This is a genomic window from Micromonospora sp. NBC_00389, from assembly GCF_036059255.1.
In the GTDB taxonomy this organism is placed as follows: domain Bacteria; phylum Actinomycetota; class Actinomycetes; order Mycobacteriales; family Micromonosporaceae; genus Micromonospora.
On the sequence record NZ_CP107947.1, the window covers coordinates 3819361 to 3874738 of the forward strand.

Here is a 55378-nt window from a genome sequence, read left to right on the forward strand (position 1 = left end):
ATCTTCTCGTCCAGGGTGATGGTCTCGTGCAGGCGTCGCCCGCCGGCCTTCTTCCCGCGCAGGTAGAGCGAGCAGGCCAGGTCGGAGCAGATGTAGACGCCCACGGAGTTGCCCTGGCGCCCGTCCCGCCCGGCCTTGCGGGCCGTCATCAGCGAGACGCCGTCGCCGGTGTGGGTGGTCAGGCACAGCGAGCACATACTGCGCCGGACACGGGTGGTCTGCGCGGCCACCCGTAACGCCACCCCGACCAGCCCGCTGTCGGACTCGGCGACCAGGTAGGCCCGCTGGGCCGCGGCGGGATCCCGCCACCCGAGGAAGTCAAGATCGTGCCAGGGGCGCAGGGCGAGATCGTTCGGTACGGCCAGCCGCTTCGTCTCGCCCTGGGTGCAGTTGACGAAAGACGAGCGGATGGCGGGCTCGGTTATCGCTAGCATAGGTAGTAGCCTAGCCATCCTAGGCAAACGATTAAGTCGACTAGGTTTGGGGTGTGCTGCATGGCACGTGCGGGGGTGACCGCCGAACGCCTGACCCTGGCCGCGGCGGAGTTGGCCGACGAGGCGGGCATGGAGAACGTGACCGTCGCGGCGCTCGCCCGCCACTTCGGCGTCAAGGACGCGAGCCTGTACTTCCACATCAGGAACGGACAGGACCTGAGGGTCAGGGTGGCGCTGCTGGCGCTCGCGGAGCTTGCCGACCGGGTCGGCGCCGCGCTGGCCGGTCGCGCGGGCAAGGACGCGCTGGTGGCCTTCGCCAACGCCTACCGGGGCTACGCGAAGCAGCATCCGGGTCGGTACGCCGCGATGCAGATCGACCTCGACCCGGAGACGGCGGCCGCGAGCGCCGGCGTCCGGCACGCAGAGATGACGCGGGCGATCCTGCGCGGCTACCGGCTGCCCGAGCCCGACCAGACCGACGCGGTACGGATGATGCACAGCACGTTCCACGGCTTCGTGAGCCTGGAGAGGACCGGCGGTTTCCGCCACACGGCGCGTACGACGGACGACTCGTGGTCCCGCACCCTGGACGCCCTCGACGCCGTCCTCAGCAACTGGCCGCCCGCCCAGAGCGCCGATCCAGAGACCGCTCGGTGACAGACGGCAACCGCCTAGGCTCGACGTGTGGATGATCTGGAGCTGGCCGACTGGCGGGAGCGGGTAGCCCGGCTGTACCTGTCCGACGTCGATCTGACCGGCTTCCGCGCCGGCCGCGACAACCTCTTCGCCACCCACCCGCAGAGCCCGATCCCGCCCGCGGAGCGGCCCGGCTTCACCGGGGTGCGCTACTTCCCGGCCAACCCCGAAGCCGTGGTGGAGGCGCCGCTGCGGCCGGCCAGCGGTGAGCTGCGGGTGGACACCGGCGGCCCGGACGGGGTCGTCGCGTACCGGCGGGTGGCGGTGGCCGAGACGCCCTGGGGGCCGCTGACCCTGTGGTGGATCGAGGCGTACGGGGGAGGGCTGTTCGTGCCGCTGCGCGACGGCACCTGCGGGCAGGAGACCTACGGCGGTGGCAGGTACCTCACCGACACGGTGAAGGGCACCTTCGGCCGGGGCGTCGAGCTGCTGCCCGGCGACCGGGTGCGGCTCGACGCCAACTACCTCTACAACCCGAGCTGCGCGTACGACGAGCGCTGGGCCTGCCCGCTCGCCCCGCCTGAGAACCGGGTCGACGTGCCCCTGCGGGCCGGCGAGCTGGCGTACCACGGCTGACGGCCGTCCCGGCGTGCCGCCGGGACGGCCGGTCGACCGGTGGCTCAGCCGGCGTTCGTGGCCGAGCTTGGCATGTTCAGCCGGCCCAGCAACTGCCGTGCCTGGTCGGCGAGCTGCGCGTCGACGGTCACCGCGTACTGGCCGGCGCGTAGCGAGCTGGCCGAGGTGAAGTCCCGCTGCCCGCCGGTCATCGCGTGCGCGACCGCGCCGAACACGGCACCCCAGATCGCGCCGATGACCAGCCCGACGAGAATCACCGCCAGCCAGTTTCCGACGGTGAAGATGCCGAACAACAGGCCGATGAAGAGCCCGAACCAGGCGCCGGTGCCGGCCCCGAGCAGGGCGGCGCGTCCGGTGGTCATCCGGCCGAGCACCGTCTCCACCAGCGTGAGGTTGGTGCCGACGATGGCAGTGTTCTCTACTGGGAAGCGGTTGTCGGCGAGATAGTCGACCACGCGCTGGGCGGACGGATAGTCCGGGTATGAGCCGATAGTCACCGTGGGCGGGCCGGTCTCCGGCCCGTGCCCGTCACGGGCCGGCGCCGACAGACGGCCTGCCGGACCGGACGGAAGCAGGTCGCCCTGGTTGGCGGACCGCCAGGCGGCGGCCGGCCCTGAAGCTGACGTCATGAGCATCCTCCCTCGTCAACCCTCCGGGTTCCCGCCTGCGCAGCCCGATAACGCCAGCTACGCCGTCGCACCTGGCAGGAATGCGCCCGGACGCCCCGGGTAGGTAGCCAGGTGCAGAGCGGACAGATCAGCGACCATGGCTTCCTCGCCGACGGCCGCAGCGCGGCGCTGGTGGACCGCTCCGGATCGGTGAACTGGTGGTGCCCGGGCCGGTTCGACGCGCCGTCGGTGTTCGGGCGGCTGCTCGACGACGGCGCCGGGCACTGGTCGATCCGACCGGAGGGCGACTACACCGTCGACCGCTGCTACCTCGACGACACCCTGGTGCTGCGGACCGTCTTCCGTACCGGGCAGGGGGAGGTGGCGCTGACCGACGCGCTCGCCTTCGAGCCCGGCGCCCGGGGTCACGACATCGGGCTGCGCTCGCCGCAGGTGCTGGTCCGCAGCGTGCAGAGCCTCTCCGGCGAGGTCCCGATGCGGATGCACTACCGGCCCCGCTTCGAGTACGGGCGGACCACCGCGTTCCTCATCGAGCGGGACGGCACGCTGGAGGCCACGGCCGGGGCCGCCCGGCTCACCCTGCGCGGCACCATGCGGCTCGACTGTGGCGAGGGCGAGGCCACCACGACGTTCACCGCCCGCGCCGGCTCGGTGCACAACTTCACCCTCGGGTACGCCCCGACCTACGACGCCCCGCCGCCGGAGGTGCCGGACGCCGATCGGACGATCGCCGACACCGTCGCCGGGTGGCGGTCCTGGACCCGAGAGCACCCCTACCAGGGGTGTTACTCCGAGCAGGTGCGGCGCAGCGCGCTGGTGGTGCAGGGCATGACGTACCGGCCGAGCGGGGCGGTGGTGGCCGCGGCGACCACCTCGCTGCCGGAGAAGCTGGGCGGAACCCGGAACTACGACTACCGCTACGTCTGGGTGCGCGACTTCAGCCTCACCCTGCGGGCGCTGTGGCGGTCAGCCTGCTTCGACGAGGTGCAGCGGCAGTTCTCCTGGGTGAGTCGGGCGATGGGCCGGATCGGCGAGGAGCCGGTGCCGATCATGTACGGGGTGCAGGGGGAGCGGGACCTCACCGAGCACCGCCTGGACCAGCTCGCCGGTTACCGCCACAGCCCGCCGGTGCTGATCGGCAACGACGCGTGGCGGCAGCGGCAGACCGACATCTTCGGCGAGGCGCTGGACGCCGCCTGGCTGATGCGCGACAAGTTGGAACCGATGGAACCGGAGGTGCAGCACGTGCTGCGGGTGCTCGCCGACCAGGCCGTGCTGGACTGGCGACGGCCGGACGCGGGCATGTGGGAGGAGCGCGGGATCGAACACCACCACGTCTCCTCGAAGGTGCAGTGCTGGGTCGCGCTGGACCGGGCGGTCCGCTTCGGCGAACGGCTCGGCGGGCGCAGGACGTGGCACGCTGGGCGGCCGCCCGCGACGAGGTGCGCGCGACGGTGCTGGAGCGGGGGTGGAACGACCGGCTCGGGGCGTACACCGGAAGTTTCGATTCCGACGACCTGGACGCCTCGGTGCTGGTGATGCCGCTGGTGGGGTTCCTGCCGGCCGACGACTCGCGGATGCGTTCGACGGTCCGCGCGGTGGAGCGGCGGCTGTCCCACGACGGCCTGCTGCGGCGCTGGGACGGCGACCCGGCGGGCTTCGTCATCTGCTCGTTCTGGCTGGTGGGTTGTCTGGCGCTGGGCGGCGAGCGGGACCGGGCGCACGAGTTGTTCGGCACGTTGGCCGGTCGGGTCAACGACCTCGGCCTGTTCGCCGAGCAGATCGACCCGCTGACCGGGGAGCAGTTGGGCAACTTCCCCCAGGCGTTCTCGCACATCGGCCTGATCAACGCCGCGGGTCAGCTCACCGACGTCGAGCGGGACCCGGCGCTGCGCCATCGCGGCATGGCTCCGCCGCACTTCACCCCGACGAAGCACTGAGACCGGAGATCAAGGCCCTCGGGTGGACGGCCGAGGCTCGGGGGAGAATGCTCGGATGCGGCTGGTGCTCACGGCGGACACCCACCTACCGAAGCGCGCCCGGGACCTGCCCGGGCCGCTCTGGGCGGCGATCGAGGCGGCGGACGTGGTGGTGCACGCCGGTGACTGGGTGGACGAGTCGCTGCTCGACGAGATGCTCGCGCGCTCGCGCCGGCTGATCGGCGTGTACGGCAACAACGACGGCCCGGCGTTGCGCGCCCGGCTGCCGGAGGTGGTGCGGGCGGACCTCGATGGCCTGCGGATGGCCGTGGTGCACGAGACCGGCCCGCGGACCGGTCGCGAGCAGCGGTGCGCGGCCCGATTCCCCGACGTCGATCTGCTCGTCTTCGGTCACTCGCACATCCCCTGGGACACCGTGGCCCCCGGTCGTCTCCGCCTGCTCAACCCCGGCTCACCCACCGACCGCCGCTCCCAGCCCCATGCCACCTTTCAAACCGCGGAAATCCACGCCACCGGCCTGACCAAGGTCACCCTGCACAGCCTCCCCCGCCGCTGACCCGCGACCCCTCCACCGCCGGTTCATGCCCGCCGGCCGCCCCCGGCGGCACCTACGATCACCGGATGAGCGTGGACCGGTCGGGCGTGGTGGTGGTCGGGGCGGGCATCGCCGGGGTGGCCTGCGCGGTGGAGTTGGCCGCGGCCGGAGTGCCGGTGCAGGTCCGGGAGCGGGGGCACGTCTGCGGCGGCCGGATGGCCAGCAAACGCTTCGAGGGTCGTCCCGCCGACATCGGCGCCGCCTACTTCACCGCCGACGACCCGGACTTCGCCGCCGTGGTCGAGCGGTGGCGTGCTGCCGGCCTGGTCCGCGAGTGGACCGACACCTTCCAGGCGTACGACCGGGACGGGCGCCACGACATGCCCGGACCGATGCGCTTCGCCGCGCCGCGCGGGCTGCGGTCGCTGGTCGAACACCTGGCCGGCGCGGTGCCGGTGACCGTCGACCGGTTGGTGCTCACCGTGGAGCCCGGGCCTGTCGTGGACGGCCACCCGTGCGCGGCGGTCGCCCTGGCCATGCCGGGCCCGCAGGCGGCCCTGCTGCTTGACCCGGATCTGGCCGACGCCACCCGGGCCGTCCAGGCGCAGCGGTGGTCGCCGTCGCTGGCCGCGGTGCTGCGCTTCCCGAGCCGGCGCTGGCCGGACTTCCGCGGCGCGTTCGTCAACGACCACCCGGTGCTCAAGCTGGTCTGCGACGACGGCGACCGGCGGGGCGACGGGGGGCCGGTGCTGGTCGCGCACACCGTGCCGGAGTTCGCCGCCGGACACCTGGCCCAGCCCACCTCGGCCGGTCCGGCGATCGAGCAGGCGGTCCGGGACCTGTTGGGACTACCCGAGGCGGCCGCCGACGTGCACGTGCACCGCTGGACGTACGCGCAGCCGACCGCCGGTTCCGACGGCAACACCCACCACCTGGACGCCGACGGAATCGGCCTGGCTGGCGACGCGTTCGGCAAGCCCCGGGTGCAGAGCGCCTGGCGCTCCGGCCGGGACCTCGGTCGCGCCCTGGCAGTTCGCCTCGCCTGACCGCAGGTCCTGACCGCTGGGGTTGGCGTTCAGGCGTGCCCGGCGGCGACGGGCTGGGTGGACGTGTCCCGTTCGCTCGGGTCGGAGGTCCGCTCGCCCTCGCGGTCCAGCAACTGCATGACCGGGGTCGCCGCGATGCCGTGCACCACCACGGACACGAGCACCACCAGCCCGACGGTGGCCCAGAGCAGCTCCGCCTGCGGGAAGTCGGCCTTCGTGGTGGCGTACGCGAGGTAGTAGAACGACCCCACCCCGCGGATGCCGAACAACGAGATCACCCAGTGCTCGGCCGGTCGGCCCGGCGCGCCCCGCAGCGACAACCAGCCGACCAGTGGCCGTACCAGGAACACCAGCGCCAGCCCGACGGCCGCCGCCGGCCAGGTCAGCGGGCCGAGCAGGCCGCCCACGATCGCGCCACCGAGCAGCAGCAGGAGCACCAGGGTGAGCAGCCGCTCGATCTGCTCGGCGAAGTCGTGCAGCACGGAGTGGAACTCGTGGGTCCGCTCGGCGGCCCGGATCGCGCGGGCGGCCACGAAGACCGCCAGGAAGCCGTACCCGCCGACCACCTCCACCAGCCCGTACGCCAGGAACGTGGCGGCCAGCGCCAGGAAGCCCTCGGCGTGCCGGGCCAGCCGCAGCTGGCTGGGCGCCCGGAAGAACAGCTTGCCGAGCAGCCAGCCGATGAGCAGCCCGCCACCGACCCCGACGCCCACCTTCCAGAGCACGTCGACGGTCAACCAGTCGGCCAGCCAGTCGCCTGGGGCGAGGCTGGTTGAGGCGATCGCGATGGCCGCGTAGACGAAGGGGAACGCCAACCCGTCGTTGAGGCCGGCCTCGGAGGTCAACGCGAAGCGGACCTCGTCCTCGGAATCCTCCACGTCGGTCGGTTCGCCGACCTGCACGTCGGCGGCGAGCACCGGATCGGTGGGTGCCAGCGCGGCGCCCAGCAGCAGCGCGGCGGCCGGCACCAGCCCCGCCCACCACCAGCCGAGCAGCGCCACCGCCGCGATGCACAACGGCATCGCGATGACCAGCAACCGCCAGGTGGACGACCACCGGGCCCAGCTCAACGGCCGGTCGATCTTGAGCCCGGCGCCCATCAGGGCGACGATCACCCCGATCTCGGTCAGGTGGGTGGTCAGCACCGGATGGGCCAGCGGATCCGGTGTCGGCAGCCCCACCGGCAGGACGAAGACCAGCATGCCGAGGGCGAGGAACGCGATCGGCATGGACAGCGGGCGTTGCTCCAGCACCCGGGGCAGGATGCCTGCGAGCAGGGCGCCCACGCCCACCAGCGCGAAAGCAATGTCTACCGGCTCCACCGTGCCACCCTCCGACCGCGCCCACGAGTTGCGGGCAGGTGGTGACACACCATGCCCCGGAGGCCGTACGTGTAAGCCTTCTCAGCGACCGGAACCGGTGTGAGCCTCAGCGCGGCCGGATGACGGGCGAATCGTCCAGTGTGGCCAACAGCGCGGCCGGGTCGTCATACACCGCCACCGCGCCGGCACCGGCCAGCTCACCCCGGCTGGTCCCGCCGCAGGTGAGCCCGACGCACGGGATGTCCAGCTTGCCGGCCGCCGCGACGTCCCAGACCGAGTCGCCGACGAAGACCACCCGCTCGGCGGCCAGCCCGGACTGGTCCAGCGCGGCGACCAGGATGTCCGGGGCCGGCTTGCTCTGCTGGGCGTCCGCCGACGAGGTGACCGTGTCGATCACATCGTCGGCGGCCAACGCCCGGCGCAGCGCGCCGACCTCGTGTTCCGAGGCGGAGGTGGCGAGCACCACCCGCAGCCCCCGCTCGGCGCATGCGCGCAGCAGGTCCGCCGACCCGGGCAGCGGCGTGAGCCGCTCCCAGTACTCGGCGTACAGGGTGTCGTGCGCGTCGCGCAGCTTCCCGTCGGCGTCGCGGTCCCGCTCCGGGCCGAGCAGGTGGTCCAGGAGCTTGTCCGAGCCCATCCCGATCGAGCGATGCACCGTCGCCATCGGCACCGGCTGGTCGGTCTGGCGGAGCGCCTCCCACCAGCTCACGGTGTGCAGGTAGGTGGTATCGACCAGGGTGCCATCGACGTCGAAGAGGACCCCGGCGGGTCGGTCGGTGCGCATGGGCGTCCTCCTACCCGCTCAGTGCCCGGCTGATCCGTCCAGGCCCCAGGAGCGCCCAGCCGGTTTCAGAGGCCCTCGGCCGGCGGGACGAGGATCTCGAACCAGACCGTGGAGCCGCGGACCGTCGGGTCGGTGCCCCAGGCGTCGCTGAGCTCCTCGATCAGGCCGAGCCCGCGCCCGCGACTGCTCAACGTGTCGGTCCGGGTCCGGGTCACGGTGCCCCGGGTGCCGGAATCGGCGACCGAGACCAGCAGCCGCTCAGGACTGAGGTCGACCGCCACCCGGGCGGCGGTGCCGGCGTGCAGCAGCGCGTTGGTGGTCAACTCGCTGGTGCACAGCACCGCCGCGCCGATCACCGACTCGGGTACCCGCCACTCGGCGAGCTGGCCGGTCATCCAGTGCCGGACCCGGCTGGGCGCGGTCGGTTCCGCCGGCACCTCGATGCTCGTCGACCGGCTCGGTTTGAGCGCGTGCTCGACCGCCAACACCGCCACGTCGTCCTCGGTTCCGCCTGGCACCGCGGCGGTGGCCACCGCGCAGAGCGCGCGAGGGTCGCCGCTGCCGGCCTTGGCGATCGCGTCAACGAGGGCGTCCAGGCCGGCGGTGAGGCTCTGCCGGCGGCGCTCCACCACCCCGTCACTGAACAGCAGCAGGGTGTCGCCGGGGCGGAACGCGACGGTGGTGGTGGCTGGCCGGCCACCCAGCCCCAGAGGGGGACCGGTCGGCACGTCCACATACTCGGCGTGGGAGCGGCCGTCCGGGTCGCAGCGGCGGATCAGCGGCGCGGGGTGGCCGGCGCTGGCCAGGGTCAGTTCCTGCCGCTCCGCGTCGACCACCCCGAACACCACGGTGACGAACAGTTCGTGCGTGCCGGCCTCCGCGCCCAGGCTGGTCACCAGCCGGTCCAGCCCGGTCAGCACCGCGTCCGGGGCCGGGTCGGCCAGGGCCAGCGCGCGCAGCGCCGCACGAACCTGACCCATCCGCGCCGCGGCCTGGACGTCGTGCCCGGCCACGTCGCCCAGCACGACGCCGAGCCCACCGGTGGGCAGCAGGAAAGCGTCGTAGAAGTCCCCGCCGGCCGCGTTGCCGTCCACCCCCGGGTCGTAGCGGGCCGCGATCCGCAGCCGGGGAAGGGCCGGCAGGTGCTCCGGCAGCATGCTGCGTTGCAGCAGCTGTGCGGTGCCGTGCTGAGTCTCGAACCGGCGGGCCCGTTCGGCCGCCTGGCCGATCAGCTCGGCCGAGGCGGCCAGCAGTGCCCGCTCGGCGGCCGACCAGGTGTGCGGCACCCCGTAGCCGACCGCCAGCCCGCCGCGGACCACCGAGGTGCCCAGTGGCAGCGCGGCCATCGCGCGGATCTTCTGATCGTGGCGGTCCACCGCGGTCTCCCGCAGCGGCTGCCCGTCGCGGGTGAACGACGACGCGCCGGAGCGGGCCGCCTGCACCACCGGAGCCGACCAGTCCACCGGGGTACGTCGCCAGAGCGGCGGCAGCCGCTCGTCGGCCTCGTCCATCAGCTCGCCGCGTACCCGGCGCACCATCCGCCAACCGCCGCCGCCCTCGTCGACGGCGAACGCGACCGAGTCGGCGTCGAACGTGGTGATCGCGTACCGCAGCGCCACCCGCGCCACGTCATCGAGGGTGAGGGTGCCGGCGAGCGCGGCGGCGACCTCGCTGAGGCTCTGCAACTGCTCGGTGACGTGGGTGGTCTCGGCGGCGACCGTCAGCATCCCGACGATCTGCCCGGTGCTGTCGTGCACCGGTGAGTAGCTCCGGGTGAAGACCGCCTGCTCGGTCACGCCGGAGCGGCCCCGGCCCATGGGGAGCGTGGACTCCTTCTCCAGGAACGGCACGCCCTGCCGGTAGGCGCGCTCGATCACCTCACCGACACCGGGCAGCGCCCAGATCTCGGCGTGCACCTCGGCGGACGGGCGGCCGAGGGCGGTCGGGTGCTTGCTGCCCAGCAGCTCGGCGTAGCCGTCGTTGTAGAGCAGGACGAGGTCGTCGCCGTACGCCAGCGCCATCGGCATCGGCGAGGCGAGGACCAGCTCGACCACGGCCCGGATCGCCGGGTCCCACCGCTCGGACGGGCCGAGCGAGGTGCCAGCCCAGTCGTGGGCGAGTACGGCGGCAGCAGCGCTGTGCCCGGTGGATGCGCCCGGGGCCGGAGTTGCTGGCGTGGGGACTCGCCCGACCGTTCCTGGCATGTCCGCAGCCTAGCCGGCCGTCCGGCGACCGCATCCGATCATGGCCGTGGGTCGTGGCGTGCCCGTCGCGGTGTCTGTTCGGGCAGTTCAGGGTCGCTGTCCGGCGACGTCGGAAAAAACGCGGCGAGCTGGGCGGACTGCCGCACCGGTGGCCGGGTATGCGCCCGGCGGAGTCCATGCGACAGGAGGGACATCATGCTGAAAACCCTCGCGGTCGGGCAGGCCGACATCGGTGACGCCATCGCCGACACCTGGAGGTCGGTGCTGCTCTTCATTCCGAAGGCCGTCGCCTTCATCGTGATCCTCGTGATCGGCTGGCTCATCGCCAGAGCGGTCCTGAAAATCGTGGACGCGGCCCTGGAACGGGTGAACTTCGACCGGGCGGTCGAACGCGGCGGCATCAAACGAGCGTTGGAGAGGACGAAGTACGACGCCAGTGACATTCTGGCCAGACTGGCGTACTACGCGGTACTGCTGTTCACGCTGCAGTTCGCGTTCGGGGTCTGGGGACCCAACGCGATCAGTGACCTGATCGCCGGCGTGGTGGCCTGGCTGCCGCGCGCTTTCGTGGCGATCATCGTGGTGGTGGTGGCGGCTGCGATCGCGAGCGCCGTCCGCGATCTGGTCACCGGGGCGCTGGGCGGGCTCTCGTACGGCAAGGTCCTGGCCGATCTGACGGCGATCTTCATCATCGCGCTCGGCGTGATCGCCGCGCTGAACCAGGTGGGTATCGCCACCACGGTGACCACGCCGGTGCTGATCGCGGTGCTCGCCACGGTGGCCGGCATCCTGATCGTCGGTGTCGGTGGTGGTCTGGTGAAGCCCATGCAGAGGCGCTGGGACGGCTGGCTGGACCGCGCTGCCGAGGAGGCCCGGGCGGTGCAGCAGCAGCGTCAGGCCACGACGGCCGGGCGCGGCGACGTGGAGCGGCAGATGGCCGACCGTGGGGGCGACCGCACCCAGGCCATGCCGCGGGTCGACGAGCAGTCGACGATGGCCGGTGGGCGCGGCACGTACCAGTCCGGTGCGGCCGACGAGACCCAGCAGTACCGTCCGTAGCGGCATGGCACGGCCGCGGTGGGGAGGGCGTCCGCATGTCGCGCGGGCGCCCTCTCCGCGTGTCAGGCCCGGTCGAGCGAGCGGGCCAGCGCGCAGACCGCGAGCAGCCGGGTGAGCAGCCACTCCGGCTCACTCCAGTCCACCGGGCCGCTCGGCAGCGTCCACCCGTGCTCCAGTGCGGCCGTGCGGACCCCCTCGGCGTAGCCGGCGAGGGCCGCGGCGGTCAGCGGGCGGCGGTCCCCGTCGAGGCTGTCCCGCACGGCGGCCGCGTGCTGGTCGACCAGGGCCAGCAGCCCGGGCCGCGCGGCGGCGGCGGCGAGCCCGACGGTGCCCACGGAGACGGTGAGGGCGGCCAGGCTGGACCGCGCCGAGTCGACGGCGGAACGGGCGGCGACCCGGGTGAACGGCACACGCATGGTGACCGAGGCTAACCGACCGGTCACCGGGTCGACCTCGGCCGCTCGGCGGGTGTCGGGTACGCCACTGGCCGATTCGGGCTGGCCGCGGGGGTTGATCCGGCACAGACGGGGCAGCAGGAGAACCACCCGCACACGACGGAACAGGGCACGGAGGTACGGATGGGACAGCAGGCGGACGGGCCGGACGAGCAGCACCGCCGGCCGGCCGGGGTGAGCGACGAGACCGTCGCCGCGCTCGGCAAGCTCAGCGAGGCGCTGGAGTGCGTGGAGCAGGCCCGTGGGCACCTCTACTCACTGCACCAGCTGATCGGGCACGCCGACCTGATGCTCGACGACGCGGTGGAGCAGTTCCGCGCCGCCGGGCACCCGCAGATCGCCGACCGGATCGACGCCGAGCTGCTGGGCCGCAACGTCATCGCCGGCCGGTGGACGTTCCAGATCGTCGAGGACTTCGACGACGGCTACCACGCGCTGTTCCAGGAGTTGGACCAGCAGGCGCGTGACGAGCTGGTGGGCGGGCGGCGGCACCTCTACGAGGCGGAGATGAAGGAGCGCCGCCGCAGCCCGGGCCGGCCGGGGCATGAGGCCCGACCGGGCACCGAGGGCTAGGACCTAGTCGCCGGTCGCGTCGGCCGGGCGCCGCCGCGCGGCGTCGTCGGCGATGATCACGGTGGCCACCATGAGCGCGACGCAGAGGCTGAACAGCCACGACTCGTCGGCGACGAGCCAGGCGGACACGGGCGCCTGTAGCGCGGCGAGCATGAAGCCGAGCCAGGCGAGCCGGCGCTGACGCGGGGAGAGGATTCCGGAGCCCTGATGCATCCCGAAATTCTTACGCGCATCGGCCGGATTGCCGTCCTCCGATCGGCCGATTCTGGATGAGCTGTCCGTTTTCTCGACCGTCCGGACATCACTTCTTCTCGCGACGAGCGATCGGCCGGAGGTGGCGCTAGGGTGCGGCTGCGGCAGGATGGGGTCCCGTGTCCACCGCGCCCGCGCCACCCCGCGCCTCGTTGCTCCTGCTGGCCTACCTCGCCTTCGTCAGTCTCGGCCTGCCCGACGGGCTGCTCGGCGTCGGCTGGCCCTCGATCCGGGCCGACTTCGGCGTACCGACCGAGGCGGTCGGGCTGTTGCTCACCGCGGGCACCGTCGGCTACCTCACCTCCAGCGTGCTGGCCGGGTTCACGCTGGCCCGTGTCGGCGTGGGCGCGTTGCTCGCCGGCAGCACCCTGCTGGCCAGCCTGGCGCTGACCGGGTACGCCCTGAGCCCCGGGCTGGCCGTGCTGGCGGGCTGCGCGCTGGTGCTCGGGCTGGGTTCTGGCGCGATCGATTCCGGGCTCAACGCGTACGCCGCCGGGGCCTTCGGCCCGCGACACATGAACTGGATGCACGCTTTCTTCGGCCTGGGCGTGGCGATCGGCCCGCTGATCATGACCGGGGCGTTGAGCGCGGGGCTGTCCTGGCGGTGGGGGTACGGCATCGTGGCCGCGGCCCAGATCGCCCTCGCCACCGCGTTCGCGCTCACCGTGCGGGCCTGGCGGCGCGGCATCCCGGGCCCCGCCGAGTCGGTCGGGACGTCATCGGCTTCGTCCGCCCCGCCGGCGGTCCGGGTCCCGATCCTGGCGACTCTGCGGCTGCCGGCGGTCTGGTCGGGGGCGCTGGCCTTCGCGCTGTACGTGGCCATCGAGGTGGCCGCCGGGTTGTGGGCGTTCCTGTTGCTGACCGACGGACGCGGGCTGAGCGCCGTGGTGGCCGGCGGCTGTGTCTCCGCGTACTGGGGCAGCCTCTTCGTCGGTCGGGTGGTGCAGGGCGTGGTGGCCGAGCGGCTGGGGGCCACGTTGGTGCTGCGCGCCAGCCTGGCCGGGATGGCCGTCGGCGCGGCGCTGATCGCCGTACCCGGGCCGGCCGCGCTGGCCGTGCTCGGTCTGGTCGTGGTCGGATTCGCCGCCGCGCCGGTGTTCCCGCTGCTCACCCTGACCACCGGCGACCGGGTCGGCGCGGCGCATGCGGACCGGGCTATCGGGCTCCAGATCGGCGCCGCCGGTGTCGGTGGCGCGCTGGTGCCGGCCGGGCTCGGCATGCTGATCGGCAACACGTCTGTGCAGGTGCTCGGCTCGGCCCTGTTGGTGCTCGCGCTGGCGCTGATCGCGCTGTACGAGCTGGGCGCCCACCGGTCCGCCGGCCGGCGCGGCCCGGAACAGCCCGGACCCGATGGGCCCGCGCCCGTCGAGCCCGGGTCGGATCAGCCCGGGACGCCCGTTCGGTCCGGGACCGCTCAGGCGGGGACGCCCGTTCAGTTCCGGACCGGTCAGGTCGGCGGGGACGGTCAGACGTCCGGTCCGGTACGGCCGGTGGTCGACGGGCGGTAGGCGCGCTCCGGGTCGGTGGGCTCCCGGCCGGCGCCCTCGGCCTGCCCGCCGCGGTCCGCCGCCGCCGGTCCATGCCCGAACGCGGCCTCCTCGCCGGCGTCGTTGCCGGTCACGTCGTCGGCCTGCCCGTCGAGGCTGGAGCCCGACACGGCGCGTTCCAACTCCTCCAGCGGAAGTCGTTCCTCGTCCCGCCACACCCTGTTGTCGTCGGTCATGCCTACAGCGGTACCCGGGCGCGGTGATCGCAAACGGTCGCCGCCCCGCCGTGGCGGGCCGAGACACGGCGATGGCCGCCGGGGACTCCGGCGGCCATCGCGGATCGGTGCTCAGGATCAGGGCTGCGGCCGGTCCACCGTGCCGCGCCAGGCGCCGGTCTCCTGACCGCGCCGCTCGATGAAGGTCTTGAACCGCTCCAGGTCACCCTTGGCACGCCGGTCCACGATGCCGAACTTGTCACCGGCCTGCTCGATCACCCCGTGCGGCTCGAACTCGAGCTGGAGGGTGATCCGGGTCTTGTCCTGGTCCAGCCGGTGGAAGGTCACCACGCCGGCCTGCTGGGTGCCGCCGGTGGAGCGCCAGGCGACGCGCTCGTCGGGGAGTTGCTCGGTGATCTCGGCGTCGAACTCGCGCTTCACCCCGGCGATGTCCACCGTCCAGTGGGTCATCGTCTCGGAGAGCTGCCGGACCTCCCGGACGCCCTCCATGAACTCGGGGAACTCCTCGAACTGCGTCCACTGGTCGTACGCGGTGCGCACGGGTACGGAAACATCGACATGTTCGGTCACGCCACTCATCAGGAAACCTCCTTCGGTCGCCGGTTGTCGTCCGGATCGGGGGACGATCCGGTCACCAGCGGGTTGTCTCGTTCTTGTTGCCGAGCGCGGCCCACACCTCGGAGATCGTCTGGTACCGGGTGCCCTCGGGCAGCCGTTCCAGCGCCGCCACGATGTCGTCCGGCGCATCGTTGTCCCGCGCGTTGGCGACCAGCGCCGCGCGGTCGCCGGGCAGGGCGCTCATCGTGATGAACCGTCCGAGCCGACTGCGCTGCTCGACGTCCTGCGAGCTCATGCCGTTGGGCGCGCCGGTGCGCAGATCACCGGCCGGGGCGGTGGTCGTCTCCGGCTGGTCCTCGCCGGCCGGCTCCGGCACCCGCGACTCGTCGACGCGAGAGCCACCGGTCCCCGGACCCTGTACGAGGCCGCTGACCTCCTGGCTCATCTGATCGTCGATCCTCGGTCCGTGCTTGCTGTTGCCACGCTCCATGCCTTCTGCGCTACCCGGCACCCCGCCAGGTAAACCGGCACCGGGTCACGAACCGGCCCTCGGACCGGCCCAGGAACGGACACCCGGCCCCGAACCGGTGGTCAGGAGTCCGCCGGCTGGCGGGGAGGGAGCACCGGCTCCTCCGGGTCGGGGTCGCCGGCCTGCAACTGCCGGCCACGCTGCACCTCGGCGTTGATCTGCACCCCCAGCATCAGCGCCGAGTTGGACAGGTAGAGCCAGACCAGGAACGCGATGATCGCCCCGAGGCTGCCGTAGGTGGCGTCGTACGAGCCGAAGTTGGCCACGTACAGGCCGAAGCCGAAGGAGGCCACCGCCCAGGCGACCAGAGCCACGGCGCCACCCGGCGTGAGCCAGCGGAACCGGGGCTGCTGAACGTTCGGCGCGATCCAGAACAGCAGTGACAGCAACACCATCATGATCAGGGCGAGCACCGGCCACTTGGCCACGCTCCACACCGTGCGGGCCAGCCCGCCCGCGTTGATCAGGTCGCCGACCGCGTCGGTCACCGGACCGCTGACGATCAGACCGAGGGCGACGACAGCCAGCAGCACCAGCGAGACGGCGGCCAGGCCGATCTGCAACGGGCGCAGCTTCCACACCGGCCGCCCCTCCTGCACCCCGTAGACGGCGTTGGAGGCCCGGGTGAACGCGCCGATGAAGCCCGACGCCGACCAGAGCGCGCCGAGCAGACCGAAGCTGAGCAGCGCCTTCGCCGAGCTCTCCTGGACCACCACCGCCCGGATGACCTCGACCATGCTGTCGTCGGCCACCACCGACCCGGCGCCCATCTGGGTGGCCAACTCGACCACCGTGTCCACGGTCTGCTCGCCGTTGGAGACCAGGCCGACCAGCGCGACCACCATGATGGTGGACGGAAAGAGCGCCAGCACCCCGTAGTAGGTCAGCGCGGCGGCCCAGTCCGAGCAGTTGTCGGTGACGAAGTTGCGAACGCTGCGGACCAGCACCCCACTCCAGGTCCGCCAGTTGAGCTGCCGCATCCGTCGGGGCAGTGGCGTGCCCTGTGCGCCGCCGAGTGCCGTACCGGGCTCCGTGGTCGTCATGCCCGCTCCCTTTGCCCCGGCCGTCGGATGACCGGTCATCCGGTCGGGCCTGGCCCGGCCGGTACCCACACCGGGAAATCGACAAACGCGGTGCCCGCCGCGCAGGGTTTGCCGCCCGGTCACCGGGGAACGGTCACAGTGACCCTGTCGACACGGAGGAGGACGAGATGCCCGGGCGCGAGGACTTGCCCAGCACGCTGCGACGCTCCCCGGATAAGGCGCAGCGCACCTGGGAGAAGACGCACGACTCGGCGGTGGAGACCTACGGCGAGGGGGAGCGGTCGCACCGCACCGCCTTCGCCGCGGTGAAACACGAGTTCGAGAAGGTCGGCGACCACTGGGAGCCAAAGGGCCGCAAGGGCCCGAGCGACCGGCAGGCCGCCGGCGGTGGGCCGGAACGGCGGGCACCCACCGCGGGTGGGGTGGACGCCAACGCCAGCAAGGACCACCTGATGTCGGTGGCCCGCAAGCTGGACGTACCCGGCCGGTCCAGCATGACGAAGCCGGAGCTGGTCACGGCGATCGAGAAGGCCAACGACCGGGCCACCCGCAAGGCGCGCGGCGACTGACCGCCGCGACGCCGGCAGCGGGCCCGCGACGGCGGCACAGCGAGGCGGTACGGGCGGACGCGGCATCCCCGCGCCCGCCCGTTCCGCTACCAGTGCCCGCCGCCGGGGGCCTCGATGTGCACCGCCTTCGTGGCGGTGAACTCGTCCAGCAGCTCCGGGCCGTACCCGAAGCCCTGCCCGCTGGCCCGGCGCGGGTGCGCGGCGCCGCCCGGTGCGCCGCCGAAGACTGAATTGATCTTCACGGTGCCCACCGGTAGCTCCCGCCAGGCCCGCTGCGCGTGGCTCATCGACGCGGTCAACACCGTGGCGGCCAGCCCGTACGGGGAATCCGCCGCGCAGCGCAGCGCCTCGTCGAACGAGTCGACCACCACCACCGGGGCGACCGGCCCGAACGTCTCCTCCCGTACCAGCGGCATGTCGTGCCGGCAGTCGGTGACCACGGTTGCCGGGTAGAACGACCCTGGCCCGTCCGGCAGCTCCCCGCCGGCACACACGCGCGCGCCGGCCGCCACCGCCGCCGTCACCTGCCCGTGCACGTGGTCGCGGTGCCGCCGGTCGACCAGCGGGCCCAGCTCGGTGCCCGGGTCCCGGCCCGGCCCGACCCGCAGCGCGTCGGCCCGCCGCACCAGCGCCGCCACGAAGTCGTCGGCCACCTCCCGATGCACGTAGATCCGCTCGACGGCGACGCAGATCTGCCCCGCGTTGGCGAACGCGCCCAGCGCGGCCTGTCCGGCCGCCCAGTCGGCGTCGACAGCCGCGTCGACGACCAGCGGATCACTGCCGCCGTTCTCCAGCAGCACCTTCGCGCCGGTGCGGGCCGTGGCGGCGGCGATCGCCCGCCCGGTCGCGGTGGAGCCGACGTGCGCGACCACGTCCACCTCCTGGCCGGCCAGCTCCGCACCGACCTCCGGCCCGCCGGTGAGCAGCGACAGCACCCCGGCCGGCAGCGCCTGGTCCAGCGCGCGGGCCAGCAGCCAGCCCGTCGCCGGGGTGCGCTCGCTGGGCTTGAAGAGCACCACGTTGCCGGTGACCAGGGCCGCGCCGAGCAGCCCGCAGGAGACCGCCACCGGGTCGTTCCAGGGGGTGATCGCGGCTACCACCCCGCGCGGCTGCGGGGTCATGAAGTCCAGCGCGTCCGATTCGCCGTGCAGCGTCCGCCCGCCCCGCAGTGGGGCCAGCTCCGCGTACTGTCGCAGGGTGCTGACGCCCGCCTCGACGCCGCCACGGGCATCCGCCAGCGGCTTGCCCATCTCCGCGGTGACCGCCGCCGCCAGCTCCTCGGTGACCGCCGCCACCGCGTCGGCGGCCCGGTGCAGCGCCGCCGCCCGTGCGGCCGGCGCGGTCGCCGCCCACTCCGCGGCCGCGTCGCGCGCCGCCCCCACCGCCTTGCCGACCTCGTCGGCCCTGGCCACCGGCGCCTTGCTGACCGGCGAACCATCCGCCGGATCATGGACGACCAGTTCGCCGCCCGCGCCACCCGCGCCCCACACCCCGCCCACCAGCTGCGTAACCGTGTACATGCGGCGCTGGATGCCCCGGCCTCGACGGGACAAACGCGTTTCGCCCGGTTGCGCGTCGGGTAGGCGGATCGGATGACCACCACCGGCGCGGAGAGCGCGGACGCCGTCGTCGTCGGGGCCGGCCACAACGGCCTGGTAGCGGCCAACCTGCTGGCGGACGCCGGGTGGGACGTGGTGGTGCTCGAGGCGACCGCGGTGCCCGGTGGCGCGGTCCGCTCCGCCGAGGTGACCGCGCCCGGCTACCTCAGCGACCTCTACAGCTCGTTCTACCCCCTCGGGTACGCCTCGCCGGTGCTGCGCGGGCTCGACCTGGACCGGTACGGGCTGTCCTGGCGGCACTCGCCGGACGTCCTTGCGCACCTGCTGCCGGACGGCCGGGCCGCGGTGATCAACCGGGACGCGGACGTCACCGCCGCCTCCCTGGAGCAGTTCGCCCCCGGCGACGGCAAGCGCTGGCTCAACGCGTACACCGACTGGCTCCAGGTGGCCGAGCCGATGCTGGAGACCATCACCACGCCGTTCCCGCCCGTGCGGGGTGGACTCGGCCTGCTGCGCCAGCTGCGGATCGCGGGCGCGCTGCGGCTGGCCCGGCGGCTGGTGGTGCCGGTCCGCAAGCTCGGCGACGAACTCTTCGACGGCCCCGGCGGGCCGGCGCTGCTGGCCGGCTGCGCCCTGCACACCGACCTGTCCCCGGAGGACGCCGGCTCCGGGGTGTACGGGTGGCTGCTGGCCATGCTCGGCCAGCACGTCGGCTGGCCGGTGCCCGACGGCGGCGCACAGCAGATCACCAACACGCTGGTGGCCCGGCTACAGGAGCGCGGCGGGCGGATCCTCTACGGCGCCCGGGTCGACCGGGTGCTCACCGCCCGGGGCAGGGCGATGGGAGTGCGTACCGCGGGTGGCGCGCTGTGGCGGGCCCGGCGGGCCGTACTCGCCGACGTGCCGGCGCCAGCGCTCTACCTCGACCTGGTCGGCGCGGCGGTGCTGCCGTCGCGGCTGGTGGAGGACCTGGCGCACTTCCGGTGGGACGGCTCGACGCTGAAGGTGGACTGGGCGCTCTCCGCGCCGGTGCCGTGGACGAACCGGCAGCTGGCTGGCGCCGGCACCGTGCACCTCGGCGCCGACCTCAACGGGCTGACCCGCTACGCCGGTGAACTGGCCCGCGGTGAGCTGCCGCGCGACCCGTTCCTGCTGCTCGGGCAGATGTCGGTGGCCGACCCGAGCCACTCCCCACCGGGCACCGAGTCGCTCTGGTCGTACACCCACCTGCCGTTCCGCCGGGACTGGCGGGCCGAGGACGTCGCCGGGCACGTCCAGCGGATGGAGGACGTGCTGGAGGCGGCGGCCCCGGGTTTCCGGCAGCTCATCGTCGGCCGGCACGTGGCCGGGCCGGCCGACCTGGAGAAGGGCAACGCGAGCCTGGTCGGCGGCACGCTCGGCGGCGGCACCGCCGCCGCGTACCAGCAGCTGTTCCTGCGCCCGATCCCCGGCCTGGGCCGGGCGGACACCCCGGTGGACCGGCTCTTCCTGGCCAGCGCGTCGGCGCATCCCGGTGGCGGGGTGCACGGCGCGCCCGGCGCGAACGCGGCCCGCGCCGCGTTGGCCCGGGACCGCGCGCTCACCGGCCGCGCCTACGCCGCCGCCATCGGTGCCGCACACCGCGCCGTCTACCCGGACTGAGCGCCCGCCCGACCCGGCATCCCGCCTCCGTCAGACGCGCAGGCGGGATGCGCGGGTCAACGGGTGATGTTGCGGTGCTTGCTGCGCAGGCGGAACGGCATCAGCGCGCTCTCCACCTTGGTCGCGGTGGTCATCTTGGACTCACCGTCGCGCCGCTCCTCGAAGCGGATCGGCACCTCCAGGATGGTGTGGCCCAGCTTGGTGGCCAGGTAGTGCATCTCCACCTGGAAGCTGTAGCCGTTGGACTGCACCCGCTCCAGGCCGATGTCCCGCAGCGCGTCGGCCTGCCAGATCTTGAAGCCGGCGGTCAGGTCCCGGATCCGCACCCGCAGCAGGGTGTGCACGTAGAGGTTCGCCCAGCCGCTGAGGGCCCGGCGGTACAGCGGCCAGTTCTCGTCCAGCTCGCCACCGGGCACGTAGCGGGAGCCGATCACCACGCCGGCCTGGGTGGAGAGCAGCGCGCCCAGCATCCCCGGCAGCGCCTCCGGCGGGTGGGACAGGTCGGCGTCCATCTGCGCCACGTACTCGGCGCCGCTCTCCAGCGCCCGCCCCATCCCGTCAACGTACGCCCGGCCCAGGCCCTCCTTGCCGGCCCGGTGCACCACCTCGATCCGATCCGGGTGCTCGATGGCCAACTTGTCGGCCACCTCACCGGTGCCGTCGGGGGAGTTGTCGTCGGCGACGAGGATGCGTAGCCCCGGCAGCGGCAGCGCGAGCAGCCGCTCGACCAACGCCGGGAGGTTGCCCGCCTCGTTGTAGGTGGGCACCACGACGGTCAGGCGCGCATCCCGCCACGGTGACGGGAGCTGCACGGGCTCGATCATGTCGGACATCCTCGGTTTGCGGACAGGGCTACCTGAGAGGGTAGCCAGTTGCCACATCGAGGTTCAAAAGGCTCCCCTTCCGGGCGTTGCGGACGGCGTTGCTCCGCTGCGTACGGGCATTGTGTCGCAGGGTGCGGGCGCTGCCGTTCAGCGCCGGCGGCGGGCCACTGCGGTGAGGGCCAGCGCCACGCCGGCGCTCGCGCCGCTCTGGCGTCACTGCGACCCCTTCTGCCGGGTCGCGATGTCGGACAGTCGCCTGAGCGTCTCGCGGTTACGCAGGTGCAGCACCAGGTCGTTGAGCTTGTTTTGGACCCAGCGCAGCGGGCCCGCGGCGAAGTCCTCGCCGATGCGGACCCGGGTGGCGCCCTCGCCAACGGGTTCCAGGGTGAAGGTCACGATCGCCTCGCCGGCCGGCCAGAGACCGGCCCGCAGCACGAGCCGGTGCGGTGGCTCGCAGGCCAGCACGGTCGAGGCGTCCTGCAACGAGAACGGCCACGGCCCCGCCCGGTGGTGCAGCTGGCTGCCCACCCGGGGCCAGGCCTCGTCCACGTCCCGCACGTGTGCCGTCCCGACCACCCAGTCGCTGTACGTCCACCCGTCGGCCAACACCTCGAACACCTGCTGCGCGGGAGCTTCGATCACTTTCTCCACAATCGCCACCGTGATCCCATACCCGCACCTCTGCGGAGGCTAACGAGCCGCCGGGTTAGCTTCTCCGGGGCGGCGGGTAAGGCCGGGTCGGGGCAGCCGTCGGCGGCGCTGGCCCCACCCTGCCGACGCCTCGACGGTGACGTTTACTCCTCGGGGCGCAGGGAACCCGCCGGCTGTGCGACAGGACCAGGAGGATCCGGATCAGCGCAGGTCAGCCCGGGTTTACGCCGGTGCTGACCGGGCCGGTTCCGGGCCGCTCGGGGGCCCTCGGCCCGTCCTGTACGACGCGGTGTTGCTGGATCGGGACGGCACTCTGATCGAGGACGTGCCGTACAACGGTGATCCGGAGAAGGTGCGGCCGGTGCCGGGCGCGCGGGCGGCGTTGGACCGGTTGCGGGCAGCCGGGTTGAGGTTGGCCGTGGTGACGAACCAGTCGGGCCTGGCCCGGGGCTACTTCACCGGTGAGCAGATGCGCGCGGTGCACGCCCGGGTCGAGGAGCTGCTGGGTCGCTTCGACGCCTGGTTGATCTGTCCGCACGACGACGCCGACGACTGTGACTGCCGTAAGCCGGCTCCCGGGCTGGTGCACGCCGCCGCCCGGGAGTTGGGGACGACCGCGTCGCGGTGCGTCATGGTGGGCGACATCGGCCGGGACGTTGCCGCGGCGCTTGCCGCAGGAGCGGCGGGTGTGTTGGTGCCCACCCCGGTGACCCGACCGGAGGAGATCGCCGCCGCCGGCTGGGTGGCCTCCGATCTGCCGTCGGCCGTGGCGGAGATCCTGCGCCGCCAGCAGGCGGTCCACTCGGTGCCCGATCGAGTGGGCGGGCGGGTGGGGACGGCGCTGGTGGTGCGGTCGGACTCCGCCGGGGACGTGCTGGTCACCGGGCCGGCGATCCGCGCCGTGGCGGCCGGCGCGGAGCGGGTGGTGCTGCTGTGCGGGCCACGGGGACGCGCTGCGGCGGACCTGCTGCCCGGAGTTGACGAGATCATCGAGTTTCCGCTGCCGTGGATCGACCCGACGCCGGAGTCGGTGGACTCGGAGGCGATGCGGAGCCTGACCGCGCGTCTCGCGGGGGTCGGCGCGGACCAGGCGGTGGTGTTCACCTCGTTCCACCAGTCCGCACTGCCGCTGGCGTTGCTGCTGCGGATGGCGGGCATCGGCCGGATCGCCGCGATCAGCGACGACTATCCGGGCTCGCTACTGGACATTCGCCACCGGGTGCCTGTCGGCGTTCCCGAACCCGAACGCGCCCTGTCCCTCGCCGCCGCCGCCGGCCACCGGCTGCCCCCCGACGACGAACCCGTGCTCCGGCTCCGGCCGGACGCCGTGGTCCCCCGGCCGACCGGCCTCGGTGACCCCGGCTACGTGGTGCTGCACCCCGGCTCGGCCGCGTCGAGCCGGGCCTGCCCGCCCGCGTTCGCGGCCCGGATCGCCGAGGCGCTGACCGCCGCGGGGCACCGGGTGCTGGTCACCGGCGGCCCGGACGAGCGTGCGGTCACCGCCCAGGTCGCGGCGGCCGGCGGCACCGACCTGGGTGGCCGTACCGACCTGGCCGGGCTGGCCGGGATCGTCGCCGACGCCGGTGCGGTGGTGGTCGGCAACACCGGGCCCGCGCACCTGGCCGCCGCGGCCGGGGTGCCGGTGGTGAGTCTCTTCGCACCGACCGTCCCGTTCGGACAGTGGGGGCCGTACCGGGTGCCCACCGTCCGGCTCGGCGACGCCGGAGCGCCCTGCCGGGACACCCGGGCGGCCAGCTGCCCGATCCCCGGGCACCCGTGCCTGAGCGGCGTCGACCCGGCTGAGGTGGTCGAGGCGCTGCGGGTGCTCGCCGTCAGCGGTGGTGGCGGCCGATGAACGTCCTGCTCTGGCACGTGCACGGCTCCTGGACCACGTCGTTCGTGCACGGCAGCCACCGCTACCTGATCCCCACCACACCCGACCGCGGCCCCTACGGCCTCGGCCGGGCCCGCACCTATCCCTGGCCCGACACCGCCATCGAGGTCAGCCCCGACGACCTGCCCGGCACCGACGTCGACCTGGTCATCCTGCAACGCCCGGAGGAGGTCGACCTCGCCGAGAAGTGGCTGCACCGCCGTCCCGGACAGGACGTCCCCGCCATCTACGTCGAACACAACACCCCCAAGGGCGACGTCCCCAACACCCGGCACCCGATGGCCGACCGCGACGACCTGCTCATCGCCCACGTCACCGGCTTCAACCAGATCTTCTGGGACACCGGCACCACCCCCACCACCGTGGTCGACCACGGCATCGTGGCACCCACCGTGTCCTACACCGGCGAGCTGGACCGACTCGCCGTGGTCATCAACGAACCCATCCGGCGAGGCCGCGTCACCGGCACCGACCTGCTGCCCCAGTTCGCCCAGATCGCACCGCTGGACGTCTACGGCATGGGCGTCACCGGCCTCGCCGACCACCTCGGTCTGAGCCCCGACCGAGTCGTCAGCCACGACGACGTACCCCAGGACCAGATGCACGCCGAACTGGCCCGACGCCGCGCCTACCTGCACCTGTGCCGCTGGACCTCCCTCGGACTCAGCCTCATCGAGGCGATGTCCATCGGCATGCCCGTCGTCGCCCTCGCCACCACCGAGGCCGTGACGGCCGTGCCCCCGGAGGCGGGGGCTCTCGCCACCCGGATGGACACCCTGCTCGACGCCGCCCGCCGGTTCATCGCCGAGCCGGCGGCAGCGCGTCAAGCCGGCGCGGCGGCACGGACCGCCGCGCGTGACAGGTACGGCCTCGACCGTTTCCTCGCTGACTGGGACCGGCTGCTGGAGGAGGAAGTATGCGGATCGCGATGATCTCGGAGCACGCCAGCCCGCTCGCCATCCTCGGAGGGGAGGACGCCGGCGGCCAGAACACGCACGTCGCGGAGCTGTCCGCCGCACTAGCCGCCGCCGGGCACGAGGTGAAGGTCTACACCCGCCGTGACGCGCTCGACCTGCCGGTGACCGTCCGCAGCCCGGACGGGTACGACGTGGTGCACGTACCGGCCGGTCCGGCCGAGCCGGTGGCCAAGGACGCGCTGTTGCCGCACATGCGGGAGTTCAGCCGTTGGCTCATCGAGCGGTGGCGGGGCGGGGACTGGGTGCCCGAGGTTATCCACGCGCACTTCTGGATGAGTGGCCTGGCCGCGCTGACCGCCGGTCGGCAGACCGGGGTGCCGGTGGTGCAGACGTACCACGCGCTGGGCACCGTGAAGCGCCGCTACCAGGGCGTGCAGGACACCAGCCCGGCCCGGCGGGTGTCCTACGAGCGCGAGTTGGGGCGCTCGGTCGACCGGGTGGTCGCGCAGTGCCGCGACGAGGTCGGCGAGCTGGTCCGGATGGGGGTGCCCCGCTCTCGGATGACCGTCGTTCCCTCCGGGGTCAACCTCACCACGTTCTCGCCGTTCGGGCCGGCGGCGGACCGCGAGCCCGGTCAGGCCCGGATCCTGACCGTGGGCCGGCTGGTCGAGCGCAAGGGCTTCCAGACGGTGGTCCGCGCGATGGAGCTGGTCCCGAACGCCGAGTGCGTGGTGGTCGGTGGCCCACCCGAGGGGCTGCTGGAGACCGACCCGTACGCCCGGCGGTTGCGGGCGTTGGCCGAGTCGTGCGGGGTGGCCGACCGGGTACGGCTGGTCGGCGCGGTGCCCCGGGAGGAGATGGGCCGCTGGTACCGCTCCGCGGACCTGCTGGTCGCCGCCCCCTGGTACGAGCCGTTCGGGTTGACCCCACTGGAGGCGATGGCCTGCGGGGTGCCGGTCGTCGGCACCGCCGTGGGCGGGATCCGCGACACCGTGGTCGACGGGACGACCGGTCTTCTCGTACCGGCCCGGGACCCGCGCGCCCTGGCCGCCGCGATCCAGCGGCTGCTGGACGACCGGATCCGGCGTTTCGCGTACGCCACCGCGGCCCGCGAGCGGGTCCGGTCGCGGTACTCGTGGGCGGTCACCGCCGAGCGGCTGGCGGAGGTCTACGGCGAGGTGGCCGCGGTGCGTCGGCCGACCCGGGTGGTGGCCTGATGCCGGCGGGCACCCTGCTCGACACCCACCTGACGAATCTCGCCGCAGCGCTGGCGCCCTATCGGGGGTGCGAGCCACAGCTCGCGCGTTGGGGTGCGCAGTTGGCGCGCCGGCTGGCCGCCGGCGGGCGGTTGCTGGTCGCCGGCAACGGCGGCAGCGCCGCCGAGGCCCAGCACCTCACCGCCGAACTCGTCGGCAAACTCCACCACGACCGCCAACCGCTCTCCGCCATCGCCCTGCACGCCGAAACCAGCGCCCTCACCGCCATCGCCAACGACTACGGCTACACCGACGTCTACGCCCGCCAGGTCCGCGCCCACGGCCGACCCGGCGACATCCTCCTGCTCCTCAGCACCAGCGGCACCAGTGCCAACCTCCTCACCGCCGCCCATGCCGGCCGCGACGCCGGCCTGGTCACCTGGGCGCTCACCGGGCCCGCCCCCAACCCCCTCGCCGACGCCTGCGACGACGTGCTCGCCGTCGGGTCCCCCGACACCCAGGTCGTCCAGGAACTGCACCTGGTCACCAGCCACCTGCTCTGCGAGTACGTCGAACAGGAACTGCCCGCCGCGCTGGCCGCGTCCACCCAGCCCCCGCCGGCCGAGCCCGCCCCGGCCGGTCGGCTCCCATCCGGGCCGGTGCGTACCGGGGTCGAGGTGGTGCTCGACAGCGGGACCGGACAGCAGGTCGACGCGTGAGGATGAGGAGGCAAGCGTGAGGGGACCCGTGGTGGTAATCGGGGACACCCTGCTCGACCGGGACGTGGAAGGGGTGGTGAACCGCCTCTGCCCGGACTCCCCGGTGCCGGTGCTCGACGAGACCTCGGCCATCGACCGGCCCGGTGGCGCCGGCCTGGCGGCGGTCTTCGCGGCCGCACAGGGCGCCGAGGTGGTGCTGGTGACCGCGCTCGCCGACGACGCTGGCGGCGCCCGGCTGAGCTCGCTGCTCGCCGCCGCCGGGGTGCAGGTGTATCCGCTGGCCCTGGCCGGCGCGACGCCGGAGAAGATCCGGCTGCGGGCCCGAGGGCGGGTGCTGCTGCGCCACGACCGCGGCGTCGCGCCCGGCGAACCGGGCCAGCCCTCCGACGAGGTGCTGCGGGTGATCGGCGCGGCATCGGCGGTGCTGGTCAGCGACTACGGCCGGGGGGTGGCGCGGCAGCCCGCGCTGCGCGCCGCACTGGCCGCCACCCGCGCGCCGGTGGTGTGGGACCCGCACCCGCGCGGACCGGCCGCGGTGCCCGGCGTGCACCTGGCCACACCGAACGAGTCGGAGGTACGCGAGCTGGTTCCCACCCTGCCCGGGGCGTCCCGGTTGGCGACCGCCTCCCGGGGCGCGCAGGGGCTGCGCCGGCGCTGGCGGGCCGGCGCGGTCGCGGTGACCCTGGGCGGGGACGGCGCGCTGCTCTGTCACGCCGGATCGACGCCGCTGGTGGTGCCCACCCCGGGCAGCGCCGAGGGGGACACCTGCGGGGCCGGCGACCGGTTCGCGGCCGCCGCCAGTCTCGCGCTGGCTCAGGGCGCGCTGGTCTCCGAGGCGGTGCAGGCCGCGGTCGCCGAGGCGTCCGCGTACGTGGCCGGTGGGGGAGTGGCCGCGGCACTGCCGCAGTCGGGAACGAGAGGCGGCCCGGTGAGCACCGGCGTGGTCGGCTCGGGTGGTGACCGGGTGGGTGTCGCGGCGGTCGCCACGCTGCTCGCCGACGTGCGCGCCTCCGGCGGCACGGTGGTGGCCACCGGCGGCTGCTTCGACCTGCTGCACGCCGGGCACGTTGCCACCCTGCAGGCAGCCCGGCAGCTCGGCGACTGCCTGATCGTCTGCGTCAACTCCGACGCCAGCGTGGCCGGGTTGAAGGGGCCGGAGCGGCCGGTGATGTCCGAGGGCGACCGCAGCCGGTTGCTGGCCGCGCTGAGCTGTGTGGACGCGGTCATGATCTTCGACGAGTCGACCCCGGACGCGGCGCTGTCCTGGCTGCGCCCGGACATCTGGGTCAAGGGCGGGGACTACGCCACCGGCGGTGGAGACGCCGCGACGCTGCCCGAGGCGGAGGTCCTGCGCCGGTGGGGCGGTCACACGGTGGTGGTGCCGTACCTGGACGGCCGGTCCACCACCGACATGATCGCTCGCTCCGGGCACGCCACCGGCGCGTGCTGCACCGTCGGCCAACCGGCGGAGCAGGACCGGTTCTCCGCGCCGTCGTCGGCCACGCCCGGCGGGGAGCGGACGCGATGACCGCCACGTCACCCGGCGCCGGGCCCACGGTGCTGGTCACCGGCGGCTCCAGCGGGCTCGGTGCAGCGGTGGTCGCCGCGGTGGCCGCCTCCGGTGGCCGGCCACTCGTGCTGGACCGGCGGCCGCCGGCCGACGACGGGGTGTCCTGGACCGAGTGCGACCTGGCCGACACCCGGGCCGCCGAGGTGGCCACCCGGCACATCGCCGAGCAGGCCGGTGGCGTGGACGCGGTGGTCACCGCCGCCGGCATCGACGTGCCGGGCCGGCTCGCCGACGTGCCGGGGGAGACCTGGGACCGGATCATCGCCGTGGACCTGCTGGCCACCGCCGCGGTGATCCGGGCCGCCCTGCCGTTCCTACAGATCTCCCGGGGCCGCATCGTCACCGTCGCCTCGACGCTGGGCGTGAAGGCGGTCAGTGACGCCACCGCGTACTGCGCGGCGAAGTTCGGCGTGGTCGGCTTCACCCGCGCACTCGCCGCCGAACTCGCCGGACAGGTCGGCGTCACCCTGCTCATCCCGGGCGGAATGCGGACCGCGTTCTTCGACGAGCGCGACCCGCAGTACAAGCCAGGGGCGGACGCCATCCTCAACGATCCCGCCGACACCGCCGCCGCCATCATGTTCGCCCTCAGCCAGCCCTCCGGCTGCGCGGTACGCGAACTGGTGGTCTGCGCCGAGCAGGAGACCTCGTACCCGTGATCCTCGTCCTGCGCGCCCTCGGCGTCGGCGACCTCGTCACGGCGGTGCCCGCACTGCGGGCGCTGCGCGCCGCGTACCCCGATCGGGAGTTGGCGCTCGCCGCGCCCGCCTGGCTGGCCCCGCTGGTCGACCTGGTCGGCGGTGTCGACCACCTGGTCGACACCGCCGGGCTGGATCGGCCGGCGTGGCCCGGCCCGGCTCCGGAGGTCGCGGTGAACCTGCACGGGCGCGGCCCGCAGTCACACCGGCTGCTCGCCGCCGCCCGACCCGGGCGGCTGCTCGCCTTCGCCAACCGGGACGCCGGTTTCGCCGCCGGCCCGCGGTGGGTCGCCGACGAACACGAGGTGGATCGGTGGTGCCGGCTGCTGTCCTGGTACGGGATCCCAGCCGACCCTGGGGATCTCGCGCTGCGCCGGCCCGCGCCGGCCGGACTGCCCACCGGCGCCACCGTGCTGCATCCTGGCAGCAAGATTCCCGCCAAGCGCTGGCCCGCCGAGCGGTTCGCCGCGCTGGCCCGGGCGCTCACCGACCGGGGGCACCGGGTGCTGCTCACCGGATCGGCCGACGAGCGACCGCTGGCCGCCCGGGTGGCCGACGCGGCCGGCCTGCCGCCCACCGCCGTGCTGGCCGGCCGGACCGACCTCGGCGCGCTGGCCGCGCTGGTCGCCGACGCCCGACTGGTGGTCAGTGGGGACACCGGTGTGGCCCACCTGGCCACCGGCTACGGCACGGCCTCGGTGGTGCTCTTCGGGCCGGTGCCGCCGGCCCACTGGGGACCGCCGCCGGACCGGCCCCGGCACCGGGTGCTCTGGGCCGGCGAGGGGGACCGGCCCAGGTGGGACGGGGTGGGAAGCCATCCGACCTTGGCGGCCGTACCCCTCGACGAGGTGTTGGCCGCCGTGGCTGAGGTGGAACGGGTGGTGCGGGTCTCCGGTGCGGTTGCGGCGTAGTGATCCGGGTCGGCCCGGATACGGCCGTCGACGGCGCGGCAAGGGGTGGCTCTTCGTCGACCCGGCCGGCGCCCCGGTCAAGGACCCCGACGTCCTGGCCCGACTGCGCGAGCTGGTCATCCCGCCGGCCTGGCAGGGCGTCTGGATCTCGCCGTACCCGAACGGGCACATCCAGGCGACCGGCGTCGACGCGGCCGGGCGCAAGCAGTACGTGTACCACCCGCTGTGGCGGGAGAAGCAGGACGAGGCGAAGTTCGACCACATGCTGGAGGTGGCCCGGCGGCTGCCGGTGTTGCGCGAGCGCGTGGGGCGCGACCTGGACGGCCGGGGGTTGGGTCGGGACCGGGTGCTGGCCACCGTGGCCCGGCTGTTGGACATGGGAATGTTCCGGGTCGGCAGCGACCAGTACGCGGCCGGCGATGAGCCGACGTTCGGGGTGTCCACCCTGCGCCCGGAGCATGCCCGGACCCGAGGCGGCTGTGTGGTCTTCGAGTTCCCCGCGAAGGGCGGCATCGAGCAGGTGCGCCGGATCGAGGATCCGGAGCTGTGCCAGGTGCTGACCAACCTGCGCCGTCGCCGACGGGAGGCGGACCGGCTGTTCGGCTACTGGGACGGTCGGGAGTGGCGCGACGTGCGCAGCGACGAGGTCAACGGCTACCTGCGCGACGCCAGCGGCGGGGAGATGACGGCCAAGGATTTCCGCACCTGGCACGCCACCGTGCTCGCCGCCACCGAGCTGGCCACCGTCGGCCCGGCGCGCTCGATGACCGCCCGGCGCAAGGCCGTGGTCGCGGTGATGCGCGCGGTGGCCGAGTTGTTGGGCAACACCCCCACGGTGGCGCGTGCATCCTATGTGGATCCTCGGGTGGTCGACCTCTACCACGACGGGATGGTGGCGCCGGTGGATCCACGGGCGCCGCGTGAGGAGGCCGAACGGGTCGTGTTGGAGCTGCTGGAGAAGGCCTGACCGGCCCCGCCGACGTTCCTGGGGGAGAGCGACGGGACCGGGGTCTCGGCTTGGCGAGCGGAGGTGACACCGGGCGGCCGCCCGCTGCGGCATGGCGGCGGGCGCCTCGCCACGGCCCCCGTTGGCGGCCGATCATGAGCTCGGGTCGGCCGCGCTGCCTGTCAGTCTGCCCGCGACAAGTTGACCGTGGACGCCGGGCGGTTGACGATCCGCGCCGGATCCGACTGGCCCTCGCGGTACGCCTGCGGGCTCAGCCCGTAGGCGACCCGGAACACCCGGCTGAAGTGGGCCTTGTCGGGAAACCCCCAGCGCGCGGCGATGGTCTGCACGGACTGGGTACGCAGCGTCGGGTCGGTGAGGTCGCGTCGGCACCGCGCCAGCCGCAGGTCCCGGATGTACGACGCCACGGTGGCCTCCTCGCCCTCGAACAGCCGGTGCAGCGAGCGCAGCGAGATGTGGTGGGCGTCCGCGACGGCCTGCGGGCTGATTGCCGCGTCGCCGAGGTGGCGGTGGACGTACGCCTGCACCTGGGTGACAAGCGCGCGGCGGCGTACCTCGGTGGGCACCTCGTCCTCGGCGACCAGGTGCCGTCCGAGCATGGTGGTGGCCAGGTCCAGCCCGACCGCGCCGAGCCGGCTGGCGTCGGCGGCGTGGTACTGCTCGGGGTGCCCGGTGACCTGGCGCAGGAACTGCGCCAGCAGCGCCCCGATCCCCTCGCTGCCGGACATCCGGCCGCCGTAGAGCGCGGCCATCCGCTGCGGCGGCAGCGGCAGCGCGGCGTGCGGAATCAGCGTGATGATCGAGGTGGCCTGGTCCCGTGCCGGCTCGGTCGCGTGGTGACAGACGTCGTGCGGGCGGGAGGCGTCGTAGAAGGTGAACTCGCCGGCCTGGATCTCACTGTGGCGACCGTCCTGGCTGGACGTGCCGACGCCGCCGGTGGTGAGGGCGAGCACGTAGAACTCCGGGTCGGAGCGACGGACCAGCTTGCGGGTGCGGGTGGCGTCCAGCGACGGGTACTGGTACTCGACCAGCTGGATCGGGCCGAGGTCGATGAAGTCGGCGCGGGCGGCGAAGTCGTCGGTGTGCGCGGACTGGATCCGCAGCGGCGCCGAGGTGCGCGCGACCAGGTCGAGCCACATCCCGAACCGCTCACCCGGCGGCAGGACGGTGGTGTCGACGGTGTCCCGGTGCAGCATCCGGCGCCCCTCAGACCGCTCGCCGCCGGATCAGGGCCTCGATGCCGTCGAGGATCCGGTCGAGGCCGAAGGTGAACTCCTCGTCCAGGTCGTCGTCCTGGTTCAGCACGCCGGAGGTCAGCACCCGGTGCAGCGCCGGGAAGCGGGCCGGGTCGATGAGCCGGCTGAGCATCCGGCTGTACGCCGGCATCATCTCGCCCGGGTTCATGCCGGCGGCCCGGCTGCCCTCGGCGATCTGCGTGGAGAGGGTGGCCTCGTTGCGGACGTACCCGGTGATCAGCAGCAGTGTCGACATCTGCTCGCCCTCGGCCAGCGCGGTGCCGTCGAGGCAGCGCAGCCCGTCCTCCATCCAGCCGAGCGTCTGGGGGGTGATCGGCGGGCCGGTGATCGGCACGTGCAGCAGCCAGGGCCGCCGCCGCAGCACGTCGTGCTCGGCCCAGGCCCAGCGGGTGAGGCCGGCGCGCCAGTCGGCGTCCGGTGCGGCGGGACCGGGCGGCGGGCCGTACCCGGCGTCCACCATGAGCATCAGCAGCTCGTCCTTGGAGCCGATGTACCGGTAGAGGGCCATGGTGGCGGCGCCCAACTCCTTGGCCACCCGGCTCATCGAGACGGCCGCCAGCCCGTCGGCGTCGGCCACGCGCACGGCGGCGTCCACGATGCCGCTCACGGTCAGCCCGGGCCGGGGCCCCTTGGGAGGCCGCTCGCGCAGCCCCCAGGCGCTCTGGATGGCCGGCGGGATCGCCGGGCCGCTGTCGTCTGTCTTCGCCGCCACATTTCCTCCTTGCCTCGCCATCCTAGTTCTGCGTATGGTCTACGCAGAACAGCGTACGCCATACGCAGAAGGAGTCTTCCCATGACAGCGACGACCGCACCGGCACCGCGCGCGGGCCGGCGGGAGTGGATCGGGTTCACGGTGCTGATGCTGCCGCTGCTCCTGGTCTCGATGGACGTGTCGGTGCTCTACTTCGCCGTCCCGTTCATCAGCGAGGAACTGCGCCCCACCGGCACCCAGCAGCTCTGGATCTTCGACATCTACGGCTTCGTGCTGGCCGGGCTACTGATCACCATGGGCGCCCTGGGCGACCGGATCGGCCGGCGCCGACTGCTGCTGATCGGCGCCGCCGCGTTCGGGGCGGCGTCCCTGCTGGCCGCGTACGCCGACAGCGCCGCCACCCTGATCGCCGCGCGCGCCGTGCTGGGCGTGGGCGGGGCCACCCTGATGCCCTCCACGCTCGCCCTGGTGCGCAACATGTTCCACGACGCCAAGCAGCGTGGCACCGCGATCGGCATCTGGACCGCCACGCTCACCGGCGGCATCGCGATCGGTCCGGTGCTCAGCGGCATCCTGCTGGAGCACTTCTGGTGGGGCTCGATCTTCCTGATCAACATTCCGGCGATGCTGCTGCTGCTCCTGCTCGCCCCGGTCCTGGTGCCCGAGTTCCGCAACCCGACGGCCGGGCGGTTCGACCTGGTCAGCGCCGTGCTGTCGCTCGGCGCGCTGCTGCCGGTGATCTACGGCATCAAGGAGATGGCCCGGGACGGCGTCAGTGCCGCTCGGGTGCTGGCCATCGTCGCCGGCCTGCTGGTCGGGGCGCTGTTCCTGCACCGGCAGCGGACCCGGGCGTACCCGATGATCGACCTGGCGCTGTTTCGCCGTCGGGGCTTCGCCGGGTCGCTCGCGGTCAACCTGCTGGCGATGTTCGCCCTGGTCGGCTTCGCCATCTTCACCACCCAGCACCTCCAGTCGGTGCTCGGCCTGAGCCCGCTGCGGGCGGCACTGTGGAGCCTGGTGCCGTCGCTGGCGGTGGGCGGGATCGCCCCGGCCGCCGCCGCGCTCGCCCAGCGCATCGAGCGGGCGTACCTGATCGGGACGGGTTTCGGGATCGCCGTGGTCGGCTTCGTGGTGCTCACCCGGGTCACGCCGGAGTCGCCGCTCTGGCTGCTGCTGCTCGGCGCCAGCATCTACGCCGCCGGGCTGGTCATGGTGATGTCGCTGGTCACCGAACTGGTGCTCGGCGCGGCGCCGCCGGAGCAGGCCGGTGTCGCCTCGGCGCTGACCGAGTCCAGCAGCGAGTTGGGCGGCGCGCTGGGGATGGCGATCCTGGGCAGCGTGGGTGCCGCGGTCTACCGGCGCGAGGTCGTCGACGGCCTGCCCGCCGGGCTGCCGGGGGATGCCCGCGACGCGGCCCGGGAGACGCTGGGTGGTGCGCTGGCGGTGGCCGACGGGCTGCCGGCCGAGCTTGGCGACGCGGTGCTGCACGCCGCCCGGCTGGCGTTCACCGACGGGCTGCACCTCGCCGCGATCGCCGCCATGGTGGCGATGCTGCTGGGCGCGGTGACCGCGCTGGTCGCGCTGCGCGGAGCCCGGCCGGGCGACCCCGCCGTGCTGGCCGCCGACCCGGTCCCGGCCCCGCCGGTTGTGGCCGGGACGGCGGTGCAGCGAACGCCGAACCCGACCGGTCCGGGTGGTCCAACGGCGTCGTGACCGGCGGAGCAGAGCGGCCGCCCGGTGGTCCGCCCGTGCGGGGGACCACCGGGCGGCCGCCCGGTTGGTTGTTGTCGGGTGGGTCGTCGGTCAGTCGGTGAGTACGTGCGCGAGCCGGTCGCGGAAGCGCCGCTCGGAATCGCTGACCGACTCGCCGCCGAGGCCGAGCAGCCCGCCGCTGGAAGCGGCGCCCACCACCTGCTCGGCGATCTTCACCAGCCAGTGCTTGTACGCCCCGGCCGCACCCTCGTCGACCCGCGCGGCCAGCAACGCGGCGGCCTGGCCGGCCCGCAGCAGCACGTCGTCGATCATCGCCCGCGGGTCGGCGGGCGCGATGACCGGCAACTCCTCGCCGGTCTCCGGATCGCCGACCCGGGTCACGATCTCGCCGGCCACAGCGGCGACCAGCGGGCTGGCCGACTCCCGGCCAGCGGCGATGGTCTCCAGTCCGGCCGCGTTCTCCGCCATGGTCCGGCGGGTGCCGTCGGACTCGGCGGCGCTCGCCGCGGTCAGCACCGACTGAGGTAGGCCGACCAGCAGCCCCCACTCCTCGTCGGAGAAACCGAAACCGGTGTACGCCGGCTGCTCGATCACGGCAACGCCCCTTCCACCCTGCTCTGCTTGGTCAATCGGTTGGCCCGGTGCCCGGTCAGGCTAGTCCAGGGTCAGCAGGCCCTGTTCGGACACCACGCGCACCGACAGCGTCTTGTACCCGACCTCGTCGAAGAGAACCGTCATCTTGTCCTCCTCGTACCCGAGCACCATGCCGTGCCCCCACTCCGGGTGGCGCACCTGACTGTGCACCGCGAACGGCCCGACCGCCCCCTGGTCGGCGACGCTGGTGCCGGCGTGGCAGTTGTCGCAGTGCCCGCAGACCTGGGTCATCTGCTCGCCGAAGTACGCCAGCAGGGTCTGCCCCCGGCAGGCGCTGGTCTCGGCGAAGGCCCGCATCATGTCGGTGCGGGACCGCGTCACGGTCTGCTGCCGCTCCGCCTCGGCCAGCGCCGCCGCGGCGGCGTCGACCGGGGTGGGGGAGTAGGGAGGGGCACCGATGCGTTGCCGGGCCCGCGGCTCGGCCGCCCCGGCCTGCTCCAGCAGGGAGATGTACTGGCCCAGCTTGCGCGGCCCGAGGCCGGTGGCCTCGCGCAGCTCGGTCTTGGTGGCCGGCTCACGGCGCAGCAGCGCGGCCAGGTCGCGCAGCTCGTTCTCGTCGGGCAGGCCACCGCTGAAGAACCGTTGCAGGCCCACGTCCTCGGCCTGCCAGAGCAGCAGCACCCGGGCCGGCTGCCCGTCGCGCCCGGACCGGCCGATCTCCTGGAAGTAGCTGTCCGGCGAGTCGGGCAGCGCCATGTGCACCACCCAGGCGATGTTGGGCTTGTCGATGCCCATCCCGAACGCCGAGGTGGCCACCATGATCGGCACCTGGTCGGCGAGGAACGCCTCGTGCAGCTCGGAGCGCGCCCCGGCGGCCATTCCGCCGTGGTAGCACTGCGCCGGGAAGCCGGCGTCGGTCAACCGGGTGGCCAGCTCCTCGGCGGCGCGGCGGGTCGGCACGTAGATGATTCCCGGCCGTTCATCGTCACGCAGCAGCGCGACCAGGCGCCGCCACCGGTAGTCCTCGGTGGGGCAGTGCGCCACCTCCAGGAACAGGTTGGGCCGGTCCAGCCCGGAGACCACCACCTCCGGCTTGTGCAGCCGCAGCCGGGCGATGATGTCGTCGCGTACCGGCGGGGACGCGGTGGCGGTCAGCGCGACCACCGGTGGCCGCCCGATGCCCTCGATGAGGTGCCCGAGCGCCAGGTAGTCGGGACGGAAGTCGTGCCCCCAGGCCGAGATGCAGTGCGCCTCGTCGATCGCCACCAGCGCCGGCTTGAGTGCGGCCACCTCGGCCATCCGATCGGGGTTGCTCAGCTGCTCCGGGGTGATGAACAGGAACTCCGCCCGCCCCTCGCGAATCTCGTTGATCGCCTCGGCCTGCTGGGCGGCCGACTCGTTCGAGCTGATCCGCACCGCCCGCAGCTCCGGACGCTGGCGCTCGTTGAGGGCCGCGATCTGGTCCTGCTGGAGAGCCAGCAGCGGGGAGATCACCACGGTGGGGCCGGGGATCAGGCTGGCCGGGATCTGGTAGATGGCGGACTTGCCGGCGCCCGTGGGCAGCACGACCAGGGCGTCGCGTCGCTTCATCACCGCGCGCATGGCCGCCAGTTGGTTGGGCCGCAACGCGGTCCAGCCGAAGAGGCTCCGTGCCGCGCGGCGCAACGTCATCGAGTGCGTGGACAGCTTCATCGAGGGCCGGAGGTACCCGACCCGATCACCGCCGAAACGCGCCCGACGGCAACTGTCCAGGGTCTCGCCGAGGCACCACGGACTCAGCGCACCCGGGGCAGGACCTCGCGCTGGTAGAGGTCGAACAGGCCCTGGTAGTGCGGGCCGACGTTGGCCACGTACACCTCGTCGAAGCCGGCTCTGGCGAACTTCCCGATCATCTCGACGTTCGCGTCGGCGCTGTTGCCGCACACGAACGCCTCCTTCAGCATCTCCGGCCGGACCAGCTGGGCGGCCTGCTCGAAGTGGCGCGGCGAGGGCAGCACCTGGGACAGCTCGCCCGGGACCCCGGCGTTGGGCCAGCGCTGGTACGCGATCCGCATGCCCTCGTCCTCGCTGTCCGCGTACGCCGCCTTGAATCCGGCCTGGCACGGCTTGTCGCCGCCGCCGTTCTCCCGGAAGCGCCGGACCATCTCGCTGTCGGGCCTGGTGCTCACGTAGCCGTCGCCGATCCGGGCGGCGAGGTCGATGGACTTCGGGCCGAAGCCGGAGACGTAGATCGGCGGGGGAGTGTCAGGCAGCGTGTAGATCCGGGCGTGCTCGACGGTGTAGTGCTTGCCGTGGTGGTTGACGAAGTCGCCGGTCCAGAGCTTCCGCAGCACCTCGACGGCCTCCTCCAGCATCTCCAGCCGGACGTCGGCCTGCGGCCAGGCGTCGCCGAAGATGTGCTCGTTGAGCGCCTCGCCGCTGCCGACGCCGAGTGCGAACCGCCCGCCGTGCAGCACCCTGCTGGTCGCCGCCGCCTGCGCGATCACGGCCGGGTGGATCCGCACCGTCGGGCAGGTCACCGCGGTGGTCACCGGCAGCGAACAGACCTGGCTGAGCGCGCCGATCATCGACCAGACGAACGGGCTCTGACCCTGTGCGTCCACCCACGGGTGGTAGTGGTCGGAGATCCAGAGCGCCTCGAAGCCGGCCTGTTCGGCGCCGCGCGCCTGCGCTACCAGCTCGGCCGGCGTGAACTCCTCACTGGACAGGATGTAGCCGACCTTCATCGTCCCCCCTCGGCACGGACCTGCTGGGTGGATTAGCGGTACCCCGGCCGTCGCCGGCCACACCCGGTCCGCCGGCTCTCACCCGATCGCGCCGGGCGGGTCGCGCTCAGCGTCGGCCGAACATCGCCCGGATCGCGGCCAGGAGCAGCAGGGCGCCGACCACCAGGCCGAGCAGGCGTACGCCGGGGATATCGGCCGGGCTCGTCGCGTCGGCCAGCAGGGCGGGATCCATCCCCGCACTCTCCCGGGGACCGTGCCTCCAGGCAACTGTAAGGTTTATTGACTATTGAATCGCTCGGTGTGACCATGGCAGCACCGCCTGCCGGTGGCGGTGCGCCGAGGGCGCGCGAGAGATGGGGTACGGGGGCCGCATGAGCGAGCGCAACCAGCGGGTCGGCGCGGGCGCGCCAGCGCCGGGGACCAACGCCGACCGCCAGGGGCGGGCGGCGTGACGGCGCCCAGCGGGCACCTTCCGGCGCTGGCCGCCGCCGTCCTGCAACCCGGGTTCGTCGGCACCACCCCACCACCGTGGGTGTGCCGCTGGCTCGGCGAGGGGCTCGGCTCGGTGGTCCTCTTCGCCCGCAACGTCGTCGACACCGCCCAGGTGGCCGCGCTGACCGCCACGCTGCGCGCCGAGCGGCCGGACGTCATCGTGGCGATCGACGAGGAGGCCGGCGACGTCACCCGGATCGAGTCGGTCCGGGGCAGCTCCCGGCCCGGCAACTTCGCCCTCGGCGCGGTCGACGACCCGGAGCTGACCGAGGCGGTCGCCCGGGACCTCGGCGTCGAGCTGGCCGGGGCCGGGGTCACCCTCGACTACGCCCCGGACGCCGACGTCAACTCCAACCCGGCCAACCCGGTGATCGGCGTCCGCTCGTTCGGGGCGGACCCGGCGCTGGTCGCGCGGCACACCGCCGCCTGGGTACGCGGGCTGCAGGCCGGCGGCGTCGCCGCCTGCGCCAAGCACTTCCCCGGGCACGGCGACACCCGGGTCGACTCGCACCACGACCTGCCCCGGATCACCGCCGACCGGGACCGCCTGGACGCCGTCGAGCTGGCCCCGTTCCGGGCCGCCGTGGCCGCCGGGGTGCAGGCGGTGATGACCGGCCACCTGCTGGTGCCCGCGCTGGACCCGCAGCTGCCGGCGACGTTGAGCCAACGCATCCTGGGTGGCCTGCTCCGCGACGAGATGGGCTTCTCCGGCGTGGTGGTGACCGACGCGGTGGAGATGCGCGCGGTCGCCGACCGGTACGGCTTCGCCGGGGCGGCGGTCCGCGCGCTCGCCGCCGGGGCCGACGCGATCTGCGTGGGCGGCGAACGGGCCGACGAGCAGTCGGCCCGGGAACTGGCCGACGCCATCGTGGCCGCGGTCGTCTCCGGTGAGCTGCCCGAGGAGCGCCTCGCCGAGGCGGCCAAGCGGGTCGGTCAGCTCGCGGCCTGGACGGTGGCGGCCCGCTCCGAGCGGTCGACCGGAGCGCGCGGCAGCACCGACGTCGGGCTGGTCGCCGCCCGCCGCGCCGTTCGGGTCACCGTCGCGGCGGGCGGGACGACCGCGTTGCCGCTGACCCGCGCGGCGCACGTGGTCGAGTTCGAGCCACCGCGCAACATCGCCATCGGCGCCGAGACGCCGTGGGGCCTCGGCGTACCGATGGGCGAGCTGCTGCCCGGCACGAGCGCGGTCCGCTACGCCCAGCACGACGTGCCGACCGACCCGGGCGCCGGGGCGGGCAACCGCCCGCTGGTGCTGGTGGTCCGCGACCTGCACCGGCACGAGTGGATGCGTGCCGCGGTGCAGCGGGCGCTGGCCGCCCGGCCGGACGCGGTCGTGGTCGAGCTGGGCGTGCCCGAGCTGGTCACCGGCGCGGTGCACCTGGCCACCCACGGCGCCACCCGGGCCAGCGGACGGGCTGCCGCCGAGGTGCTGACCGGCGCCCGCTGACCCGACGCCCGCACCGGGCTGAGGCGCCCGGCGCTACGGCTGAACGGCGACCAGGTCGGCGTACTCCGGGTGCTTCTCGATGAACGCGGCCATGAACGGGCACTGCGGCACCAGCGTGCCGCCGCGGGCGCGTACCTGGTCCAGGGTGCCGCGGATCAGCGCGCCGCCCACGCCCTTGCCCTGGAAGCCCGGGTCCACCTCGGTGTGGGTGAAGACCAGCACCTCCCCGCGGGTCAGGTACGCGGTGAAGCCGGCCAACGCGTCGTCGACCAGGATCTCGAACCGGCGCTTGGCAGGGTTGTCCTCGACCAGGGTGCTCATCGGGCCATTCTCCCCGCCAGCGCGTCCAGTTCGGCGAGCAACCGGTCGACCTCGTCGGCCGTGTTGTAGTGGTAGATGCTGGCCCGGACCGCGCCCCCGCTGTCCCGCAGCCCCATCGTCTGGAAGTACTCGTAGGCGTAGTAGTCGCCGGCGGAGAGGCAGAACCCGGCTGTCCCCAGCGCCTCCTGGGTGGCGGCCGGCGACATCCCGGCGACCCGGAAGGAGACCGTCGGGCAGCGCCGCGCCGGCGAGCCGTAGACGGTGATCGCGGGCTGCTCGGTCAGCCCGGCGAGCAGCCGGTCGAGCAGCGCCTCCTCGTGCGCCTGGGCGGCGGCCAGCCCGGCCCGCACCCGCGCACGCCGGTCCCCGACGGCGTCCGGGTCTAGCCCGGCCAGGTGGTCCACCGCGGCGGCCACGCCGGCCAGCAGGGGAAAGCTCGGGGTGCCGTACTCGAACCGGTCCGGCACCGCGTCGGAGGACGGGACCAGCTTCGCCGGGCGCAGCGCCGCCCACCGGGCCGGGTCGGCCACCATCGCCGCCAGGTGCGGCCCGGACCACTTGTAGGCGCTGGTGACCAGCACGTCGGCGCCGACCGAGGCAAGGTCGGTCGGCCCGTGCGGCACCGAGTGCACGCCGTCGACGCAGACCAGTGCGCCGACCGCGTGCGCGGCCTTGGCGATCGCCGGCACGTCCGGCACCGTGCCGATGGCGTTGCTGCCGGCGGTCACCGCGACCAGTTTGGTGCGCTCATTGACCAGCTCGGCGTACTGGCCGGCGGGCAGCTCACCGGTGTGCCGGTCGATCTCGGCCCACCGCACCGTCGCGCCGGCAGCCTCGGCGGCCTGCACCCACGGCCGCACGTTGGCGTCGTGGTCGAGCCGGGACACCACCACCTCGTCGCCGGGGCGCCAGCCCGCGCCGAGCGTACGGGCCAGGGTGTACATCAGTGCGGTGGCACTCGGACCCAGCACCACCCCGGCCGGGTCGGCACCGAGCAGGTCGGCTACCGCCGACCGGGCCGCCGCCACCAGCTCCAGCGACCGGCGACCCGGCGCGAAGGCGGCGCTGCGGTTACCGACCGCAGTGCGCATGGCGTCGGCGACCGCGTCGATCACACCGGCTGCGGTCTGGGTGCCCCCGGCCCCGTCGAAGTGGACGAAACCCTCGGTCAGGGCGGGGTAGGCGGCCCGGGTGCGGGCGATGTCGAAGGGCATGCCGGGAACCCTAGTGCGGTGTCCACTAACGTTCACCGGGTGTTCCGGTGGGATGTTGTGGATCCTCGCCTTGGAGGGCGAGCGACTCCCCACTGGGTGGTGGGGCGGGCCTCCGCAGGCCAACTGATCCTCTCGCTGCCCGGGCTGGGCGGCGGGGGTCACGCCGGGACCGGCCGGCGCCGGGGAGGTTCCGGCCGGCTCGACGGTGCGTGACCACCCCAGGCAGCACAGGAACGGCCGTCGTGGGGGTGGTGGGTCCGCCGCCCGGGGTGCGGGTGGCGATGCTGGCCGCCGCGACGAGATCGCGGTGCCCGGAGAATCGGCAGTGGGGGCAGGACAAGGTGCGCCCACGCGGTTTCGGTACCCGCCGCCGGCAGGCGGGGCAGGTCGAGGAGGTGCCGCGTTCGTCGACGAGCCGCACAGTGATCCCGGCGAGGGTGGCCTTGTCGGTGAGGACCTGAATCAACCGGCCGATCTGCCACTGCCGCAGCCGCAGGTTGTGCCGCCGCCCCGCCGCAATGTCGAGCACCCCGCGGGGGTCGCCGACGTGCAGCACCCCAACCCGCTGACCCACCGCCCAGGACACGACAGTGCGGGCGGCCTCATGCTGGGCCTGGCGGACCCGCCGTCGATGCCGTCCCTGCACCAGACGGGCCCGGCGGCGATACTGACGCCACCGCCGTGACCCCCGCTGGCCCGGTTTCGGTGCCCGCCGCGCCACCGCCCGGCGGCGGGCTTTGGTGTCGGCCAGGTGCATCCGGTGCTCCGCGCGGACCGCCCGCCCGGACACCAACAGCCCGGCACCGTCGGGCCCGGCCACCGCGTAGGGGTGGATGATGCCGAGGTCCACCCCGGCCACCCGACCCGGTTGCGGCCCCACCCCCGCTGGGTAGGTCGCGACCGGAATCTCGGCGGTCACGTCGAGGAACAACCGCCCGCCCTCAGACAGCAGCGTGATCGAGCGGACCTGCTCCACCGGATACGGCAGATCCCGGGCCAGGCGAACCCACAACGGGCAGGTGCCTCTCGCGCTGGGGATGCGTACCCGCCGCCCGTCAACCGTGAAGGTGCCGTGATACCAGCGCACCGGCACCAACCCCCGCCGGCGACGCGGAAACCGCGCCGAGTCGTCACCGGCCTTACGGCGCTTCGCCGCCGCGAACCAGGCATCGGAGAACCGGCGCAACACCGACCGGGCACCCGTACTGTCCAGCTCACCGAACGTGCCCGGCCCCGACGCCGCCAACTCCCGACACAACTCCTGATAGCCAGCCACCGGCGCATCCCCGCGGCGACGCCGCCACGCATTGACCTCCAACACACACGCCCACACATCACCACCCGAACGCAGCAAGCCGAAACACCGCCGCCGCTGCCCTGGCGTCACCCGCAACCCAACCCGAGCCGTGCGATACACGACCCGCGGCGCAGCGGAATCCCGACGGCGAGGCACAAACCGAACCCAACACCACCGGTACGACAACTTCCCAACCACTCACCAACCCGGCGAACGTTAGCGGCCACCGCACTAGCCGGTGCCCCGACCAGGCCCGCACGTCCGGGCTCGACGTCGGAGACCCGCCTCGCGGGCGTCTCGTACCCTTGACCGGGTGACGAACCCACCCGCCACCATCCCGTTGACCCCCACCCGCCGCGCCGCCGGCCTGTTCGCCGGACTCGCGCTCGGCCTCGCCGTGCTCGCCGGCTGCAGCTCGCAGGGCGCCTCCACAGACTGCGGGCTGGACGCCTGCACGGTCACCTTCGAGCGGGGTGTCGACGCGAGCGCCAACATCCTGGGCGTCGAGGCCAAGCTGGTCGGCGCAGAGAACGACCAGGTGACCGTCGAGGTCGCCGGCGAGCAGCTCACCCTCACCACCGGACAGCAGGCCACCGAGGCCGGGGGCTTCGCGGTCACCCTGGACAGCGTCACCGACCAGCAGGTCAAGATTCGCGTTTCGCGCAACCCGGGCAACTGATCCGGGCGGGCGGCGGTGGCCGACGTTTGGGGATCTCCGGAATCGGAGATTGTGGCGCCATGTCACTTACCCGTAGCGCCGAAGCCACCGCCTCCCGTACGGCGGACAGCCGGTGGCTGGAACTCCTCGCCCGGGCCGGTTTCATCGGCTACGGCATCGTGCACCTGCTCTTCGCCTGGCTGGCGTTGCAGATCGCGTTCGGCACGTCGAGCGACGACGGCGACCAGTCCGGCGCGCTGCGCACGCTCTCCGCACAGCCGCTGGGCAAGGTCCTGGTCATCGCCACCGCGGTGGGCCTGCTCGCGATGGCGATCTGGCAGGCGCTGGAGGCGGCGGTCGGGCACCGCGCCGAGCGGGGCAAGGAACGCGTCGTGGAGCGGCTTGCCTCGACCGGTCGGGCCGTCGTCTACCTCTACTTCGCCTGGACCGCGTTCAAGGTCTTCAAGGACGCCGAGTCGAACAGCGCCGACCAGCAGGAGGCGTTGACCGGCAAGCTGATGACCTCCAGTGGCGGTCGCTGGCTGGTCGGCCTGGCCGGGCTGGTGCTCGCCGCGATCGGTGTCGGCCTGGTGATCTACGGAGTCGTCAAGCGGTTCGAGAAGCACCTGAAGACCGGCGAGATGAGCCCGAAGACCCGCAAGCTGGTCCGCCGGCTGGGCATCGCCGGGTACGTCGCCAAGGGCACCGCGTACGGCATCGCCGGCCTGCTGGTGATCGTGGCCGCGGTGAACTACGACCCGGAGAAGGCCCGTGGCCTGGACGCCGCGCTGCACACGCTGCGCGAGCAGTCCTACGGCACCTTCCTGCTCAGCCTGGTCGCCCTCGGCATCGCCGCCTTCGGCGTCTACTGCTTCCTCCAGTCCCGGTACCGCAAGGTCTGAACTGGCCGATTCGGGAGACCGCAGGCACTATTGGGCTTTTGCCTGAAGCGCCGTCGCGCGCCCGGAGGGGAGCACCACACCCGTGCAGAGTTACCTCGGAACGGCCGTCGCCGCGCTCGCCGCGGCGGCGGCCGCCCTGCTGCTGGTCGAGGTCGTCCATCGGGCCACCCGGCGGTTCGGCCGCCGGTCGCTGCTGATGACCGAACTGACCGACCATTCACACCGCCCCTTCCAGGTCGCGGCCACGGTGCTCGCGGTGCAGTTCGCCGTCCACCTCAGCACCGGGTACGCGGTCGGTGAGGGCTGGCGTCAACTGCTGCTGCACCTGCTCATCCTCGGCGTCATCGCCGCCACGGCCTGGCTGGTCGCCTCGCTGCTGGTGGTCGTGGAGGACACCGCGCTGGCCCGGTTCCGGGTCGACGTACCGGACAATCGGCACGCCCGGCGGGTACGGACCCAGGTGGTGATGCTGCGCCGGTTGACCATCGCGGTGATCGTCGTCCTGGCCGTCGGCGTGATGCTGATGACGTTCCCGAGCGTGCGCGGCATCGGCGCCGGCGTGCTGACCTCCGCCGGTGTGGTCGGTGTGGTGGCAGCGCTGGCCGCCCAGAGCCTGCTCGGCAACGTCTTCGCCGGCCTGCAACTCGCCTTCAGCGACGCGGTCCGGCTGGACGACGTGGTGGTCGTCGAGGGGGAGTGGGGCCGGATCGAGGAGCTGACCCTCAGCTACGTGGTGGTGCAGATCTGGGACGACCGGCGACTGATCCTGCCCACCTCGTACTTCACCAGCAAGCCCTTCCAGAACTGGACCAGGACCGAGGCCGCAGTGCTCGGCACCGCCGAGTTCGACGTGGACTGGGCGGTGCCGGTGCAGGCCATGCGGGAGGAACTGCGCCGGCTGGTGGAGGGCACCGACCTGTGGGACGGGCGGGTCTGCGTGCTACAGGTGACCGACGCCACCGGTGGGACGGTCCGGGTGCGCGCGCTGGTCAGCGCCGCCGACGCGGGCAGCCTGTGGGATCTGCGCTGCCTGGTTCGTGAACACCTGGTGGCCTGGATCCGGGACAACCGCCCCATCGCGATGCCCCGGATGCGCACCGAGTTGGGCGACGCCAGCAGCAACCTGCCCTGGCAGTGGGTGCAGCCACGGCGCCCGGTGCGCCGGGCCGGCGACACCGACGTACCCGACGACGCCCGCGTCTTCGGCGGCAGCGACGACGGCGCCGCCCGCAGCGAAGCCTTCGTCGGCCCCGAAGAAACCCCCGCCCCCCGCCCCTAACCCCTTGTCCGCGTTGATCCATGAGGTATCGGCGGCCGTGACGGCGTGTCGCGTCGCTAACTTCATGATCACGGGCCGGCGAGCCAGAGGGCCGGAGGGCCGAGGGCTGGGTGGGGGAGAGGTTGGGGTGGGGGTGGTCCGGTCCGGGAGGTTTGGTCGGGCTTAGGTGGGGGACCTGCTGCCGGACGTCTCTGCTGCGATCGGGGCCGGCCGGACGCCAGGTCGGCGGCGTGGCAACCGGACAACAGGAACGGCGACCGGGTCGGCGCGCTTTAGGATTGACGGGCGGCGACTCCGGGCATACAGCGCGGTGATGAGGAAAGGAGGACAGCATGGCTGACGTGGCGAAAGCCCGCACATCCCACAATGGGAGCGAGCCCTCCACCGCCGAATTGGTGCAGCGGGCCACCGAGCAGGTCTCCCGTCTGGTGCGGGACGAACTGGCGCTGGCCCGGGCGGAGTTGACCCAGAAGGGCAAGCACGCCGGCATCGGGATCGGCCTGTTCGGCGGCGGCGGAGCGCTGGCGTTCTTCGGCCTGGGCGCGCTGGTCGCCACGGCGATCCTGCTGCTCGACCTGGTGCTGCCCGCCTGGGCCGCCGCGCTGATCGTGGCGGTGGCTGCCTTCCTGCTGGCCGGCATCCTTGCCCTGGTGGGCAAGAAGCAGGTGAGCCGTGCGGTCCCGCCGGTTCCCGCGGCCACGGTCCGCAGCCTCCGGGCCGACATGGACACCGTCGCCGCCGCGGTGAAGGACAGGGGACGGTCATGACGGGCAACGGGACCGGCGACACGGAGGCGCTCCGCGAGGAGATCCGTCGCACCCGGGTGGAGTTGGGCGAGACGATGGAGGCGTTGGCCGCCAAGGCCGACGTCAAGGCGCGCCTGAAGGAGTCCGCCGAGCAGGCGCGGGAACGGCTCCGCGAGCAGGCGGCGCAGACCGTGGCCCGGGTCCGCGGGCAGGCCGTGCGCCGCGCCGAGGACGCGCGGGCGCAGGCACACGAAAAGGGCGAGCTGGTGCGCGCCCAGGCGCACGAAAAGGGCGAGTTGGTACGACGCAACCCGGTGCCGTGGGCGGCCATCGCCGCCGGTGCGGTGGCCACCGTGGTGGTGCTGATGATCGTGCGGGGGAGGCGTAGGTGAGCAAGGGCATCGGCAGGGCCGCGTACCGGCCGGTCGGCGTGCTGTTGGGTATCGCCGCCGGTGCGGCGGCGGGCGCGATCTTCCGGCAGGTCTGGAAGGTCACCGCGGGTGACGGTGAGGCGCCCGTCGCGACCGACGAGGATCGCGGCTGGGGCGAGATCCTGGCCGCCGCGGCGTTGCAGGGGGCCATCTTCGCGGTGGTCCGGGCCGCCGTGGACCGGGGCGGAGCGGTCGGCGTCCGCCGGATGACCGGCCGCTGGCCGGACTGACCAGCGCTGCGACTTCGGCCCCCTACCTGCATCGACGGGTAGGGGGCCTTTCGCACGGCATCGCACGCCGCCCAGCGATCTCAGACATCCGTCAGGTCACATGTCGGAGAAATTCGTCGGAGAGGTCGTGACAGACTTTTTGGGTCCGTGATTTGCTGGTCCACGCTGCTGCGAGATGGCGTGGGTTGAGAGAAGTCTCCTTCGTGGGGGCCGCCTCAGGCGCCGCTGCTCGAAACGGCCAATCGGCCGTACGGCGTGCACGGCCACCAGTTTTTAGAAGGAGATACACATGGCGCAGGGAACCGTGAAGTGGTTCAACGCTGACAAGGGCTTCGGCTTCATCACCGTCGACGGCGGGGGTGCTGACGTGTTCGTCCACTTCTCGGCCATCCAGACCAGCGGCTACCGTTCGCTGGAGGAGAACCAGCGGGTGGAGTTCGAGATCGCTCAGGGTCAGAAGGGCCCGCAGGCTGAGCAGGTCCGTCCCCTCTGAGTAGTGTGGCCGGCCCCCGCCGGCCAGTGGGGACGATCCGGCCAGGGGTCGTTGTGTAGCCCCGTATTCCTTTCGGAATGCGGGGCTTTCCACGTGCCCGGGACCGGTTGGCCCGCTCCCGGCGCCACTGTGGACCGGGCGTCGCTGGTCAGCGTCGGCGGCGGGACCGCAGGCCGAGCCAGAGCACCACCAGCCCGGCCAGCGCCACGAGCGGGCCGATCACCACCCAGATCCGCTCGTCGGTCATCACGCTGCCGTTGACGTAGCCGAGGCCCTGCACCGTCCACACCGCACCGACCACGATCGCCAGCAGGCCGAGGGTGAGCGCAAGCCAACCCCTCATCGCGTCCCCTCTCCGCAGGGCCGGGCGGCGGGCCGCCCCGGGCTCCCAGCATTACCCGCCGGGCGGTGCGGCGCGAGCACCCCGGGTGCGCGGGTCACCACCGGTCGTGCACCTGTGGGCGGATCAGCTCGTCGTAGACCTCGCGCACCCCGGCCAGTTGGTCGGCCGAGAGCGGCGACAGGTCGGCTGCGGCCGCGTTGCGCCGGGCCTGATCGGCGTCGCGTGCGCCGGGGATGACCACGGTGACGCCGGCCTGGTCCAGCACCCAGCGCAGCGCGAACTGCGCCATCGTGCGGTCCGCGTCGACCAGCGGCGCCATTCGGCGTACGGCGGCCAACCCGCGCTCGAAGTCGACTCCGGAGAACGTCTCGCCGACGTCGAACGCCGCGCCGTGTCGGTTGAAGTTGCGGTGGTCGTCGGCCGGGAACTCGGTGTGCTCGTCGTACCGGCCGGAGAGCAGGCCGCTGGCCAGTGGCACCCGGGCGATGATGCCGACCCCGGCCGCCGCGGCGGCCGGCAGCGCCCGCTCCAGCGGCTTGTGCCGCAGCGCGTTGAGGATGATCTGGACGCTGGCCACCCCGGGCCGGGCGATCGCGGTGAGCGCCTGGTCGCAGGTCTCCACGCTGACCCCGTACCCGGCGATGGCCTTTTCGGCGACGAGGGTGTCCAGGGCGTCGAAGACCGCGTCGTCGGCGAAGACGGCGGTGGGCGGGCAGTGCAGCTGGACCAGGTCCAGGGTGTCCATCCCCAGGTTGGCCCGGGACCGGTCCGTCCACTGCCGGAAGTTGGCCAGGGTGTACGCCTCCGGACGCTGCTCGACCCGGCGGCCCATCTTGGTGGCCACGGTCAGCCCGGCGTCGGGACGGGAGCGCAGGAAGCGGCCGATCAGCTGCTCGCTGCGGCCGTCGCCGTACACGTCGGCGGTGTCGAGGAAGGTGACCCCGGCGTCCACGGCGGCGGCCAGCACCGCCATCGCGTCGTCCTCGCTGACGGTGCCCCAGTCGGCGCCGAGCTGCCAGGCACCCAGGCCGACCACCCCGACGGTCCGGCCGAGCCGGTTGAAGCTGCGCTGTTCCATTCCCCGAGCCTAGTGATCGGGTTGCCGACCTGCCAGGCGAGTCGTACGGTAAATAAGACGGACGTACGGTTTGGGAGGCGACGATGTGGGATCCGGCGACGTACCTGCGCTACGGCGACGAGCGGTCCCGGCCGTTCCACGACCTGGTCGCCCGGATCCCGGCCGAGCGGCCCCGGACGGTGGTCGACCTCGGCTGCGGCCCCGGCCACCTCACCGCCACCCTCGCCGAGCGCTGGCCGGTGAGCCGGGTGATCGGTCTCGACTCCTCGCCGGAGATGATCGATCGCGCCGCCGCCCTGGACGCCCCGGTCGACTTCGCCGTCGCCGACGTGCGGGACTGGCGGCCGGCCGGCGACGAGGACGTGGTGGTGACCAACGCCGTGCTCCAGTGGGTCCCCGGCCACCAGGAGCTGCTGCGGCGCTGGGCCACCGAGCTACCCGCCGGCGCCTGGCTCGCCATGCAGGTCCCGGGCAACTTCGCCGCCGGATCACACCGGGCGCTGCGCGAGGTCGCCGACCGGCCGGCCTGGCGCGCCGAGCTGGCCCCGCTGCTGCGCGCCGACCCGGTCGACGACCCGGCCGACTACGCGGCGCTGCTGACCGGTGCCGGCTGCGCGGTGGACGCCTGGGAGACTACCTACGTGCACCTGCTACCGGCCCGGCCCGACGCCGACCACCCGGTGCTGGCCTGGATGGAGGGCACCGCGCTGCGCCCGGTCCGGGCGGCCCTCGACGCCGCCGGCTGGTCCGCCTTCCGGGCCGAGCTGGGGGTACGCCTCGCCGCCGTCTACCCGCCGCGGCAGGGTCAGGTGTACTTCCCGTTCCGCCGCGTCTTCGTCGTTGCCCGTACCGGCGACCCTGCCGAGGAGAATCCGTGACCGACCTGTCCACCTTCATCGCCGGCCTGCCCAAGGTGGAGCTGCACGTACACCACGTCGGCTCCGCCTCCCCCCGGATCGTCGCCGAGCTGGCCGCCCGGCACGAGGGACGCACCCCGGTCCCGGCCGACCCGGCGGCGCTCGCCGACTACTTCGAGTTCCGCGACTTCGCGCACTTCATCGAGGTCTACCTGAGCGTCGTGGACCTCATCCGCGACCCGGAGGACGTCTGGATCCTCACCCACGAGGTGGCCCGGGAGCTGGCCCGCCAGCAGGTCCGGTACGCGGAGCTGACCATCACCCCGTACTCGCACGTGCGCCGGGGCATCCCCGCGCCGGCGTTCTGCGAGGCGATCGAGGACGCCCGCAAGCGCGCCTCGGTCGACTTCGGCCTCGACCTGCGCTGGTGCTTCGACATCCCGGGTGAGGCCGGCCTGCCGGCGGCCGAGGAGACGCTGCGCATCGCGTTGGAGGAGCGCCCGGAGGGGCTGATCAGCTTCGGCCTGGGCGGCCCGGAGATCGGCGTACCCCGGCCGCAGTTCCGGCCCTACTTCGACCGGGCCCGGGCGGCCGGGCTGCGCTCGGTGCCACACGCCGGGGAGACCACCGGCCCGCAGACGATCTGGGACGCGCTGAACGAGCTGGGCGCCGAGCGGATCGGGCACGGCATCTCCGCCGCGCAGGACCCGGAGTTGCTCGCGTACCTGGCCGAGCGGCAGATCGGGCTGGAGATCTGCCCGACGTCCAACGTGCGGACCCGGGCGGTGGCCAACCTCGACGAGCACCCGCTGCCCCAGCTGGTCGAAGCCGGGCTGCTGGTCACCATCAACTCCGACGACCCGCCGATGTTCGGCACCACCCTCAACGACGAGTACGCGGTGGCGGCCCGACTGCTCGGGGCGGGTCCGCAAGGGCTGGCAGGGCTGGCCCGCAACGCGGTGACCGCGTCCTTCCTGGACCCGGTCGGCAAGCAGCGGATCATGGCCGAGATCGACGCCCACCTCGCCACCGCCGCCGGCTGAGCCGGTCGGGGAGCAGGGCGCGCGGCGGGAGCTTGGGTGTGGGGGGACCTGACTCCCGCCGCGCGCGCGGCTCCACCGGCCGGTGGGTGCACACGGTGCGCCAGCCGGTGGAACTGGTGGGTTCGTGCCTCGATCCTGACAGCCCGCAGCCGTTGGACCACGGTCGTTAACCGCGATCTAAGGAAGACTTGCGCCAGCGCACAGTCGGCCCCGGACAGCCGGTTCGCGCCGGCCGGCCGGCGGCCCGGTCAGCTGTCGGTGGGGCGCTGCCGGGGCCAGCGACGGCCGGTCTTCTGGTCCCGGGCGTCCCGAGCCATCCGGCCGACCAGGCCGAACCGGCTGACCTGCCGGGGTGTGGCCTCCGGGTCGGCCAGCAGCATCACCACGCTGGCTCCGCCCAGCCGGGCCCGGTCGATGCTCACCGACCCGTTGGCCTGCAACGCCACCCGCTTGGCGATGTCTAGGCCGAGCCCGGTCGAGCCCTGGTCGCTGGTCCCCCGGCGCAGCGCCCGGTCCGGGTCGGCGATGCCGGGGCCGGCGTCGTCGATCCGGATCGCCACATAGCCGTCCCGGCGGGACACCGCCACCTCGAACGCCGTGCCCTGCGGGGTGTAGCGGAAGACGTTGCCGATCACCGCGTCCAGCGCGGCGGCCAACTCGGCGCGGGGCACCGGCGCCGGGATGCGCAGTTGTGCGCCGTTCACCCGTTGCGGCCGGTTCTGGTCGCCGGCCAACGCCGCCCAGAACACCATCCGGTCCCGGACGACCTCGCTGACGTCACACATCGCCGGCCCGGCCTCGTGCGCCACCGACTTGCGGGTGGTCTTGATCAGCACGTCGATCTCACCCTCCAGCGTGACGATCGCCTGGCGGATCCGCCGGATGCCGCGCCGCCGGTCCAGCTCCGCCTCGGAGAACGAACCCACGCTCGTGTCGTCGGACTCCAATGCCTCCGCGTCCAGCCGCAGCACGGTCAGCGGGGTGCGCAGCCGGTGCGACAGGTCGGCCACCAGCTCCCGCTCGTCGGTGCGGGCCGCGTCCAGCCGGTCGGCCATCCGGTTGAAGGCGTACCCGGCCTCAGCCAGCTCGCGGGGGCCGGTCGGCTCCACGCGTACCCCCAGGTCGCCGTCACCGATCGAGAGTGCGGCCTTCACCAGACCCCGGGTCGAGTCCACCGCGCGGGCGGCGACCCGGTCGACCACCAGCACCGCCGCAACGGCCATCGCCGCGCCGACCGCGAGCAGCAGCAGCCAGGTGCCGCCGGCGCCCTCGCCCAGCTCCGAGTCGGGCACGAACACCTCGACCACGGCGGTCCGGTCGCCGAGGACCACCGGGTCCAGTCGGACCACCCCGCCGTCGACGTCGACGTCCAGCGAGCGTCGGTCGGTACGCGCCCGGTCCAGGTCGGCGTCGCTGGCACGGCCGGCGGACTCGTCGAGCCCCAGCCCGTGCACGACCGGCCGAGTGGGTGCGCCCTCGGCGCTGGCCACCACGGCCCGCTCGACCACCGCCGGATCGGTGCTCACCGCCAGCGCCCCGGTCACCAGCGCGCTGCGCCGGGCCGCGTCGGCGATCGCCTCGTCCCGGGTCTGCTCGCGCAGGCTCAGCCCGAGCGGGATCAGGAAGGCGAGCGCGACGAGGCTGCACATGCCGGCCGTGAGCATGGCCAGCGCGGTCCTCAGTCCGGAGCCACCAACCGGAACCCGACCCCCCGCACGGTGCGCAGGTAGCGCGGCTTCGCCGCGGACTCGCCCATCTTTCGGCGGAGCCAGTACAGGTGAACGTCGATGGTCTGATCCTCGCCGACCGATGGCTGCCGCCATACCTCCTCCAAGAGCTCCCGGCGGGACACTACCCGCCCGGGTCGTGCGGCGAGATACGCCAGCAGGTCGAATTCCTTGCGGGTCAGCGCCAGCGGCTCCCCGTCGAGCAGCGCGCTGCGCTCGCCGACGTCCACCCGCAGCCCACTGACGGTGTGTACCGCGGGCTGCACGGTCCGGCTGGCCCGCCCGGCGCGGCGCAGCACGGTGGTGATCCGGGCGTCCAGGTGCGCGCCGGTGAACGGCTTGACCATGTAGTCGTCGGCGCCGGCGCGCAGCAGCTTGACCACCGACTGCTCGTCGTCCCGGGCGGTGGCGATGATGATCGGGACGTCGGTGATGCCGCGCAGCATCCGCAGCGCGTCCGAGCCGTCCAGGTCGGGCAGGCCGAGGTCCAGCACCACCAGGTCGGGTGTCTCCGCGGCGACCCGGCGCAGGGCGTCCAGTGCTGTGCCCACGGCGTGCACGGCGTGCCCCCGGTCGGCGAGGGAACGGAGCATCGCGCCGCGTACGACGTGATCATCTTCGACCAGGAGCACGGAGGCCACCCCAAGACCGTACTTGGCGTGGCAAGTTGATCGCGTTGCCACGTACCTGGCAAGGGGGCAAGCTGGTACGACGATGTCCTTCACTCTGTTCGCCGACGCCCGCCTGGCGCTCGCCCGGGACAGCCTCGCCGGCCTCTCGACCGGCGACGCGCTCGGCGCGCAGTACTTCCTGCCGGGGTCGCAACCGGCGGATCTCGCCGCCGGCCCCTTGCCGCCGGCGCCCTGGGAGTGGACCGACGACACCGAGATGGCGTGCTCGGTCCTCGCCGAGCTGGCCGAGTCCGGCGGCATCGACCGGGACCGACTGGCGCTGGCGTTCGCCGAGCGCTGCGCGACACGGCGGGGCTACGGCTCGGGCGCGATGCTGATCCTGCGGCTGATCCGCACCGGCACCCCGTGGCCGGTGGCCGCCGCGTCCGCCTTCGACGGCCAGGGCTCCTGCGGCAACGGCGCGGCGATGCGGGTCGGCCCGCTGGGCGCGTACTTCGCCGACTCGACCACCCGCGCCGCCGCGCAGGCCCGCGCCTCGGCCGAGGTGACCCACGCGCACCCGGAGGGGATCGCTGGTGCGGTCGCGGTGGCGGTCGCCGCCGCACTGGCTGCGCGGGCCCGCCTCGACGGGCACCGACCGGCCCCGGAGCGGCTGCTCGCCGGGATCGCCGCCCAGATCGACTCGGGCACCGAGGTGCACCGGAGTGTGAATCGGGCGGCTGGGCTGCTCGGCCGCCCACTGCCCCGGGTGGTCGCGGCGCTCGGCAACGGCTCCCGGGTGACCGCCCAGGACACCGTCGGGTTCACGCTCTGGGTGGCCGCCACCCACCTGGACGACTACCCGACGGCGATCCGGGTCTGCGTGCAGGCCGGCGGGGATGTGGACACCACATCCGCCATCGTCGGGGCGGTGGTGGCCGCGTACACCGGCGTCGGAACGCCCGGTGGTGTGCCCGAGCCGTGGCTGGCCGCTCGCGAGCCGCTACCCACCTGGGCGCCCTGACACTCGGCCGAGCGGCTCCGGACGCGGTGGCGGGTCAGCCGGCGCGGACCGGGGTGCCGGCCGTGGCGGGCTCCGCGCCGGCGGGTGCCGTGGCATCGGGCGCCGTCGTGGCGGGCTCGGTGTCGGCGGGTGCTGCGGCATCGGGCCCCGCCGTACCCGGTGCCGCCGGCGTCGGGTCGGCCGGTGCGGCCGTGTCGTCTGCTCCGCCGGTCACCTCGGCCAGCGCCGCGCGCTCGGCCGGGTCGCGCCGGCGCCACCGGCTGACCAGCCAGCCGATCGCCGCGCCGCCGCCCAGTCCGGCCAGCAGCCCGGCGGCCAGCATCCCGTCGGCGCTGCCCGACTCCTCGCCCGCGCCGTCCGCCGCCGGCTCCGCGTCGACGCCGGGGTTGGCCCCCGCGCCGGCCGCCGGGGCGCCGTGCCCACCGTGCCCGACGGGGCCGGCCGCGCCGGCCGCCGCTGGCAGCAGGGTGAGCACCGGGGCCCGGTGGGCGCCGCTGGCGTCCGCCCAGCGGACCACCGTGCCGTCGGCGTACGTCTGGACCACCTCGAAGGTGAGCCGCTCGGCCTGCGGCAGCGGACCCATGGACAGCGCAAGCCGGGCCGGGCCGGGCTCGCCCTTGCCGACCCGGATCCAGGTCACCCCGGTGGTCACCGTGCTCACCCCGGTGGAGTGGATGCCGGCCACCGGCTTGTCCAGGGTGCGGGAGCTGATCCGGGGAGCCCAGCCGGTCACCGACATCGGGTAGACCTCGGCCACCGGCGCGTCGGCCGGCAACCGGACCTCGATCTGGCGGGTCGTGGTGCCGGCGCGCTCCTCCGGCACGGTGAACTCCAGCCGCACCGCGTCGCCCTGCCGGGCCTCGGTCGGAGTGGTCGTCACGTCCGCCGCGTGCGCCGTGCCGGGCCATCCGAGCAGCAGCCCGGCGGCGGTCAGCGCGGTCACCGCCGCGATCCGCTGCCGACGGCCACCGCCGTGCGTGCTCGCCATCTCGTGCCCCCATCCGTGTCGACGCGACCGGCACCGGTTTCCGGCCACACCTCCTAGTTCGGCTCCGAGCGCCAAAAGGTTCAACGCCTGCGGTAGCGGAAGGGGCCTTCGGCTACCGCAGGCGTTAAGAAGGTGCCCTTCCTTGGCCCGGGTGGGTGGACCGATAACATCGGCAGGGGCCGAGGATCGGCACCGTTTCGTACCACTTGGAGGAGTCACCGTGTCCGCACCCCGTACCCCCGCCGTGGCCGACCCCGTCGTCGTCGCCGCCGGGACCACGGCGGCCGACGCGGTGGCCGCGGCCGGACTGCCCGCGAACGGCCCCAAGGCGATCGTCGTGGTCCGCGACCCGGAGGGTCGACTGCGCGACCTGGACTGGTCGCCGGCCGAGGAGACCGTCGTCGAGCCGGTCAGCCTGGATTCGCCCGACGGGCTCACCGTGCTGCGCCACTCCACCGCGCACGTGCTCGCCCAGGCCGTGCAGGACATCTTCCCCGAGGCCAAGCTGGGCATCGGGCCGCCGATCGAGAACGGCTTCTACTACGACTTCGACGTCGACAAGCCGTTCCAGCCCGACGACCTCGGCAAGGTCGAGAAGCGGATGCAGGAGATCGTCAAGTCCGGGCAGCGGTTCCGCCGCCGCCGCTTCGGCAGCCTGGACGAGGCCCGCGCCGAGTTGGCCGACGAGCCCTTCAAGCTGGAGTTGATCGAGGTCAAGGGCG

At 73.5% G+C, this 55378-nt stretch carries 58 protein-coding genes and 1 pseudogene (2 of these 59 running past the window's edge); 31 read left to right on the top strand and 28 right to left on the bottom strand.

All coding sequences use genetic code 11. The features are described 5' to 3' along the window. A protein-coding gene (locus OG470_RS18090) for an FBP domain-containing protein (RefSeq protein ID WP_328425821.1) crosses the window boundary here: on the bottom strand, positions 1-434 show its 5' portion. 52 nt of this gene lie to the left of the window's left edge; 434 of the gene's 486 nt are visible here — the first part of the coding sequence; it begins with the start codon at positions 432-434; the stop codon falls past the left edge of the window. A 60-nt stretch (positions 435-494) separates the two neighbouring features. Between OG470_RS18090 and OG470_RS18095 the strand changes: the two genes are divergently transcribed. Together OG470_RS18095 and OG470_RS18100 are read left to right on the top strand one after the other, a co-directional pair. Then, positions 495-1091 (top strand): TetR/AcrR family transcriptional regulator, encoded by a 597-nt coding sequence (locus OG470_RS18095; RefSeq protein ID WP_328425823.1) that lies wholly within the window; start codon positions 495-497, stop codon positions 1089-1091. A gap of 27 nt (positions 1092-1118) precedes the next feature. Next, positions 1119-1706, top strand: a complete 588-nt coding sequence (locus OG470_RS18100) for a DUF1684 domain-containing protein (protein ID WP_328425825.1) — start codon at positions 1119-1121, stop codon at positions 1704-1706. Between the two features lie 44 nt (positions 1707-1750). On the opposite strand, the gene OG470_RS18105 is transcribed toward OG470_RS18100, so the two are convergent. Beyond that, positions 1751-2335, bottom strand: coding sequence for a general stress protein (locus tag OG470_RS18105; RefSeq protein ID WP_328425827.1), 585 nt, complete (start codon positions 2333-2335; stop codon positions 1751-1753). A 111-nt stretch (positions 2336-2446) separates the two neighbouring features. Between OG470_RS18105 and OG470_RS18110 the strand changes: the two are divergent. From OG470_RS18110 to OG470_RS18120, 3 genes and pseudogenes are all read left to right on the top strand, one after another. Then, positions 2447-4275: pseudogene (locus OG470_RS18110) on the top strand (glycoside hydrolase family 15 protein). A 55-nt stretch (positions 4276-4330) separates the two neighbouring features. Next, positions 4331-4831: a metallophosphoesterase family protein gene (locus tag OG470_RS18115; protein ID WP_328425829.1), complete on the top strand. Its 501-nt coding sequence runs from the start codon at positions 4331-4333 to the stop codon at positions 4829-4831. A gap of 86 nt (positions 4832-4917) precedes the next feature. Next, positions 4918-5856, top strand: coding sequence for an NAD(P)/FAD-dependent oxidoreductase (locus tag OG470_RS18120; RefSeq protein ID WP_328426441.1), 939 nt, complete (start codon positions 4918-4920; stop codon positions 5854-5856). A 29-nt stretch (positions 5857-5885) separates the two neighbouring features. Here OG470_RS18120 and OG470_RS18125 read toward each other — a convergent pair whose 3' ends face one another. The 3 genes from OG470_RS18125 to OG470_RS18135 form a co-directional block, all read right to left on the bottom strand. Further along, positions 5886-7178 (bottom strand): cation:proton antiporter domain-containing protein, encoded by a 1293-nt coding sequence (locus OG470_RS18125; protein ID WP_328425831.1) that lies wholly within the window; start codon positions 7176-7178, stop codon positions 5886-5888. Positions 7179-7284: 106 nt separating this feature from the next. Continuing rightward, positions 7285-7962, bottom strand: coding sequence for an HAD family hydrolase (locus tag OG470_RS18130; protein WP_328425833.1), 678 nt, complete (start codon positions 7960-7962; stop codon positions 7285-7287). A 65-nt stretch (positions 7963-8027) separates the two neighbouring features. Beyond that, entirely contained in the window at positions 8028-10166 is a 2139-nt protein-coding gene (locus OG470_RS18135) for an ATP-binding SpoIIE family protein phosphatase (RefSeq protein ID WP_328425835.1), read from the bottom strand. 195 nt (positions 10167-10361) lie between these two features. Here OG470_RS18135 and OG470_RS18140 point away from each other — a divergent pair, with 195 nt between their 5' ends. Then, complete coding sequence (locus tag OG470_RS18140) at positions 10362-11225, top strand: mechanosensitive ion channel family protein (RefSeq protein ID WP_328425836.1); 864 nt, start codon at positions 10362-10364, stop codon at positions 11223-11225. Positions 11226-11287: 62 nt separating this feature from the next. On the opposite strand, the gene OG470_RS18145 is transcribed toward OG470_RS18140, so the two are convergent. Continuing rightward, entirely contained in the window at positions 11288-11641 is a 354-nt protein-coding gene (locus tag OG470_RS18145; protein ID WP_328425837.1) for a DUF6401 family natural product biosynthesis protein, read from the bottom strand. Positions 11642-11803: 162 nt separating this feature from the next. On the opposite strand from OG470_RS18145, the gene OG470_RS18150 reads away from it, so the two are divergent. Continuing rightward, entirely contained in the window at positions 11804-12253 is a 450-nt protein-coding gene (locus OG470_RS18150; RefSeq protein WP_328425839.1) for a hypothetical protein, read from the top strand. A gap of 3 nt (positions 12254-12256) precedes the next feature. On the opposite strand, the gene OG470_RS18155 is transcribed toward OG470_RS18150, so the two are convergent. After that, positions 12257-12466 (bottom strand): hypothetical protein, encoded by a 210-nt coding sequence (locus tag OG470_RS18155; protein WP_328425841.1) that lies wholly within the window; start codon positions 12464-12466, stop codon positions 12257-12259. Positions 12467-12624: 158 nt separating this feature from the next. On the opposite strand from OG470_RS18155, the gene OG470_RS18160 reads away from it, so the two are divergent. Next, positions 12625-14013, top strand: coding sequence for an MFS transporter (locus tag OG470_RS18160; RefSeq protein WP_328425843.1), 1389 nt, complete (start codon positions 12625-12627; stop codon positions 14011-14013). On the opposite strand, the gene OG470_RS18165 is transcribed toward OG470_RS18160, so the two are convergent. The 4 genes from OG470_RS18165 to OG470_RS18180 form a co-directional block, all read right to left on the bottom strand. Continuing rightward, the gene (locus tag OG470_RS18165) at positions 13971-14228 is read right to left on the bottom strand and encodes a hypothetical protein (protein ID WP_328425845.1); all 258 of its coding nucleotides are present in this window, start codon (positions 14226-14228) and stop codon (positions 13971-13973) included. The two genes, OG470_RS18160 and OG470_RS18165, sit on opposite strands and share 43 nt — an antisense overlap. A gap of 117 nt (positions 14229-14345) precedes the next feature. Next, positions 14346-14807 (bottom strand): SRPBCC family protein, encoded by a 462-nt coding sequence (locus OG470_RS18170; protein ID WP_328425847.1) that lies wholly within the window; start codon positions 14805-14807, stop codon positions 14346-14348. Positions 14808-14859: 52 nt separating this feature from the next. Then, the gene (locus tag OG470_RS18175) at positions 14860-15276 is read right to left on the bottom strand and encodes a DUF2795 domain-containing protein (protein ID WP_328425849.1); all 417 of its coding nucleotides are present in this window, start codon (positions 15274-15276) and stop codon (positions 14860-14862) included. Positions 15277-15377: 101 nt separating this feature from the next. Further along, positions 15378-16358, bottom strand: a complete 981-nt coding sequence (locus tag OG470_RS18180) for a YihY/virulence factor BrkB family protein (RefSeq protein ID WP_328425851.1) — start codon at positions 16356-16358, stop codon at positions 15378-15380. 167 nt (positions 16359-16525) lie between these two features. Between OG470_RS18180 and OG470_RS18185 the strand changes: the two genes are divergently transcribed. Continuing rightward, complete coding sequence (locus OG470_RS18185; protein ID WP_328425853.1) at positions 16526-16927, top strand: ChaB family protein; 402 nt, start codon at positions 16526-16528, stop codon at positions 16925-16927. Positions 16928-17013: 86 nt separating this feature from the next. Here OG470_RS18185 and OG470_RS18190 read toward each other — a convergent pair whose 3' ends face one another. Next, entirely contained in the window at positions 17014-18447 is a 1434-nt protein-coding gene (locus OG470_RS18190) for an aldehyde dehydrogenase family protein (protein WP_328425855.1), read from the bottom strand. Positions 18448-18519: 72 nt separating this feature from the next. On the opposite strand from OG470_RS18190, the gene OG470_RS18195 reads away from it, so the two are divergent. Then, the gene (locus tag OG470_RS18195) at positions 18520-20127 is read left to right on the top strand and encodes a phytoene desaturase family protein (RefSeq protein ID WP_328425857.1); all 1608 of its coding nucleotides are present in this window, start codon (positions 18520-18522) and stop codon (positions 20125-20127) included. Between the two features lie 56 nt (positions 20128-20183). On the opposite strand, the gene OG470_RS18200 is transcribed toward OG470_RS18195, so the two are convergent. After that, positions 20184-20951 (bottom strand): polyprenol monophosphomannose synthase, encoded by a 768-nt coding sequence (locus OG470_RS18200; protein ID WP_328425859.1) that lies wholly within the window; start codon positions 20949-20951, stop codon positions 20184-20186. Positions 20952-21164: 213 nt separating this feature from the next. Next, complete coding sequence (locus OG470_RS18205; protein WP_442931162.1) at positions 21165-21611, bottom strand: SRPBCC family protein; 447 nt, start codon at positions 21609-21611, stop codon at positions 21165-21167. Positions 21612-21777: 166 nt separating this feature from the next. On the opposite strand from OG470_RS18205, the gene OG470_RS18210 reads away from it, so the two are divergent. The 8 genes from OG470_RS18210 to OG470_RS18245 are packed head-to-tail and all read left to right on the top strand — an operon-like array spanning position 21778 to position 30474. Next, entirely contained in the window at positions 21778-23457 is a 1680-nt protein-coding gene (locus OG470_RS18210) for an HAD-IIIA family hydrolase (protein ID WP_442931163.1), read from the top strand. Further along, positions 23454-24428 carry a glycosyltransferase family protein gene (locus tag OG470_RS18215; protein WP_328425863.1) on the top strand — a complete coding sequence of 325 codons (975 nt, stop codon included), beginning with the start codon at positions 23454-23456 and terminating at the stop codon, positions 24426-24428. Before OG470_RS18210 ends, OG470_RS18215 begins: the two co-directional genes overlap by 4 nt. Continuing rightward, positions 24413-25630 (top strand): glycosyltransferase, encoded by a 1218-nt coding sequence (locus OG470_RS18220; RefSeq protein ID WP_328425865.1) that lies wholly within the window; start codon positions 24413-24415, stop codon positions 25628-25630. Before OG470_RS18215 ends, OG470_RS18220 begins: the two co-directional genes overlap by 16 nt. Then, positions 25627-26328 (top strand): D-sedoheptulose-7-phosphate isomerase, encoded by a 702-nt coding sequence (locus OG470_RS18225; RefSeq protein WP_328426445.1) that lies wholly within the window; start codon positions 25627-25629, stop codon positions 26326-26328. The genes OG470_RS18220 and OG470_RS18225 overlap by 4 nt, the downstream gene beginning before the upstream one ends. 16 nt (positions 26329-26344) lie before the next feature. After that, on the top strand, positions 26345-27856 hold the full coding sequence (locus OG470_RS18230; protein ID WP_328425867.1) for a PfkB family carbohydrate kinase: 1512 nt from the start codon (positions 26345-26347) through the stop codon (positions 27854-27856). Then, the gene (locus OG470_RS18235) at positions 27853-28557 is read left to right on the top strand and encodes an SDR family oxidoreductase (protein WP_328425869.1); all 705 of its coding nucleotides are present in this window, start codon (positions 27853-27855) and stop codon (positions 28555-28557) included. Before OG470_RS18230 ends, OG470_RS18235 begins: the two co-directional genes overlap by 4 nt. Next, complete coding sequence (locus tag OG470_RS18240) at positions 28554-29507, top strand: glycosyltransferase family 9 protein (RefSeq protein ID WP_328425871.1); 954 nt, start codon at positions 28554-28556, stop codon at positions 29505-29507. Before OG470_RS18235 ends, OG470_RS18240 begins: the two co-directional genes overlap by 4 nt. Continuing rightward, complete coding sequence (locus OG470_RS18245; RefSeq protein ID WP_328425873.1) at positions 29491-30474, top strand: DNA topoisomerase IB; 984 nt, start codon at positions 29491-29493, stop codon at positions 30472-30474. The genes OG470_RS18240 and OG470_RS18245 overlap by 17 nt, the downstream gene beginning before the upstream one ends. Before the next feature lie 161 nt (positions 30475-30635). Here OG470_RS18245 and OG470_RS18250 read toward each other — a convergent pair whose 3' ends face one another. Next, positions 30636-31670, bottom strand: a complete 1035-nt coding sequence (locus tag OG470_RS18250; RefSeq protein ID WP_328425875.1) for a helix-turn-helix domain-containing protein — start codon at positions 31668-31670, stop codon at positions 30636-30638. Between the two features lie 10 nt (positions 31671-31680). After that, entirely contained in the window at positions 31681-32442 is a 762-nt protein-coding gene (locus tag OG470_RS18255; protein ID WP_328425877.1) for a TetR/AcrR family transcriptional regulator, read from the bottom strand. A gap of 81 nt (positions 32443-32523) precedes the next feature. On the opposite strand from OG470_RS18255, the gene OG470_RS18260 reads away from it, so the two are divergent. Continuing rightward, entirely contained in the window at positions 32524-34155 is a 1632-nt protein-coding gene (locus OG470_RS18260; RefSeq protein WP_328425879.1) for an MFS transporter, read from the top strand. Between the two features lie 90 nt (positions 34156-34245). On the opposite strand, the gene OG470_RS18265 is transcribed toward OG470_RS18260, so the two are convergent. The 4 genes from OG470_RS18265 to OG470_RS18280 form a co-directional block, all read right to left on the bottom strand. Further along, a complete protein-coding gene (locus tag OG470_RS18265) occupies positions 34246-34749 on the bottom strand; it encodes a hypothetical protein (protein ID WP_328425881.1) in 504 nt (167 codons plus the stop codon). A gap of 60 nt (positions 34750-34809) precedes the next feature. Continuing rightward, positions 34810-36441 carry a RecQ family ATP-dependent DNA helicase gene (locus OG470_RS18270; protein ID WP_328425882.1) on the bottom strand — a complete coding sequence of 544 codons (1632 nt, stop codon included), beginning with the start codon at positions 36439-36441 and terminating at the stop codon, positions 34810-34812. 83 nt (positions 36442-36524) lie between these two features. After that, a complete protein-coding gene (locus OG470_RS18275; protein ID WP_328425883.1) occupies positions 36525-37475 on the bottom strand; it encodes a TIGR03557 family F420-dependent LLM class oxidoreductase in 951 nt (316 codons plus the stop codon). A 106-nt stretch (positions 37476-37581) separates the two neighbouring features. Beyond that, on the bottom strand, positions 37582-37707 hold the full coding sequence (locus OG470_RS18280; protein WP_255421242.1) for a hypothetical protein: 126 nt from the start codon (positions 37705-37707) through the stop codon (positions 37582-37584). Positions 37708-37923: 216 nt separating this feature from the next. Between OG470_RS18280 and OG470_RS18285 the strand changes: the two genes are divergently transcribed. After that, a complete protein-coding gene (locus OG470_RS18285; RefSeq protein WP_328425884.1) occupies positions 37924-39414 on the top strand; it encodes a glycoside hydrolase family 3 protein in 1491 nt (496 codons plus the stop codon). A 33-nt stretch (positions 39415-39447) separates the two neighbouring features. On the opposite strand, the gene OG470_RS18290 is transcribed toward OG470_RS18285, so the two are convergent. Genes OG470_RS18290 through OG470_RS18300 form a run of 3 tightly spaced genes read right to left on the bottom strand, consistent with a single transcriptional unit; the run spans position 39448 to position 42225 of the window. Next, positions 39448-39735: a GNAT family N-acetyltransferase gene (locus OG470_RS18290; RefSeq protein WP_328425886.1), complete on the bottom strand. Its 288-nt coding sequence runs from the start codon at positions 39733-39735 to the stop codon at positions 39448-39450. Next, positions 39732-40949 (bottom strand): cysteine desulfurase-like protein, encoded by a 1218-nt coding sequence (locus tag OG470_RS18295; protein WP_328425888.1) that lies wholly within the window; start codon positions 40947-40949, stop codon positions 39732-39734. Before OG470_RS18295 ends, OG470_RS18290 begins: the two co-directional genes overlap by 4 nt. Positions 40950-40974: 25 nt before the next feature. Beyond that, complete coding sequence (locus OG470_RS18300; protein ID WP_328424689.1) at positions 40975-42225, bottom strand: RNA-guided endonuclease InsQ/TnpB family protein; 1251 nt, start codon at positions 42223-42225, stop codon at positions 40975-40977. 334 nt (positions 42226-42559) lie between these two features. Between OG470_RS18300 and OG470_RS18305 the strand changes: the two genes are divergently transcribed. The 7 genes from OG470_RS18305 (at position 42560) to OG470_RS18335 (ending at position 46985) form a co-directional block, all read left to right on the top strand. Next, positions 42560-42925 carry a hypothetical protein gene (locus OG470_RS18305; RefSeq protein WP_328425890.1) on the top strand — a complete coding sequence of 122 codons (366 nt, stop codon included), beginning with the start codon at positions 42560-42562 and terminating at the stop codon, positions 42923-42925. Between the two features lie 59 nt (positions 42926-42984). Further along, positions 42985-43806, top strand: coding sequence for a DUF1206 domain-containing protein (locus OG470_RS18310; RefSeq protein ID WP_328425892.1), 822 nt, complete (start codon positions 42985-42987; stop codon positions 43804-43806). Positions 43807-43888: 82 nt separating this feature from the next. After that, positions 43889-45085 carry a mechanosensitive ion channel family protein gene (locus OG470_RS18315; protein WP_328425894.1) on the top strand — a complete coding sequence of 399 codons (1197 nt, stop codon included), beginning with the start codon at positions 43889-43891 and terminating at the stop codon, positions 45083-45085. A gap of 332 nt (positions 45086-45417) precedes the next feature. Beyond that, entirely contained in the window at positions 45418-45852 is a 435-nt protein-coding gene (locus tag OG470_RS18320; RefSeq protein ID WP_328425896.1) for a phage holin family protein, read from the top strand. Beyond that, entirely contained in the window at positions 45849-46223 is a 375-nt protein-coding gene (locus OG470_RS18325; protein ID WP_328425897.1) for a DUF3618 domain-containing protein, read from the top strand. The genes OG470_RS18320 and OG470_RS18325 overlap by 4 nt, the downstream gene beginning before the upstream one ends. Continuing rightward, entirely contained in the window at positions 46220-46492 is a 273-nt protein-coding gene (locus OG470_RS18330) for a DUF4235 domain-containing protein (RefSeq protein WP_328425899.1), read from the top strand. The genes OG470_RS18325 and OG470_RS18330 overlap by 4 nt, the downstream gene beginning before the upstream one ends. Before the next feature lie 289 nt (positions 46493-46781). Further along, complete coding sequence (locus OG470_RS18335) at positions 46782-46985, top strand: cold-shock protein (protein ID WP_007458127.1); 204 nt, start codon at positions 46782-46784, stop codon at positions 46983-46985. Positions 46986-47133: 148 nt separating this feature from the next. Here OG470_RS18335 and OG470_RS18340 read toward each other — a convergent pair whose 3' ends face one another. Both OG470_RS18340 and OG470_RS18345 read right to left on the bottom strand, forming a co-directional pair. After that, entirely contained in the window at positions 47134-47328 is a 195-nt protein-coding gene (locus OG470_RS18340; RefSeq protein ID WP_328425905.1) for a hypothetical protein, read from the bottom strand. Between the two features lie 94 nt (positions 47329-47422). Then, positions 47423-48406, bottom strand: a complete 984-nt coding sequence (locus OG470_RS18345) for an aldo/keto reductase (protein ID WP_328425907.1) — start codon at positions 48404-48406, stop codon at positions 47423-47425. An 83-nt stretch (positions 48407-48489) separates the two neighbouring features. On the opposite strand from OG470_RS18345, the gene OG470_RS18350 reads away from it, so the two are divergent. Both OG470_RS18350 and OG470_RS18355 read left to right on the top strand, forming a co-directional pair. Next, a complete protein-coding gene (locus tag OG470_RS18350; protein WP_328425909.1) occupies positions 48490-49284 on the top strand; it encodes a trans-aconitate 2-methyltransferase in 795 nt (264 codons plus the stop codon). Next, positions 49281-50306 carry an adenosine deaminase gene (locus OG470_RS18355; RefSeq protein ID WP_328425911.1) on the top strand — a complete coding sequence of 342 codons (1026 nt, stop codon included), beginning with the start codon at positions 49281-49283 and terminating at the stop codon, positions 50304-50306. Before OG470_RS18350 ends, OG470_RS18355 begins: the two co-directional genes overlap by 4 nt. A 248-nt stretch (positions 50307-50554) precedes the next feature. Here OG470_RS18355 and OG470_RS18360 read toward each other — a convergent pair whose 3' ends face one another. Next, positions 50555-51970, bottom strand: coding sequence for a HAMP domain-containing sensor histidine kinase (locus OG470_RS18360; protein WP_328425912.1), 1416 nt, complete (start codon positions 51968-51970; stop codon positions 50555-50557). Between the two features lie 14 nt (positions 51971-51984). Then, positions 51985-52674: a response regulator transcription factor gene (locus OG470_RS18365; protein ID WP_328425914.1), complete on the bottom strand. Its 690-nt coding sequence runs from the start codon at positions 52672-52674 to the stop codon at positions 51985-51987. Between the two features lie 73 nt (positions 52675-52747). On the opposite strand from OG470_RS18365, the gene OG470_RS18370 reads away from it, so the two are divergent. After that, positions 52748-53668, top strand: coding sequence for an ADP-ribosylglycohydrolase family protein (locus OG470_RS18370; RefSeq protein WP_328425916.1), 921 nt, complete (start codon positions 52748-52750; stop codon positions 53666-53668). Between the two features lie 34 nt (positions 53669-53702). Here OG470_RS18370 and OG470_RS18375 read toward each other — a convergent pair whose 3' ends face one another. Further along, positions 53703-54656: a DUF1775 domain-containing protein gene (locus OG470_RS18375; RefSeq protein WP_328425918.1), complete on the bottom strand. Its 954-nt coding sequence runs from the start codon at positions 54654-54656 to the stop codon at positions 53703-53705. A 220-nt stretch (positions 54657-54876) separates the two neighbouring features. Here OG470_RS18375 and thrS point away from each other — a divergent pair, with 220 nt between their 5' ends. After that, positions 54877-55378: the beginning of a threonine--tRNA ligase gene (thrS, locus tag OG470_RS18380; RefSeq protein WP_328425920.1), read on the top strand. The gene runs 1508 nt beyond the window's last position; 502 of the gene's 2010 nt are visible here — the first part of the coding sequence; the start codon lies at positions 54877-54879; its stop codon lies beyond the right edge, outside the window.

Bases quoted from the DNA above. Each gene is read 5' to 3' on its own strand.
- OG470_RS18215 (WP_328425863.1), top strand. From the start codon at position 23,454: ATGAACGTCCTGCTCTGGCACGTGCACGGCTCCTGGACCACGTCGTTC.
- OG470_RS18200 (WP_328425859.1), bottom strand. From the start codon at position 20,951: ATGATCGAGCCCGTGCAGCTCCCGTCACCGTGGCGGGATGCGCGCCTG.
- OG470_RS18270 (WP_328425882.1), bottom strand. From the start codon at position 36,441: ATGAAGCTGTCCACGCACTCGATGACGTTGCGCCGCGCGGCACGGAGC.
- OG470_RS18220 (WP_328425865.1), top strand. From the start codon at position 24,413: ATGCGGATCGCGATGATCTCGGAGCACGCCAGCCCGCTCGCCATCCTC.
- OG470_RS18130 (WP_328425833.1), bottom strand. From the start codon at position 7,962: ATGCGCACCGACCGACCCGCCGGGGTCCTCTTCGACGTCGATGGCACC.
- OG470_RS18175 (WP_328425849.1), bottom strand. From the start codon at position 15,276: ATGGAGCGTGGCAACAGCAAGCACGGACCGAGGATCGACGATCAGATG.
- OG470_RS18190 (WP_328425855.1), bottom strand. From the start codon at position 18,447: ATGTACACGGTTACGCAGCTGGTGGGCGGGGTGTGGGGCGCGGGTGGC.
- OG470_RS18150 (WP_328425839.1), top strand. From the start codon at position 11,804: ATGGGACAGCAGGCGGACGGGCCGGACGAGCAGCACCGCCGGCCGGCC.
- OG470_RS18340 (WP_328425905.1), bottom strand. From the start codon at position 47,328: ATGAGGGGTTGGCTTGCGCTCACCCTCGGCCTGCTGGCGATCGTGGTC.
- OG470_RS18185 (WP_328425853.1), top strand. From the start codon at position 16,526: ATGCCCGGGCGCGAGGACTTGCCCAGCACGCTGCGACGCTCCCCGGAT.
- OG470_RS18095 (WP_328425823.1), top strand. From the start codon at position 495: ATGGCACGTGCGGGGGTGACCGCCGAACGCCTGACCCTGGCCGCGGCG.
- OG470_RS18360 (WP_328425912.1), bottom strand. From the start codon at position 51,970: ATGCTCACGGCCGGCATGTGCAGCCTCGTCGCGCTCGCCTTCCTGATC.
- OG470_RS18335 (WP_007458127.1), top strand. From the start codon at position 46,782: ATGGCGCAGGGAACCGTGAAGTGGTTCAACGCTGACAAGGGCTTCGGC.
- OG470_RS18345 (WP_328425907.1), bottom strand. From the start codon at position 48,406: ATGGAACAGCGCAGCTTCAACCGGCTCGGCCGGACCGTCGGGGTGGTC.
- OG470_RS18275 (WP_328425883.1), bottom strand. From the start codon at position 37,475: ATGAAGGTCGGCTACATCCTGTCCAGTGAGGAGTTCACGCCGGCCGAG.
- OG470_RS18350 (WP_328425909.1), top strand. From the start codon at position 48,490: ATGTGGGATCCGGCGACGTACCTGCGCTACGGCGACGAGCGGTCCCGG.
- OG470_RS18105 (WP_328425827.1), bottom strand. From the start codon at position 2,335: ATGACGTCAGCTTCAGGGCCGGCCGCCGCCTGGCGGTCCGCCAACCAG.
- OG470_RS18295 (WP_328425888.1), bottom strand. From the start codon at position 40,949: ATGCCCTTCGACATCGCCCGCACCCGGGCCGCCTACCCCGCCCTGACC.
- OG470_RS18290 (WP_328425886.1), bottom strand. From the start codon at position 39,735: ATGAGCACCCTGGTCGAGGACAACCCTGCCAAGCGCCGGTTCGAGATC.
- OG470_RS18145 (WP_328425837.1), bottom strand. From the start codon at position 11,641: ATGCGTGTGCCGTTCACCCGGGTCGCCGCCCGTTCCGCCGTCGACTCG.
- OG470_RS18195 (WP_328425857.1), top strand. From the start codon at position 18,520: ATGACCACCACCGGCGCGGAGAGCGCGGACGCCGTCGTCGTCGGGGCC.
- OG470_RS18135 (WP_328425835.1), bottom strand. From the start codon at position 10,166: ATGCCAGGAACGGTCGGGCGAGTCCCCACGCCAGCAACTCCGGCCCCG.
- OG470_RS18165 (WP_328425845.1), bottom strand. From the start codon at position 14,228: ATGACCGACGACAACAGGGTGTGGCGGGACGAGGAACGACTTCCGCTG.
- OG470_RS18310 (WP_328425892.1), top strand. From the start codon at position 42,985: ATGTCACTTACCCGTAGCGCCGAAGCCACCGCCTCCCGTACGGCGGAC.
- OG470_RS18320 (WP_328425896.1), top strand. From the start codon at position 45,418: ATGGCTGACGTGGCGAAAGCCCGCACATCCCACAATGGGAGCGAGCCC.
- OG470_RS18170 (WP_328425847.1), bottom strand. From the start codon at position 14,807: ATGAGTGGCGTGACCGAACATGTCGATGTTTCCGTACCCGTGCGCACC.
- OG470_RS18325 (WP_328425897.1), top strand. From the start codon at position 45,849: ATGACGGGCAACGGGACCGGCGACACGGAGGCGCTCCGCGAGGAGATC.
- OG470_RS18115 (WP_328425829.1), top strand. From the start codon at position 4,331: ATGCGGCTGGTGCTCACGGCGGACACCCACCTACCGAAGCGCGCCCGG.
- OG470_RS18155 (WP_328425841.1), bottom strand. From the start codon at position 12,466: ATGCATCAGGGCTCCGGAATCCTCTCCCCGCGTCAGCGCCGGCTCGCC.
- OG470_RS18260 (WP_328425879.1), top strand. From the start codon at position 32,524: ATGACAGCGACGACCGCACCGGCACCGCGCGCGGGCCGGCGGGAGTGG.
- OG470_RS18375 (WP_328425918.1), bottom strand. From the start codon at position 54,656: ATGGCGAGCACGCACGGCGGTGGCCGTCGGCAGCGGATCGCGGCGGTG.
- OG470_RS18280 (WP_255421242.1), bottom strand. From the start codon at position 37,707: ATGGATCCCGCCCTGCTGGCCGACGCGACGAGCCCGGCCGATATCCCC.
- OG470_RS18180 (WP_328425851.1), bottom strand. From the start codon at position 16,358: ATGACGACCACGGAGCCCGGTACGGCACTCGGCGGCGCACAGGGCACG.
- OG470_RS18370 (WP_328425916.1), top strand. From the start codon at position 52,748: ATGTCCTTCACTCTGTTCGCCGACGCCCGCCTGGCGCTCGCCCGGGAC.
- OG470_RS18250 (WP_328425875.1), bottom strand. From the start codon at position 31,670: ATGCTGCACCGGGACACCGTCGACACCACCGTCCTGCCGCCGGGTGAG.
- OG470_RS18140 (WP_328425836.1), top strand. From the start codon at position 10,362: ATGCTGAAAACCCTCGCGGTCGGGCAGGCCGACATCGGTGACGCCATC.
- OG470_RS18235 (WP_328425869.1), top strand. From the start codon at position 27,853: ATGACCGCCACGTCACCCGGCGCCGGGCCCACGGTGCTGGTCACCGGC.